This is a genomic window from uncultured Paracoccus sp. (assembly GCF_945915435.1).
Classification (GTDB): Bacteria; Pseudomonadota; Alphaproteobacteria; order Rhodobacterales; family Rhodobacteraceae; genus Paracoccus.
Genome location: NZ_CAMEFG010000003.1, coordinates 1 through 55,918 on the forward strand (window position 1 = coordinate 1; position 55,918 = coordinate 55,918).

General features: G+C 67.2%; 55 protein-coding genes and 1 tRNA gene. 31 read left to right on the forward strand and 25 right to left on the reverse strand.

The window, feature by feature from the left end:
• The 6 genes from petB to Q0O97_RS01600 form a co-directional block, all read right to left on the reverse strand.
• Window positions 1–915 (reverse strand): cytochrome b (petB, locus tag Q0O97_RS01575; protein ID WP_294923842.1); only part of this gene is annotated, 915 nt, incomplete at its 3' end.
• An 11-nt stretch (window positions 916–926) separates the two neighbouring features.
• Window positions 927–1,499, reverse strand: a complete 573-nt coding sequence (petA, locus tag Q0O97_RS01580) for a ubiquinol-cytochrome c reductase iron-sulfur subunit (RefSeq protein ID WP_294923845.1) — start codon at window positions 1,497–1,499, stop codon at window positions 927–929.
• A 267-nt stretch (window positions 1,500–1,766) separates the two neighbouring features.
• On the reverse strand, window positions 1,767–2,561 hold the full coding sequence (gene radC / locus Q0O97_RS01585; RefSeq protein ID WP_294923848.1) for a DNA repair protein RadC: 795 nt from the start codon (window positions 2,559–2,561) through the stop codon (window positions 1,767–1,769).
• A gap of 65 nt (window positions 2,562–2,626) precedes the next feature.
• On the reverse strand, window positions 2,627–3,784 hold the full coding sequence (gene dnaJ / locus Q0O97_RS01590) for a molecular chaperone DnaJ (protein WP_294923851.1): 1,158 nt from the start codon (window positions 3,782–3,784) through the stop codon (window positions 2,627–2,629).
• Between the two features lie 81 nt (window positions 3,785–3,865).
• On the reverse strand, window positions 3,866–5,779 hold the full coding sequence (dnaK, locus tag Q0O97_RS01595) for a molecular chaperone DnaK (protein ID WP_294923854.1): 1,914 nt from the start codon (window positions 5,777–5,779) through the stop codon (window positions 3,866–3,868).
• Window positions 5,780–6,053: 274 nt separating this feature from the next.
• Window positions 6,054–6,875: an ABC transporter gene (locus tag Q0O97_RS01600; RefSeq protein ID WP_294923857.1), complete on the reverse strand. Its 822-nt coding sequence runs from the start codon at window positions 6,873–6,875 to the stop codon at window positions 6,054–6,056.
• 130 nt (window positions 6,876–7,005) lie between these two features.
• Between Q0O97_RS01600 and cysQ the strand changes: the two genes are divergently transcribed.
• The 9 genes from cysQ (at window position 7,006) to Q0O97_RS01645 (ending at window position 17,295) form a co-directional block, all read left to right on the forward strand.
• On the forward strand, window positions 7,006–7,803 hold the full coding sequence (cysQ, locus tag Q0O97_RS01605) for a 3'(2'),5'-bisphosphate nucleotidase CysQ (protein WP_294923860.1): 798 nt from the start codon (window positions 7,006–7,008) through the stop codon (window positions 7,801–7,803).
• A gap of 4 nt (window positions 7,804–7,807) precedes the next feature.
• Complete coding sequence (locus Q0O97_RS01610) at window positions 7,808–8,611, forward strand: manno-octulosonate cytidylyltransferase (RefSeq protein ID WP_294923863.1); 804 nt, start codon at window positions 7,808–7,810, stop codon at window positions 8,609–8,611.
• Entirely contained in the window at window positions 8,608–9,984 is a 1,377-nt protein-coding gene (locus Q0O97_RS01615; protein WP_294923866.1) for a glycosyltransferase family A protein, read from the forward strand. Before Q0O97_RS01610 ends, Q0O97_RS01615 begins: the two co-directional genes overlap by 4 nt.
• Window positions 9,985–10,069: 85 nt before the next feature.
• Window positions 10,070–10,966 (forward strand): UTP--glucose-1-phosphate uridylyltransferase, encoded by an 897-nt coding sequence (locus Q0O97_RS01620; RefSeq protein WP_294923869.1) that lies wholly within the window; start codon window positions 10,070–10,072, stop codon window positions 10,964–10,966.
• 4 nt (window positions 10,967–10,970) lie between these two features.
• A complete protein-coding gene (galE, locus tag Q0O97_RS01625) occupies window positions 10,971–11,963 on the forward strand; it encodes a UDP-glucose 4-epimerase GalE (RefSeq protein WP_294923872.1) in 993 nt (330 codons plus the stop codon).
• Window positions 11,953–13,179, forward strand: coding sequence for a glycosyltransferase family 1 protein (locus tag Q0O97_RS01630; protein WP_294923875.1), 1,227 nt, complete (start codon window positions 11,953–11,955; stop codon window positions 13,177–13,179). Before galE ends, Q0O97_RS01630 begins: the two co-directional genes overlap by 11 nt.
• A 65-nt stretch (window positions 13,180–13,244) precedes the next feature.
• Window positions 13,245–14,237, forward strand: a complete 993-nt coding sequence (locus tag Q0O97_RS01635) for a glycosyltransferase family 2 protein (RefSeq protein ID WP_294923878.1) — start codon at window positions 13,245–13,247, stop codon at window positions 14,235–14,237.
• Complete coding sequence (locus Q0O97_RS01640) at window positions 14,234–15,913, forward strand: beta-1,6-N-acetylglucosaminyltransferase (protein ID WP_294923881.1); 1,680 nt, start codon at window positions 14,234–14,236, stop codon at window positions 15,911–15,913. Before Q0O97_RS01635 ends, Q0O97_RS01640 begins: the two co-directional genes overlap by 4 nt.
• Window positions 15,910–17,295, forward strand: a complete 1,386-nt coding sequence (locus Q0O97_RS01645) for a hypothetical protein (RefSeq protein WP_294923884.1) — start codon at window positions 15,910–15,912, stop codon at window positions 17,293–17,295. Before Q0O97_RS01640 ends, Q0O97_RS01645 begins: the two co-directional genes overlap by 4 nt.
• Here Q0O97_RS01645 and Q0O97_RS01650 read toward each other — a convergent pair whose 3' ends face one another.
• The 10 genes from Q0O97_RS01650 to Q0O97_RS01695 all read right to left on the reverse strand — a co-directional run bounded on the left by Q0O97_RS01650 (window position 17,296) and on the right by Q0O97_RS01695 (window position 30,391).
• Entirely contained in the window at window positions 17,296–18,216 is a 921-nt protein-coding gene (locus Q0O97_RS01650; RefSeq protein ID WP_294923887.1) for a DMT family transporter, read from the reverse strand.
• A complete protein-coding gene (queG, locus tag Q0O97_RS01655) occupies window positions 18,213–19,259 on the reverse strand; it encodes a tRNA epoxyqueuosine(34) reductase QueG (RefSeq protein ID WP_294923890.1) in 1,047 nt (348 codons plus the stop codon). The genes Q0O97_RS01650 and queG overlap by 4 nt, the downstream gene beginning before the upstream one ends.
• Window positions 19,240–19,929, reverse strand: coding sequence for a glutathione S-transferase family protein (locus Q0O97_RS01660; RefSeq protein WP_294923893.1), 690 nt, complete (start codon window positions 19,927–19,929; stop codon window positions 19,240–19,242). The genes queG and Q0O97_RS01660 overlap by 20 nt, the downstream gene beginning before the upstream one ends.
• Before the next feature lie 92 nt (window positions 19,930–20,021).
• Complete coding sequence (gene mtgA / locus Q0O97_RS01665; RefSeq protein WP_294923896.1) at window positions 20,022–20,741, reverse strand: monofunctional biosynthetic peptidoglycan transglycosylase; 720 nt, start codon at window positions 20,739–20,741, stop codon at window positions 20,022–20,024.
• A 73-nt stretch (window positions 20,742–20,814) separates the two neighbouring features.
• Window positions 20,815–21,414 carry a DUF1269 domain-containing protein gene (locus Q0O97_RS01670; RefSeq protein ID WP_294923898.1) on the reverse strand — a complete coding sequence of 200 codons (600 nt, stop codon included), beginning with the start codon at window positions 21,412–21,414 and terminating at the stop codon, window positions 20,815–20,817.
• 127 nt (window positions 21,415–21,541) lie between these two features.
• Window positions 21,542–26,080, reverse strand: coding sequence for a glutamate synthase large subunit (gene gltB / locus Q0O97_RS01675; protein ID WP_294923901.1), 4,539 nt, complete (start codon window positions 26,078–26,080; stop codon window positions 21,542–21,544).
• Between the two features lie 38 nt (window positions 26,081–26,118).
• Complete coding sequence (locus Q0O97_RS01680; protein WP_294923903.1) at window positions 26,119–26,850, reverse strand: hypothetical protein; 732 nt, start codon at window positions 26,848–26,850, stop codon at window positions 26,119–26,121.
• Window positions 26,851–26,861: 11 nt separating this feature from the next.
• Window positions 26,862–28,277, reverse strand: a complete 1,416-nt coding sequence (locus tag Q0O97_RS01685) for an NAD(P)-dependent oxidoreductase (RefSeq protein WP_294923906.1) — start codon at window positions 28,275–28,277, stop codon at window positions 26,862–26,864.
• Between the two features lie 206 nt (window positions 28,278–28,483).
• On the reverse strand, window positions 28,484–29,320 hold the full coding sequence (locus Q0O97_RS01690) for an undecaprenyl-diphosphate phosphatase (protein WP_294923909.1): 837 nt from the start codon (window positions 29,318–29,320) through the stop codon (window positions 28,484–28,486).
• 78 nt (window positions 29,321–29,398) lie between these two features.
• Window positions 29,399–30,391, reverse strand: coding sequence for a complex I NDUFA9 subunit family protein (locus Q0O97_RS01695; RefSeq protein WP_294923911.1), 993 nt, complete (start codon window positions 30,389–30,391; stop codon window positions 29,399–29,401).
• Window positions 30,392–30,560: 169 nt separating this feature from the next.
• Here Q0O97_RS01695 and Q0O97_RS01700 point away from each other — a divergent pair.
• Window positions 30,561–30,645 (forward strand) — tRNA-Leu (locus tag Q0O97_RS01700).
• A 55-nt stretch (window positions 30,646–30,700) separates the two neighbouring features.
• Here Q0O97_RS01700 and Q0O97_RS01705 read toward each other — a convergent pair.
• The 5 genes from Q0O97_RS01705 to Q0O97_RS01725 all read right to left on the reverse strand — a co-directional run bounded on the left by Q0O97_RS01705 (window position 30,701) and on the right by Q0O97_RS01725 (window position 35,977).
• Complete coding sequence (locus Q0O97_RS01705) at window positions 30,701–31,162, reverse strand: hypothetical protein (RefSeq protein WP_294923914.1); 462 nt, start codon at window positions 31,160–31,162, stop codon at window positions 30,701–30,703.
• A 90-nt stretch (window positions 31,163–31,252) separates the two neighbouring features.
• Window positions 31,253–32,491 carry a zinc ribbon domain-containing protein gene (locus Q0O97_RS01710; protein WP_294923917.1) on the reverse strand — a complete coding sequence of 413 codons (1,239 nt, stop codon included), beginning with the start codon at window positions 32,489–32,491 and terminating at the stop codon, window positions 31,253–31,255.
• Window positions 32,492–32,500: 9 nt separating this feature from the next.
• Complete coding sequence (locus tag Q0O97_RS01715; protein WP_294923920.1) at window positions 32,501–33,631, reverse strand: SPFH domain-containing protein; 1,131 nt, start codon at window positions 33,629–33,631, stop codon at window positions 32,501–32,503.
• Between the two features lie 87 nt (window positions 33,632–33,718).
• Window positions 33,719–34,723, reverse strand: a complete 1,005-nt coding sequence (locus Q0O97_RS01720) for a DUF2927 domain-containing protein (protein WP_294923923.1) — start codon at window positions 34,721–34,723, stop codon at window positions 33,719–33,721.
• Between the two features lie 87 nt (window positions 34,724–34,810).
• Window positions 34,811–35,977 (reverse strand): toxic anion resistance protein, encoded by a 1,167-nt coding sequence (locus tag Q0O97_RS01725; protein WP_294923926.1) that lies wholly within the window; start codon window positions 35,975–35,977, stop codon window positions 34,811–34,813.
• Window positions 35,978–36,174: 197 nt separating this feature from the next.
• Between Q0O97_RS01725 and fabF the strand changes: the two genes are divergently transcribed.
• The 20 genes from fabF (at window position 36,175) to cysE (ending at window position 51,087) form a co-directional block, all read left to right on the forward strand.
• The gene (fabF, locus tag Q0O97_RS01730; protein WP_294923929.1) at window positions 36,175–37,437 is read left to right on the forward strand and encodes a beta-ketoacyl-ACP synthase II; all 1,263 of its coding nucleotides are present in this window, start codon (window positions 36,175–36,177) and stop codon (window positions 37,435–37,437) included.
• Window positions 37,437–38,621, forward strand: coding sequence for an endolytic transglycosylase MltG (mltG, locus tag Q0O97_RS01735; RefSeq protein ID WP_294924192.1), 1,185 nt, complete (start codon window positions 37,437–37,439; stop codon window positions 38,619–38,621). The genes fabF and mltG overlap by 1 nt, the downstream gene beginning before the upstream one ends.
• 257 nt (window positions 38,622–38,878) lie before the next feature.
• Window positions 38,879–39,223 (forward strand): permease, encoded by a 345-nt coding sequence (locus tag Q0O97_RS01740; RefSeq protein WP_294923932.1) that lies wholly within the window; start codon window positions 38,879–38,881, stop codon window positions 39,221–39,223.
• A complete protein-coding gene (locus tag Q0O97_RS01745) occupies window positions 39,180–40,520 on the forward strand; it encodes a terminase family protein (protein ID WP_294924195.1) in 1,341 nt (446 codons plus the stop codon). The genes Q0O97_RS01740 and Q0O97_RS01745 overlap by 44 nt, the downstream gene beginning before the upstream one ends.
• A 116-nt stretch (window positions 40,521–40,636) precedes the next feature.
• On the forward strand, window positions 40,637–41,830 hold the full coding sequence (locus tag Q0O97_RS01750) for a phage portal protein (RefSeq protein ID WP_294923935.1): 1,194 nt from the start codon (window positions 40,637–40,639) through the stop codon (window positions 41,828–41,830).
• Between the two features lie 3 nt (window positions 41,831–41,833).
• A complete protein-coding gene (locus tag Q0O97_RS01755) occupies window positions 41,834–42,067 on the forward strand; it encodes a hypothetical protein (RefSeq protein ID WP_294923938.1) in 234 nt (77 codons plus the stop codon).
• 1 nt (window position 42,068) lies between these two features.
• Window positions 42,069–42,605, forward strand: a complete 537-nt coding sequence (locus Q0O97_RS01760) for an HK97 family phage prohead protease (RefSeq protein WP_294923941.1) — start codon at window positions 42,069–42,071, stop codon at window positions 42,603–42,605.
• Window positions 42,606–42,642: 37 nt separating this feature from the next.
• A complete protein-coding gene (locus tag Q0O97_RS01765; RefSeq protein WP_294923944.1) occupies window positions 42,643–43,806 on the forward strand; it encodes a phage major capsid protein in 1,164 nt (387 codons plus the stop codon).
• 147 nt (window positions 43,807–43,953) lie between these two features.
• Window positions 43,954–44,571: a hypothetical protein gene (locus Q0O97_RS01770; RefSeq protein WP_294923946.1), complete on the forward strand. Its 618-nt coding sequence runs from the start codon at window positions 43,954–43,956 to the stop codon at window positions 44,569–44,571.
• Complete coding sequence (locus Q0O97_RS01775) at window positions 44,568–44,918, forward strand: head-tail adaptor protein (protein ID WP_294923949.1); 351 nt, start codon at window positions 44,568–44,570, stop codon at window positions 44,916–44,918. The genes Q0O97_RS01770 and Q0O97_RS01775 overlap by 4 nt, the downstream gene beginning before the upstream one ends.
• A complete protein-coding gene (locus tag Q0O97_RS01780) occupies window positions 44,915–45,334 on the forward strand; it encodes a DUF3168 domain-containing protein (protein WP_294923952.1) in 420 nt (139 codons plus the stop codon). The genes Q0O97_RS01775 and Q0O97_RS01780 overlap by 4 nt, the downstream gene beginning before the upstream one ends.
• A gap of 12 nt (window positions 45,335–45,346) precedes the next feature.
• A complete protein-coding gene (locus Q0O97_RS01785) occupies window positions 45,347–45,760 on the forward strand; it encodes a phage major tail protein, TP901-1 family (RefSeq protein WP_294923955.1) in 414 nt (137 codons plus the stop codon).
• On the forward strand, window positions 45,760–46,077 hold the full coding sequence (locus Q0O97_RS01790) for a gene transfer agent family protein (RefSeq protein WP_294923959.1): 318 nt from the start codon (window positions 45,760–45,762) through the stop codon (window positions 46,075–46,077). The genes Q0O97_RS01785 and Q0O97_RS01790 overlap by 1 nt, the downstream gene beginning before the upstream one ends.
• On the forward strand, window positions 46,074–46,322 hold the full coding sequence (locus Q0O97_RS01795; protein ID WP_294923962.1) for a phage tail assembly chaperone: 249 nt from the start codon (window positions 46,074–46,076) through the stop codon (window positions 46,320–46,322). The genes Q0O97_RS01790 and Q0O97_RS01795 overlap by 4 nt, the downstream gene beginning before the upstream one ends.
• Window positions 46,300–46,968: a phage tail tape measure protein gene (locus Q0O97_RS01800; protein WP_294923965.1), complete on the forward strand. Its 669-nt coding sequence runs from the start codon at window positions 46,300–46,302 to the stop codon at window positions 46,966–46,968. The genes Q0O97_RS01795 and Q0O97_RS01800 overlap by 23 nt, the downstream gene beginning before the upstream one ends.
• A gap of 1 nt (window position 46,969) precedes the next feature.
• A complete protein-coding gene (locus tag Q0O97_RS01805; RefSeq protein ID WP_294923968.1) occupies window positions 46,970–47,602 on the forward strand; it encodes a DUF2460 domain-containing protein in 633 nt (210 codons plus the stop codon).
• Window positions 47,599–48,441, forward strand: a complete 843-nt coding sequence (locus Q0O97_RS01810) for a DUF2163 domain-containing protein (RefSeq protein WP_294923971.1) — start codon at window positions 47,599–47,601, stop codon at window positions 48,439–48,441. The genes Q0O97_RS01805 and Q0O97_RS01810 overlap by 4 nt, the downstream gene beginning before the upstream one ends.
• A complete protein-coding gene (locus Q0O97_RS01815) occupies window positions 48,438–48,863 on the forward strand; it encodes an NlpC/P60 family protein (RefSeq protein ID WP_294923974.1) in 426 nt (141 codons plus the stop codon). The genes Q0O97_RS01810 and Q0O97_RS01815 overlap by 4 nt, the downstream gene beginning before the upstream one ends.
• Window positions 48,864–48,890: 27 nt before the next feature.
• Window positions 48,891–50,168, forward strand: a complete 1,278-nt coding sequence (locus Q0O97_RS01820) for a DUF2793 domain-containing protein (RefSeq protein WP_294923977.1) — start codon at window positions 48,891–48,893, stop codon at window positions 50,166–50,168.
• Window positions 50,169–50,253: 85 nt separating this feature from the next.
• A complete protein-coding gene (gene cysE, locus Q0O97_RS01825; RefSeq protein ID WP_294923980.1) occupies window positions 50,254–51,087 on the forward strand; it encodes a serine O-acetyltransferase in 834 nt (277 codons plus the stop codon).
• Window positions 51,088–51,098: 11 nt separating this feature from the next.
• On the opposite strand, the gene Q0O97_RS01830 is transcribed toward cysE, so the two are convergent.
• Together Q0O97_RS01830 and Q0O97_RS01835 are read right to left on the reverse strand one after the other, a co-directional pair.
• Window positions 51,099–52,169: a quinone-dependent dihydroorotate dehydrogenase gene (locus Q0O97_RS01830; RefSeq protein WP_294923983.1), complete on the reverse strand. Its 1,071-nt coding sequence runs from the start codon at window positions 52,167–52,169 to the stop codon at window positions 51,099–51,101.
• Window positions 52,166–52,498, reverse strand: a complete 333-nt coding sequence (locus tag Q0O97_RS01835) for a DUF952 domain-containing protein (protein ID WP_294923986.1) — start codon at window positions 52,496–52,498, stop codon at window positions 52,166–52,168. The genes Q0O97_RS01830 and Q0O97_RS01835 overlap by 4 nt, the downstream gene beginning before the upstream one ends.
• Before the next feature lie 136 nt (window positions 52,499–52,634).
• On the opposite strand from Q0O97_RS01835, the gene Q0O97_RS01840 reads away from it, so the two are divergent.
• Complete coding sequence (locus tag Q0O97_RS01840) at window positions 52,635–54,269, forward strand: bifunctional metallophosphatase/5'-nucleotidase (protein ID WP_294923989.1); 1,635 nt, start codon at window positions 52,635–52,637, stop codon at window positions 54,267–54,269.
• A gap of 2 nt (window positions 54,270–54,271) precedes the next feature.
• Here the strand turns inward: Q0O97_RS01840 and Q0O97_RS01845 are convergent, their stop codons facing one another.
• Together Q0O97_RS01845 and Q0O97_RS01850 are read right to left on the reverse strand one after the other, a co-directional pair.
• Window positions 54,272–55,438, reverse strand: a complete 1,167-nt coding sequence (locus tag Q0O97_RS01845; RefSeq protein ID WP_294923992.1) for a Hint domain-containing protein — start codon at window positions 55,436–55,438, stop codon at window positions 54,272–54,274.
• 69 nt (window positions 55,439–55,507) lie between these two features.
• Window positions 55,508–55,843 carry a metalloregulator ArsR/SmtB family transcription factor gene (locus Q0O97_RS01850; protein WP_294923995.1) on the reverse strand — a complete coding sequence of 112 codons (336 nt, stop codon included), beginning with the start codon at window positions 55,841–55,843 and terminating at the stop codon, window positions 55,508–55,510.
• Window positions 55,844–55,918: the final 75 nt, after the last annotated feature.

The following is a 55,918-nucleotide window of genomic DNA, read 5'->3' on the forward strand; positions in this document are numbered from 1 at the left end:
CAGGATCGCGTAGAAGGGCAGGAAATACCATTCCGGCACGATATGGGCGGGCGTCACCAGCGGGTTGGCCTCGATATAGTTGTCGGGGTGGCCGAAGTAGTTCGGCATGAAGCCCACGACGACGAAGAACAGCACCAGCACGATGGCCAGGCCGACCAGGTCCTTGATCACGAAATAGGGCCAGAAGGGCAGGGTGTCCTTCTGCGCCTCTTCCTTCGAGGCGCGGCGAACCTCGACCCCGGTGGGGTTGTTGTTGCCGGTCGTGTGGAAGGCCCAGATATGCACGATCACCAGCGCGGCGATCACGAAGGGCAGCAGATAATGCAGCGAGAAGAAGCGGTTGAGCGTCGCGTTGTCCACCGCGGGTCCGCCCAGCAGCCATGCCTGGATCGGCTCGCCCACGCCGGGGATGGCGCCGAAGAGGCCGGTGATCACGGTCGCGCCCCAGAAGGACATCTGGCCCCAGGGCAGCACATAGCCCATGAAGGCGGTCGCCATCATCAGGATGTAGATCAGCATGCCGACGATCCAGGTCACTTCGCGCGGGGCCTTGTAGCTGCCGTAGTAGAGACCGCGGAAGATGTGGATATAGACGGCGAAGAAGAACAGAGAGGCGCCGTTCATGTGCAGGTAACGCAGCATGTAGCCGCCATTCACGTTGCGCATGATGTGTTCGACGCTGGCGAAGGCCAGATCGACATGGGGCGTGTAATGCATCACCAGGACGATGCCCGTGACGATCTGCAACGCCAGGCAGAAGGCAAGGACGATGCCCCAGATCCACCACCAGTTCAGGTTCTTGGGGGTGGGGATCATGATGGTGTCGTAGACCAGGCTGACAACGGGCAGCCGGCGATGCAGCCAGCGTTCGAAACCCGTCTTGGGCTGGTAATGGTCGTGTGGGATTCCGGCCATGTGCGTTCTCCTCAGCCCAGCTTGATGGTGGTGTCGTTGACGAAGGCGGCGACGGGGACCGGCAGGTTCGTCGGCGCCGGGCCGCGGCGGATCCGGCCCGAGGTGTCGTAATGCGAGCCGTGGCAGGGGCAGAACCAGCCGCCGAAGTCGCCCGCGCCGTCGCCGATCGGAACGCAACCGAGGTGGGTGCAGACGCCGATCATGACCAGCCATTCGCCCGCCTCGTCCAGGCTGCGGTTTTCGTCCAGCGCGTTTTCACCGGGACGGTTGGCGTTTTCGGCGCCCTGATCGACCAGTTGATTGAGTTCGACCGAACGGGCGTCCTCGATCTCGGCCTCGGTCCGGCGGCGGATGAACACCGGCTTGCCCAGCCACTTCACGGTCAGTTGGGAACCGACTTCGACGCCGCTGACATCGACCTCGATCGAGGCGAGTGCCTGCACGTCCGCAGAGGGGTTCATCTGGTTGATAAGGGTCCAGGCGGCTGCACCGGCCGCGACCGTGCCGGCACCGGCGGTCGCGTAATAAAGAAAATCTCTCCGAGTGGCGCCGTGATCGCCTGCGTGTTCGTCTGCGTGGGACACGATCAGATCTCCAATTCTGCCCTGATGGGCTAAGCGGCTATACGACAGTATGGGCCGCGTTTTGCACGGCCTTCGCGGGGCGGTTGTAGCGATCAATTTCGTGTCAGTCCAGCGTTCGACTGCCCTCATAAGTGGGCAAATTACCGCAGCCGTGCGTTTTCCGCCGCTGGTTTTTCCCCCTTGGGCGCATTCGGCGGGCGATATTCGCGCAAGGCGGGCAGGCGCGTGGCGCGTCCCGGCGCAGATTCGCGGGCTGCCGGCGGGGCGTCACAGCAACCCCTCGGCCCGAAAGCTCAGTTCGCAGGACTTGCCGATGATGAGGTGGTCGTGGACCGTGATCTCCATCACCTGCGCCGCGTCGATGATCCGCCGCGTCATGGTCACATCCGCCTCGGAAGGCGAGGGGTCGCCGCTGGGATGGTTATGCACCAGGATCAGCGCGCTCGCGTTCAGTTCCAGCGCGCGGCGGACGATTTCGCGGGGGTAGACGGGGACGTGGTTGACGGTGCCCCGGGCCTGCTGTTCGTCCGCGATCAGGACGTTCTTGCGGTCGAGGTAGAGAACGCGGAAATGTTCGATCTCGGCATGGGCCATCGCGGTGTGGCAGTAATCGACCAGCGCGTCCCAACTGCTCAGGACCGGGCGCAGCATCACGCGCGAACGTGCCAGCCGCGCCGCCGCCGCCGCCTCGACGATCTTGAATTCCTGGACCACGGCGGGACCGACGCCCTGCACCGCGGTCAGCCGGGCGGGGCTGGCGGAAAGGACGCGGTTGAAATCGCCGAAATGATCCAGGAGCCGCCGCGCCAGCGGCTTGACGTCCTGCCGCGGGATCGCGCGGAACAGGACCAGTTCCAGCATTTCGTAATCGGGCAGGGCATCTGCGCCGCCGGACATGAACCTTTCGCGCAGCCGGGCGCGATGATCGGCGATATAGCTGGGCAGCCGGGGCTTGCCCCCTGCCCCCATCAGCACCGGACCGGCTTCGCCCCCCTGCACCATTTGCGCGGGACGGGAGAATAGCGGCATTGCCGCCTCGTCAAAGGAATGATTCGTAGCCATGACCGCATTGTGGCATGCAGGCCGTAAAGAAAAGGTAAAAGGCCCCCGCATCCGGGGGCCTTTCCTCAGCCTTTCATCTCGTCCCAGAACCCCTTGATCTTCTGGAAGAAACCAGAGGTCTGGGGGTTGTTGTCGGCACGGATGTCGGAAAATTCCCGCAGCAGTTCCTTTTGCCGCGCGGTCAGGTTGACCGGGGTTTCGACGACTAGTTCGATCAGCATGTCGCCGTGATCGTCCTGCATGCCGGGACCGTGGCGCAGGGGGGGCATGCCCTTGCCGCGCAGGCGCAACTGGCGGCCCGACTGGGTTCCGGCCGGCACCTTGACGCGCGAACGGCCGCCGTCGATGGTGGGCACCTCGATCTCGCCCCCCAGGGCGGCGGTGGCCATGCTGACGGGGACCTGGCAGGCCAGAACCCGGCCGTCGCGCAGGAAGATGGGATGTTCCCTGACCTCGATGAAGATATAGAGATCGCCCGCCGGGCCGCCGCGCATCCCGGCCTCGCCCTCGCCGGCAAGGCGGATGCGGGTGCCGGTCTCGACCCCTGCGGGGATGTTGACCGACAGGTTGCGGTCCTTCTGCACCCGGCCCGCGCCGTGGCAGGCCTTGCAGGGGTTCTTGATGATCTGGCCCTGGCCGCCGCAGGTGGGGCAGGTGCGTTCGACCGTGAAGAAGCCTTGGCTCGCGCGGACCTGGCCCATGCCGCCGCAGGTGGGGCAGGTGGCCGGTTCGACCGCGCCCTCGGCCCCGGTGCCGTTGCAGGCGCCGCAGGCGACCGAGCCGGGCAGGGTGATCGTTTTCTTCAGCCCGGCATAGGCTTCTTCCAGCGTCAGGCGCAGGTTATAGCGCAGGTCCTGGCCCCGGCTGGCGCGCTGGCGTCCGCCGCCCTGGCCGCGACCGCCCATGAAATCGCCGAAAAGATCCTCGAACACATCGGCGAAGGCCGAGCCGAAATCGCCGCCCGGATGGCCGCCGCGCCCGAATCCGCCGCCGCCGTTTTCGAAGGCGGCATGGCCGAAACGGTCGTAGGCGGCCTTGCGCTGTGCGTCCTTGAGACAGTCGTAAGCCTCGTTCACCTCCTTGAACTCGGCTTCGGACTGCTTGCAATCCTGGTTGCGGTCGGGGTGAAGCGCCTTGGCTTTCGTGCGGAAGGCCTTCTTTATCTCATCCGCCGAGGCGCTGCGAGAGACACCCAACACGTCGTAATAATCACGTTTCGCCATGTGGTTCCCGTCGGGGCCTTTCATGTAATTTGCCGGCCCATGCGCATTCACGTCATGGGCCGGCCTGTCTGACTGGGGCGCTTACTTGCGCTTGTCTTCACCCAGGTCCTCGAAATCGGCATCGACGATCTCGTCATCGACGTCGCGCGGACCCTGCTCGGCCTCGGCGGCATCGCCGCCTTCGGCCTGGCTGGCCTTGTAGATCGCCTCACCCAGCTTCATCGAGGCGTCCATCAGGTTCTGGATGCCGCCCTTGATCTTGCCGGCGTCCTCGGATTTGAGCGCCTCTTCCAGCGCGCCGGTGGCCAGTTCGATCGCCTCGACGGTCGAGCTGTCTACCTTGTCGCCATGCTCTTCCAGCGACTTCTTCGTCGAGTGGATCAGGCTTTCGGCCTGGTTGCGGGCCTCGACCAGTTCGCGGCGGGACTTGTCGGCCTCGGCATTGGCCTCGGCGTCCTTGACCATCTTCTCGATATCCTCGTCCGACAGACCGCCGGATGCCTGGATGGTCACGTTCTGCTCTTTGCCGGTGCCCTTGTCCTTGGCGGAAACCGAGACGATGCCGTTGGCGTCGATGTCGAAGGTCACCTCGATCTGGGGCATGCCGCGCGGTGCGGGCGGGATGTCTTCAAGGTTGAACTGGGCCAGCATCTTGTTGTCGGTGGCCATTTCGCGTTCGCCCTGGAAGACCCGGATCGTCACGGCGTTCTGGTTGTCCTCGGCGGTCGAGAAGATCTGCGACTTCTTGGTCGGGATCGTGGTGTTGCGGTCGATCAGGCGGGTGAAAACGCCGCCAAGCGTCTCGATCCCCAGCGAAAGGGGCGTCACGTCCAGCAGCACCACGTCCTTGACGTCGCCTTGCAGCACGCCTGCCTGGATGGCCGCGCCAAGCGCCACGACCTCATCGGGGTTCACGCCCTTGTGGGGTTCCTTGCCGAAGAATTCGCTGACGGCCTCGATCACCTTGGGCATGCGGGTCATGCCGCCGACCAGGACGACCTCGTCGATGTCGCCCTTGGACATGCCTGCGTCCTTGAGCGCCTCGGCCACCGGCTTGAGGGTGCGCTTGATCAGGTCGCCCACCAGGCTTTCCAGCTTGGCGCGGGTCAGCTTCATGACCATGTGCAGCGGCGTGCCGCTGTCCTTGTCCATGCTGATGAAGGGCTGGTTGATTTCCGTCTGCGACGAGCTGGACAGTTCGATCTTGGCCTTTTCGGCGGCCTCTTTCAGGCGCTGAAGGGCCATCTTGTCCCTGGACAGATCGACGCCGTGTTCCTTCTTGAACTCATCCGCCAGGTAGTTGACGATGCGCATGTCGAAGTCCTCGCCACCCAGGAACGTGTCCCCGTTGGTCGATTTGACCTCGAACAGCCCGTCGTCGATTTCCAGGATGGTGATGTCGAAGGTGCCCCCGCCAAGGTCATAGACGGCGATGGTCTTGGATTCCTTCTTGTCCAGCCCATAGGCCAGCGCGGCGGCGGTCGGTTCGTTGATGATGCGCAGCACGTCCAGCCCCGCGATCTTGCCCGCATCCTTGGTCGCCTGGCGCTGCGCGTCGTTGAAATAGGCGGGAACCGTGATGACGGCTTGCGTGACCGTCTCGCCCAGGTAGCTTTCGGCGGTTTCCTTCATCTTTTGCAGGATCATGGCGCTGACCTGCGAGGGCGAGTATTTTTCACCCTTCGCCTCGACCCAGGCGTCGCCGTTGCCGCCGTCCACGATGGCATAGGGCACCAGGTTCTTGTCCTTTTCCACCTCGGCGTCGGTGACGCGGCGGCCGATCAGGCGCTTGACGGCAAAGATGGTGTTCGAGGGGTTTGTCACGGCCTGACGCTTCGCAGGCTGGCCGACAAGGCGTTCGCTGTCGGTGAATGCCACGATCGAAGGGGTCGTGCGGGTTCCTTCCGAATTCTCGATGACCTTGGGCTGGCTGCCGTCCATGATGGCGACGCAGCTGTTGGTGGTGCCAAGGTCGATGCCGATGACTTTAGACATGTAAAATCCTCTCTTGCGGCGATGTTGTGGCTCTCGGGTCCGTTATGGCCCCCGAGGTCCTGATCCCAGTGGTTGGCGCCAGCGAAGCCTGACAGCCCCGGTGGCGGCTCGCACTCTATATAGGGCCGCGAAAGCGGGCTGCAAGCCGGTGAACGCCTATGATTTTCGCGATTGCCGCCTTGACGCGCATTCCGGCCCACGCTGCGGGCCGCGGTTGGCGGCGACACCGGCCGCCGGGCCGCCGCATCCGGCCCATAACCATGATTTCAAACGATCATTTTCCCGCAGACCAGCTTAGCGATTCGGAATTGCGCGTCACGAATTCCGCCATCAGACCGATCATCAGGATCGCGATTCCGACATAGATCGGGTATTCCAGGCTGGTGTTGCGGGGCGAATAATTGATGAAGGCATAGCCGCGCATCTGGTCCACGATGTGAAACAGCGGGTTCCAGTCGAACATCTGCAACATGACGGGCGGCAGGGCGTTGGCCACGAACATCTTGCCCGAGGCGATCATGTTGATGCGCTGCGTCAACTGGGTCAGGATCTTGGCCCCCTGCGGCCACCACGGGCGCAGCGCCAGGAAAACCAGCCCGATCGCCGCGCCGACCGCCCATGACAGCAGCACCATCGCCAGGCAACCGATGGGATCGTGCAGGGTGATGGGCTGGAAGATCATGTGATAGGTGCCCAGGATCACGATGATCGACACCACCATGCGGTAAAGCACCGCCAGCGCCGCCGCCGTGATCAGCACCGCCGTGTTCAGCGGCCCGTGCTTGGTCAGCCCGCCCGTGCTGCCGCCGACATTGGAAATCGCGGCCATGGTCTGGACAAAGACCATGAAGGTGAAGATGCCCGACATGATATATATCATGAAATCGCCGCGAATCGGCGAATGGCGCACCCCCATGATCAGGTAGAGGGCAAAGAAGCCCAGGATGAACACGCTCGATTGCAGGATCGTCAGCAGCAGGCCGATCAGCGCGTTGCGATGTTCCTTGCGCAGGTTGTAGACCGTGACATGATAGATCAGCGACAGCGTGGTGAACGCCGCCTCGAACATGTTGCGATTGCGATGCGCCGTAAACATGTTTGCGACCGTCCAGCCCCTGTCCTGCCGGGGCGGGTTGCCCAAGCCATCGGACCGGATCATAAGAGAGCAGGCGGCCGGTATCAATCGGGGCTGATCCTGCGATCGCGGCTGGAAAGGAACTGAAAAGATGCAATTTGAAACGATCATGCCCGAATTGCGCCGCCTGGCGCTGCAAGCCGGTGCGCGGATCATGGAGATTTACAACTCTGACGATTTCGAGGTGCGGGCGAAATCCGACGCCTCGCCCGTGACCCAGGCGGATGAAGAGGCCGACGCGCTGATCTCTGCCGGGCTGCGCGCCGCTTTCCCCGATGTCGCGCTGGTGACCGAGGAACAGGCCGACACCCACGGCCAGAGCCTGTCCACCTTCTTCATCGTCGATCCGCTGGACGGCACCAAGGAATTCGTCCAGCGCCGGGGCGATTTCACCGTCAACATCGCCTATGTCGTGGACGGCGCGCCGGTTCTGGGCGTGGTCTACGCCCCGGCGCGGGAACGGCTGTTCTACACCCTGCCCGAAGGCGGTGCGGTCGAGGAAAAAGCCCCCTTCGGTCCCACGCCGGGCGAGGTTGCGCCCATCGGCGTGAACACCACGCCGGACAATCGCGGGCTGATGGTCGTCGCCTCGAAATCGCATCGCGACCAGGCGACCGACGATTATATCGGCCAATACGGCGTGCGCGACATGACCAGCGCGGGGTCCTCGCTGAAGTTCTGCCTCGTCGCGACGGGCGAGGCGGATCTCTATCCCCGCCTTGGCCGGACGATGGAATGGGACACGGCGGCGGGCGACGCGGTGTTGCGCGCGGCGGGGGGCGAGGTGGTGCGCTTCGACGACCACACGGCGCTGACCTATGGCAAGCCGGGGTTCGAGAACCCCTTCTTCATCGCCTTCGCGCCCGGCGTCCTGCTGGTGAAGGGCTGATCCCGTGGCGGGCGTCGTCATCGTCATTCCCGCGCGCTACCAATCCTCGCGCTATCCCGGCAAGCCGCTGGTCGAGCTGAAGGGCGCCTCCGGCCAGCCGCTCAGCCTGATCCGGCGAAGCTGGGAGGCGGCGCGGGCGGTTTCGGGCATCGACCGCGTGGTGGTGGCGACCGACGACGACCGCATCCGCGACCATGCGCAGGGCTTCGGGGCCGAGGTCGCGATGACCTCTCCGCACGCCCGCAACGGCACCGAACGCTGCGCCGAGGCGGTGGCGAACATGGGCCTGTCCCCGGAAATCGTGGTGAACCTGCAAGGCGACGCGCCCCTGACGCCCGCCTGGTTCGTCGAGGACCTGGTTGCCGGGCTGCGCGCCGATCCGGGCGCGGACGTGGCGACCCCGGTGCTGCGATGCAGCGGGCAGATGCGCGCCGACCTGATCGGCGACCGCCACGCGGGCCGCGTCGGCGGCACCACCGCCGTTTTCGGCCATGACATGCGGGCGATGTATTTTTCCAAGGAAGTCATCCCCTACGCGGGCGGCGATTACGGCGCGGACGACCCGACCCCGGTGTTCCACCACGTCGGCGTCTATGCCTATCGCCCCGCCGCGCTGGCCGAATATGCGACATGGGACGAGGGCCGGACCGAGGTGCTGGAGGGGTTGGAGCAGCTTCGCTTCCTCGAACGCGGCCGCCCCGTCCTTTGCGTCGAGGTCGAGGCCCGCGGGCGCGAGTTCTGGGAACTGAACAATCCCTCGGACGTGCCCCGGATCGAGGCGATGATGGCCCGGATGGGACTGGATTGAGCGTCGCCGCCCCGGTGCAATCCAATGTCGCCGCCCCGGTGCAATCCAATGTCGCCGCCCCGGCGCAACCAGAAGTCGCCGCCCCGGCGCGTTCAAATGCCTCTGCCCCGGTGCGGCTCAGCATCGTCGTGCTGTCGCGGCACCGCCCCGGCCTGCTTGCGCTGTGCCTGACGGCGCTGAGCCAGCAGGACCACCCGGAATACGAGGTGATCCTGGTGGCCGACCCTGCCTCGGTCGATACCCGCCCCGACCTGCGGATCAAGCGCATCGCCTTCGATCTGCCCAATGTCTCGGCCGCGCGCAATATCGGGCTTGGCGCGGCGGCGGGCGAGGTGGTCGCCTTCATCGACGACGATGCGCTGGCGCTGCCCGGATGGGCGCGCCGGATCGCGGCGCCCTTCGCCGATCCGGGGGTGATCGCGGCGGCGGGTTTCACGCGCGGTCCCGACGGGCTTGGCTGGCAGGTCCGGGCCGAGCGGCTGCGACCCTCGGGCGCGACCGTGCCGGTCCAGGTGGCCGAGGAAACCGCGCTGCCCCCGCGGGACGGCTGCCCCGTCAGCACCATCGGCACGAATTGCGCCTTTCGGCGCCACGCGCTGCTGGCGGTCGGCGGCTTCGACCCCGCCTTTGCCTATCACCTGGACGAAAGCGACGTGAACATGCGCATGGCGCGGACCTTCCCCGAGGCGCTGACCGCCATCGTGCCGGGGGCCGAGGTCGTGCATGGCATCGCCGCCGGTCCCATGCGGCAGGCATGGGGCGTGCCGCGCGACCTGACGGCGGTGGGCCATGCGCATGTCACCTTCGCCCGCCGCCACGGCGGCCCGCTGCCCCCGGTCGAAGCGATCCAGCGCAAGCGGCTGCTGCGGCACATGGTCGCCGGGCGGCTGGACCCTTTCGCGCTGACCCCCCTGCTGCGCGGATTGCGCGAGGGCAGGGCGCGTGCGGCGGCGCAGCCCTTGCCCGAACCGCCCCGGCCCCTGCCGGATGCCGCGCCGGGCTTCCTGCCCCTGCGCCCCGCACCCGCCGCGCCCGCCGGGCTGCGGTTGTTCAGCGGCTGGCACTGGCAGGCCGCCCGGTTGCGCCGGTCCGCCGCCGCCGCCGTGGCCCGTGGCGACCGGGCCGCCGTGCTGCTGCTGACGCCCACCTTCGTGCCCCACCGGCTGGGGTTGCGGCCCGGCGGCTGGTGGGAACAGCATGGCGGCCTGTGGGGCGGCATGAAGGGCGGCATGGGCGATTCCCCGCCCGATCCGCGCTTTCGTCGGCGCGCCGCTGCCGCTGCCGCCTTCCGGGCGGCAATGACCCGCCGACTGGGCGACTTTTTGCAGCCCGCCACCTGCCCGACCTGTCGAAAGGGACATATCTGTGATTGAAACCCGTTTGCCCCCTATCCTGTTGATAGGGACGTGACGTAAACTTACACATTCGACCGGACATCAGGCGTCAGGAGTAGTTATTATGACTCGCAAGGTCACCAAGGCCATTTTCCCCGTAGCCGGGCTTGGAACGCGTTTTCTTCCTGCGACGAAAAGCATTCCCAAGGAAATCATGACGCTGGTGGACCGCCCGCTGATCCAATACGCCATCGACGAGGCGCGCGCGGCAGGCATCACCGAATTCATCTTTGTCACCTCGCGCGGCAAGGGCGCGCTGGAGGATTACTTCGACCACGCGCACGAGCTGGAATCCAGTCTCAAGAAGGCGGGCAAGACCGAATTGCTGGATATCCTGCGCACCACCAACATGGAATCGGGCGCCATCGCCTATATCCGCCAGCACAAGGCGCTTGGCCTTGGCCACGCGGTCTGGTGTGCGCGGCGCCTGCTGGCCGACGACGAACCCTTTGCCGTGATCCTGACCGACGACGTCATCATGGGCGAACCGCCCTGCCTTCAGCAGATGATCGAAGCCTATGACGAAACCGGCGGCAGCATGGTCGCCACGATGGAGGTCGCGCCCGAAAAGGCCTCGGCCTACGGTGTTCTGGACGTGGCCGAGGACATGGGCGCCATCGTGCGCGCGCGGGGCATGGTCGAAAAGCCCGCCCCCGGCACCGCGCCCTCGAACCTTGCCGTGATCGGGCGCTATATCCTTGCGCCGACGGTGATGCAGAACCTCAACAAGCTCAAGCAAGGCTCGGGCGGGGAAATCCAGTTGACCGACGCCATCGCCGACGAGATCGAGGCCGGGCGCGGCGTCTACGGCCTGCGCTTTCGCGGGCAGCGTTTCGATTGCGGGTCCAAGGCGGGCTTCTTGCAGGCCACCGTCGCCTTCGGCCTTGCCCGGGACGAGTTGAGGGAAGAATTCAGCGAATACCTGCACGACATCACGGCGCTGCGCAAAGCGGCGGAATAACCGGATGGTGCAAAAGGTATTGGTTACCGGCGGCGCGGGCTATATCGGCTCGCACGCCTGCAAGGCGTTGCACGCGGCGGGCTATCTGCCCGTCACCTATGATTCGCTGGTCACCGGCTGGCGGGGCGCGGTGAAGTTCGGTCCCTTCGAGCAGGGCGATCTGATGGACCGCGCCCGGCTGGATCAGGTGCTGGCCACCCATCGCCCCGTCGCGATCATGCATTTCGCTGCGCTGAGCCAGGTCGGCGAAGCCATGCGCGAGCCGGGGAAATACTGGCGCGGGAACGTCTGCGCCTCGCTGAACCTGATCGAGGCGGCGGTGGCGGCAGGGGTGCGCGATTTCGTCTTTTCGTCCACCTGCGCGACCTATGGCGACCATGACGGCGTGGTGCTGGACGAAAACACCCCGCAGGCGCCGCTGAACGCCTATGGCGCCAGCAAGCGCGCGATCGAGGACATGCTGGCCGACTTCGCCGCCTCGGATGGGCTGCGCGCGGTGATTTTCCGCTATTTCAACGTCGCCGGTGCCGATCCGCAGGGCGAGGTGGGCGAGTTTCACCAGCCCGAGACCCATCTGGTCCCCCTGATCCTGGACGCCATCGAAGGGCGGCGCGACGCGCTGACCATCCACGGCACCGACTATCCCACGCCCGACGGCACCTGTATCCGCGATTACGTTCATGTCATGGATCTGGTCGATGCGCATGTGCTGGGGCTGGAACATCTGCGCGCGGGCCATGTCTCGGGAACCGAGGTCTTTTGCCTTGGCACCGGCAACGGCTTTTCGGTGCGCGAGGTGATCGAGCATGCCGGTTCCATCACCAACCGCCCCGTGCCCCTGACCGAAGGCCCCCGCCGCCCCGGTGATGCGGTCAAGCTGGTCTGCGGCAGCGAAAAGGCGGTGTCGCGGCTTGGCTGGCGGCCCCACCGCTCGGACTTGCCGCAGATGATCGCGGATGCGTGGCGCTGGCACCAGAACGGTGGTTATGACAAGTGAGCCGCCGCTGCTGCTGGATGTCTCGCGGCTGATCTCGCGCCTTGGGGGCGGGGTGGCGACGGGCATCGACCGGGTGGAAGCCGCCTGGCTGCGCCATCTGCAAACCCGTCCGCACCTGTTGCTGTGCCGCGTGCCGCGCGGCCAGCTTGTGCTGCCGCCCGAGGCGGGGGCCGCGATCCTGCGCTGGACCCAGGGCGATGTCGCGGATCTGCCGCGCGCCGGGCTGCGCGACCGGCTGCGCCGCACGCCGACGCTGCGCGCGCGGGCCGAACGGGCGCTGTCGGGCCATGCGCTGCATCGCGCCGGGCCGGATGGCCGGGGCGTGGCGCGCGCCGCGACCGACCGGCTTGGTCCCGGCGCGGCCTATCTGAACACGGGCCATGCCAACTGGGACCGCGGGCTTTTCGCCGCATTGCAGCCGCTGCGGCGCGCGGTGCTGGTCCATGACACCATCCCGCTGGATCACCCCGAATACACCCGCCCCGGCCAGGACCGGCTGTTCCGCGACCGCTTTGCCGCCGTTGCGGAAATGGCGGATGTGATCGCGACGGTCTCGCAGGCCAGCGCGGACAGCGTGGCGCTGTGGTGCGAACGGCTGGGAATCTTGCGCCGCCAGCCCGTGATCGCCACGCCCATCGGGACGGAACTGGCCGCGCCCACGGCGGCGGACGTGCCCGCGGGTCTGACCGGGCGCCCCTTCTTCGTCACCCTCGGCACCATCGAGCCGCGCAAGAACCACGCGCTGCTGCTGGATGTCTGGCAGCACCTGGCCGCGCGCCACGGCCCCGCGCAAGTGCCAGGCCTGCTGATCGTTGGGCGGCGGGGCTGGGAAAACCGCCAGACCTTCGCCCGGCTGGACGCCCTGCCGCCCGGCGGGCCGGTGGCCGAGCTTGGCGGGCTGGACGATGGCGCCGTCGCCGCGCTGCTGATGCAGGCCCGCGCGCTGCTGATGCCAAGCCGGGCCGAGGGGTTCGGCCTGCCCCTGACCGAGGCCGCCGGGCGCGGCATTCCGATCATTTGCGCAGCCCTGCCCTCGGCCACCCGGCTTCTGGGCGATTACGCGACCTATCTGGACCCCGACGATACCGATGGCTGGGCCGCGCAGGTCATGGCGCTGGCGGGGGCACCGCTGCGCAGGTTCCCACCCTTGCCGGTGCCCGGCTGGCCCGATCATTTCCGTAACGTCATGGCTGGATTGAAGCAGGCAAGCGACTAGTCTAATAAGACGATAAATCGACGAGTTGTTGTCAGTTGCCTGTGTTCAAGAGTTGGCGCCGCCGATTGGCATTGCGCGCCCATCGTCAATATCTGCTGGGCCGGGCCATCCGCCGCAGCCGCCGCCTGTCGCCCGTGGCGGATCGGACCGCCCAGATCCGGCGGCGCGACATCCTGCTGTTTTGCAGCTTTCGCAACGAAAAGCCGCGCCTGCCGTTCTTTCTGGATTACTACCGCAAGCTGGGCATCGGGCATTTCCTTGTCGTGGACAACGATTCCGACGACGGCGGGCGGGAATACACGCTGCGCCAGCCCGATTGCTCGGTCTGGACGACGCGGGACAGCTACCGCGAGGCGCGTTTCGGCATGGACTGGATGAACCGGCTGCTGCGCCGTCACGGCAGCGGGCACTGGTGCCTGACGGTCGATCCCGACGAATTCCTGGTCTATCCCCATTGCGATACGCGGCCCCTGCGCGCGCTGACCGACTGGCTGGACGCATCCGCGATCCGGTCGTTTTCCGCGATGCTGCTGGACATGTATCCCAAGGGTGCCATCGGCGCGCAGCCCTATGCCGAGGGCGCCAATCCCTTCGATATCGCCTGCTGGTTCGATCCGGCGGGCTATGCGATCCGCAAGAACGGCAAGTTCGGCAACCTGTGGATTCAGGGCGGCCCGCGCGGGCGGGTCTTTTTCCCCGACAACCCCGAAGAATCCCCCGCGCTGAACAAGATCCCGCTGGTCCGGTGGAAGCGGTCCTATGCCTATGTCAGCTCGACCCATATGGCTCTGCCGCGTTCGCTGAACCTGGTCTATGACGAGAACGGCGGGGAAAAGGTCTCGGGCTGCCTGCTGCATGCCAAGTTCCTGTCCACCTTCATCCAGAAATCGGCCGAGGAACTGGACCGGGGCCAGCATTACGCGGGCAGCCAGGAATATCGTGCCTACCAGTCGGGCTTGCAGGACAACGCGGACCTGTGGTGCCCCGAGTCGCGCCGCTTGCAGGATTGGCGCCAGCTTGAGGAACTGGGCCTGATCTCGGCGGGGAACTGGGCATGACTCAGCCCGTCCGACTGGGCATCGTGATGCTGTGCCACGACGAATTGGCCCTGGCCGCGCGGATGGTGCGGCTGTGGGTCGAAAGCGGCGCGGCGATCGCGGTGCATGTCGATTCCCGCAGCCCGCAGGCGCATGTGACGCGGATGCATTCCGAACTGGCGGACCTGCGGCAACTGGTCTTTGTCCGCCGCCGTCCCTGCGAATGGGGCATGTTCGGGCTGGTTCAGGCGACGCAGGACGCCGCCACCCTGCTGCTGGAACGGTTCGAGGATATCACCCATGTCCTGCTGCTGTCGGGGTCCTGCCTGCCGCTGCGCCCGATTCCCGACCTGCTGGCCTATCTGGCGCGCTATCCGCGCCGCGACTTCATCGAAAGCGTGAATGCCGCCGATGTCGGCTGGACGATGGGCGGGCTGAACGAGGAACGGTTCACGCTGCATTTCCCCTTTTCCTTCCGCCGCGCGCGCAGGCGCTTTGACATGGCGGTGGCGCTGCAACGGCGCCTGGGCGTGCGGCGCAGGGTCCCGCAGGGGCTGGTGCCGCATCTGGGGTCGCAATGGTGGTGCCTGACGCGCGAGACCCTCGGCGCGATCCTGAACGATCCCCGGCGGGTGGAATACGACAACTATTTCCGCAATGTCTGGGTGCCCGACGAAAGCTATTTCCAGACCATCGCGCGGCGGCATTCGGTTCGGATCGAAAGCCGCTCGCTGACGCTGGCCAAGTTCGACGGGCAGGGCAAGCCCTATACCTTCTACGACGACCATCGCCAGATGCTGGCGGAATCGGGCTGTTTCATCGCCCGCAAGATCTGGCCCGGCGCGCAGGGGCTTTACGCATATTTCCCGCGTCCCCCCGCCCCCGAGCCGTCCATTGCCGAGCCGCGCCCGGCCCGCATCCGGCGGCTGATCGACCGGGCCGTGGCGCGGCGCAGGCTGGGGCGGCCGGGGCTTTACATGCAAAGCTGCTATCCCCGCAACGACAGCGAAAACGGCAAGACCAGCGCGCCTTACGGGGTGCTTTACGGTTTTACCGACCTGTTTCCCGATTTCGAGGAATGGCTGGCGGCCCGCGTCGATGCCGACGTCCACGGCCATCTTTTCGCCCCCGATACGGTGGAATTCGCCGGCCGTCCCCCGGTCGGTCCCGGCGCGCTGCCCGCCCGGCCCGGCCTGCGCGACCTGGACGAGCGCGGCTTCCTGACCAGCCTGATCCGCATGACCCAGCCCCGGATGCAGATATTCCAGGCCAGCGCGCGCGACCGCGACAACCTGGACTGGTTCACCGCGACCGATCCCAATGCGCGGGTCTTTGTCATCACCGGGGTCTGGGCGGTGCCGCTGTTTCATTCCGACATGCCCTTCGACGACATCCGCCGCACCGCCGCCGTGTTGCAACAGCGCGAACTGCACATGCTGGGCGCGTTGCAATCCATCTGGCTCAAGGCGCGGCTGCAAAGCTGGAACCTCGCCGATTTCGCGGCCCGTCCCGCCGGTGCGCTGGAATCGGTGCTGCATGGGCTGGGTGCCGGCATTGCCCCGCCCGGCGATCTGCCCGCGATGCGCGACCTGACCGGCTTCGGGCGCTTTCTGCAACGCTTGCGCAACGCGGGCTTGCGGCCCAAGAAGATGGGCGATTTCTCTGTCGACGAACCCGCAGGAAAGGCGAAGCCATGAGCGAACATCCCCCCTTCAAGCGTTTCGTGATCTTCGCGGAAATGCGGACCGGCTCGAACCTTTTGGAGGCCACGCTGAACAACCTGCGCCGCGTCACCTGCTTTGGCGAGGCGTTCAACCCCTATATGATGGGCTGGCCCGACAAGGACGAATTGAAGGGCATCACCCGCGCGGAACGCGACGCCGATCCCATGCGCCTGCTGGCCGCGCTGTGGGACAAGCCCGACCACCTGCCGGGTTTTCGCTATTTCCACGACCACGACCCGCGCGTGTTCGACGCGATCATCGCCGACCGCGAATGCGCCAAGATCGTGCTGACCCGCAACCCGGTGGACAGCTATGTTTCCACCGTTCTGGCGCGCGAGACGAACCAGTGGAAGCTGAACGAGACCGAGACCCCCATCCCCGCCGCCATCCGCTTCGACGCGGATGAGTTCCGCGAGACCCTTTCCGCCATCGAGGCGTTCCAGCTTCGCGTCCTGAACGCGTTGCAAGTGACCGGCCAGACCGCCTTCTGGCTGGGCTACGAGGATCTGCGCGACGGCGATGTGATGACCGGCCTTCTGCATTGGATGGGTCGCACCGATCTGGAACGGGTCGAGCCTGCCAACGACCAGGTGCCCCAGAACCCGCGCGAACTGTCCGACAAGGTGTCGAACTTCGACGAGATGGAAGCCGCGCTTGCCGCGCTCGACCCGTTCATGCTGCGCCGCATCCCGAATTTCGAGCCGCGTCGGGGGCCGAACGTGCCATCCTTCATGGGATGCGATGCGGGGCGTGGCCTCTTGTTCATGCCGGTCAGGGGCGGGCCTTCGGATGTCGTGCAGGGCTGGTTGCGCGGGTTGGGGCAGGTCGAACGCAGCTTCAACCAGAACAGCCTGCGCCAGTGGAAACGCCAGCGTCCCGGCCATCGCAGCTTTACCGTGCTGCGCCACCCGTTGCCGCGCGCATGGGCGGCGTTTCAGGCCATGCTGACTGGCGGCAATGCCGAATTGCGCCAGGCCATGCGGCAGGTCTATCGCGTCGATCTGCCCCCCGATCCTGAAATCGGCGGCATGTCCCCCGACGACCGGATTGCGCGTTTCGCGCAGTTTCTGGACTTTCTGCGCCGCAACCTCAATGGCCAGACGACGATGGCCGTGCATCCCGGCTGGGCCAGCCAGTCCGAGGTTCTGGCCGGTTTCGCCCGTTTCGCGCCCCCCGACCTGATCGTGCGCGAGGAAAGGCTGGCCGAGGACCTGGGTTTCATCGCCGCCGCGGCGGGGGTCGATGCCCCTGCGCCCGATCCTGCGCCCTGGCCCGGTTTCCTGAACGACAAGGCGCTGCACCGGGCGGCGAAGGCGGCCTATCTGCGCGATTACGCGGCTTTCGGTTTCGACTGATCAGCCCTGCGGGGTCATGGCCTTGCGCTGGCGGCTGCGCTCGATGCCCAACTGCCGCTCGCGCCAGATGATGGCGATCCCGGCGGCGATGACGATGGCCGATCCGCCAAGCATGGCCGGGGTCGGCATATCGCCGAAAACCGCATAGCCGATCGCCAGCGCCAGCAGGATCGAGGCATATTCGAACGGCGCCACCACCGACGCCGGCGCGAAGCGATAGGCCGAGGTCAGCAGGATCTGCCCCAGCCCGCCCAGAAGGCCGATCAGCACCAGCAGCGCCAGCACCGGGGCCGAGGGCCAGACCCAGCCAAAGGGAATCGTCGCCAGCGCCAGCACCGACGAGGTGGCCGAGAACCAGAAGACGATGACGGCCGTGCGCTCCTCCATCACCAGCTTGCGGATGAAGATCTGGGCCAGCGCCGTGCAGGCCGCGCCCGACAGCGCCAGCACCGCGCCAAGGGTCTGCGCCAGCGACACCTGATCCCCGGTCAGGTTGAACCGGGGCGTCAGCACGATGATGACGCCCGCCAGCCCGACCAGCACAAGGATCAGGCGGAAGGCGCGCACGTCCTCGCCCAGAAACATCGCGGCGAAGATCACCACCAGCAGCGGCGCGGCATAGCCGATGGCGGTCGCCTCGGGCAGGGGCAGAAAGCCAAGCGCGGCAAAGCCGAGCGCCATCGCCGCCGTGCCAAGCACACCGCGATAGACATGCTTGATCGGGTCGCGGGCGCGCAGGCCCTTGTGCAATTCGCGCCGCAGCGCCAGCCAGACCAGGATCACCGGAATCGCGAAGAACGACCGGAAAAAGACCTGCTGGCCCGGCGGCACGGTGTCCGCCGTCGCCTTGACCAGCGCCGCCATGATCGTGAAAACCACCACGCTGAGCAGTTTCAGCATGATCCCCCGGCCCGTGCTCATGTCAGCCTGTCCAATGCCCAACGCGCCGCATCCGCGACCGCCTCGTCCTTGTCGTCAATCAGGGATTGTGCCGTGGCGCGCAGCGGTTGCAAGCCCGAATTGCCGATCGCATACAGGACGTTGCGCACCATCCGATTGCGTCCGATCCGCTTGATCGGGCTGCCTGAAAACCGTTCCCGGAAACCCGCGTCGTCCAGCATCGCAAGCTCGGCCAGGTCGGGGGCGCGGTGGGGGCCGTGATAGCGCATCTCGCTGGCCTCTTGCGCGAACTTGTTCCACGGGCAGACGGCGAGGCAGTCGTCGCAGCCATAGATGCGATTGCCCAGCATCGGGCGCAATTCGGGTGCGACGGGTCCCTTGTGTTCGATGGTCAGATAGGAAATGCAGCGCCGTGCATCCAGTTGAAAGGGCGCGGGAAAAGCCTTGGTCGGGCAGGCGTCCAGACAGGCGCGGCAATTGCCGCAGCGGGTTGCTTCGGGCGCGTCGGGGGGCAGTTCGATGGTGGTAAAGACCGACCCCAGGAAGAACCAGCTTCCCAGGCGGCGCGACAGCAGGTTCGTATGCTTGCCCTGCCAGCCCAGACCCGCGGCCTCGGCCAGCGGTTTTTCCATCACCGGGGCGGTATCGACGAAAACCTTGATCTGCTCGCCGGGGCGCTGGTCCAAGAGCCAGCGGCCCACGCGCTTCAACCTTTTCTTAACAAGGTCGTGGTAGTCCTTGCCCTGGGCGTAAACGCTGATCGCGCCGCGGGCGGGCTGCGCGATTGTTTCCATCGGGTCATATTCGGGGGTGTAGAGTTCGGCCAGCATGATCACGGAACGGGCATCCGGCCACAGCGCCGAAGGGTCGGCGCGCCAATGGCTGCGCTCGGCCATCCAATCCATATCGCCGTGGCGGCCTTCCTTCAGGAAATGGGCCAGCCGGCCGGGCAGGGCGGGCACGGCATCGGGGCGGCAGATGCCCATGTCGGAAAAACCCTCGGCCAGCGCATGTTCGCGCAGGCGGGCCTTCAGCGCATGGGGGTCAGAAGTCGAGTTCGGCATAATGCGGCGCCGGCGGAAGGCCCGGCACTTGGTCGGCCAGCAGGCTGCGGAAGGCAGGGCGCGATTTCACGGTCGCATACCATTCCTGCAAGGTGGTCGAGCGTTCCCAATCCACGTCCGAGATATAATCGAGGCAGGAAAAATGCGCCGCCGCCGTGAAATCGGCCAGCGACATCGTATTGCCCGCCAGCCAGCGGCGCGATTCCAGCAGGCCCGACAGGTAATCCATGTGGTCCTTGATCGCGCGCAGCCCGGCCTTGACGGTGCGCGAATCGGGATAGCCCGCCTTCATGACCTTTTTCCAGACCCGTTCGATCATGATCGGGCGGGTCACCTCGGCGTTGAACTTGTCGTCGAACCAGGTGCAGAGGCGGCGCACCTCGTAACGCTCGATCGCCGAAGGGGGCATCAGCGCGGGGGTGGGATAGGCCTCGTCCAGATATTCGCAGATCGCCTGGCTTTCGGCCATCAGGCGGCCGTCCATGCGCAGCACGGGCAGCTTGCCGGCGGGGTTGCGGCGCATGATCTCGCTGCCCGGTTCCCAATAGCGGTCCTCGACCAGCTCGACCTCCAGCCGCTTTTCCGCCAGCACCAGGCGCACCTTGCGGCAGAAGGGCGACAGGGCAAGGTGGTAAAGGCGAATGGTCTGCGAGGGCGAAGAGCTGTTCATGTGAAAAACCCGGCTTTCGTGAATCTGGCCCGGTGATACGCCGGGGGGGACCGCGTTTCAACTGTGGCCGTGCGCGCCCGGCGGATGTCGGATCAGTCCAGCCGCAGGCAGCGGTCGCGCCCGTCGCGGGCGATGGTGGCCGCGCCGTCGGCGATGGCGCGGGTGCGGCGCGATCCGGTGTCGGGCTTGCGCGTCTTGGGGGCGGGCAGGATCGCGGCCAGCGCCGCCGCCTGTCGCGCGGACAGCTTGTCGGGGGTCGTGCCGTAATGATGGCGCGCGGCGGCGGCGATGCCGAAGACGCCGGGGCCGAACTCGGCCACGTTCAGATAGACCTCGACGGTGCGGCGCTTGGACCAGAGCGCTTCGATCATCGGGGTGTAGGTGGTTTCCAGCACCTTGCGCGGCCAGCTTCGGCCCTGCCACAAAAACACGTTCTTGGCCGTCTGCTGCGTCAGCGACGACGCCCCCCGCGACGACCCCGAGGCGACGACCTTGCGGATCTCGACCATGTCGAAACCCCAGTGATTGCAGAAATTCGCATCCTCGGCCGCGACGACCGAGCGGACCATGACCGGCGCGATCCGCCCGATGGGGGTCCATTCATGCGCCGTGCCGGGATGGGCGCGGCGCTCGGTCAGGATGGTCCATGTGGTCGGCGGGTTGATGAAGGAAAAGATCAGCACCAGCGCGGCCATCAGCGCCAGAAGCCGCAGCACAAGCCAGCGCAGCCAGCCGCCCAGCCACGACAAAACCCCCCGCAACAACGGCTTGCGAGGGGCTTTCCTTGCGCGATCTGCGGCGTGACGAGACATGGCCGCGTCCTGTCACGCCCGGCCCTGTTTCGTCAAGGGTTTACAGGCGCGGAGCTTGCCCTGCTGGCGGGCCTCAGCGGCCAGGTGCGCCGGGGTTGGGCACGGCGGGAATGTCCGAGGGATCGGTCGCGGGGCCGGCGTCCGCCGGGGCTGCCTGCGCCATGCCGACCGTCTCGGCCAGCCGGCCGCCCGCGAAGGCGTCGCGCAGGCGCTGCTCATCGGCCTCGGACAGCGAGGTTTGCAGCACCCGCCCGCGCTTGTGGAAGCCTTCCAGCCGCGCCAGCACCTTGTCGGCGGTCATCTTGCGCAGCAGGATGAACACGGCCGAGCCGCCGGGGACGATGGCATGGCCGACCTCGCGCATGAAATCGTCGTTGATCCCGATATCGGTGAAGCGCCCGGCCAGCGCACCCGCGCCCGCACCCACGGCGGCGCCAAGCAACGGGTTGAGAAACAGCATCCCGACCAGCGTTCCCCAGAAACCGCCGCCAAGCGCGCCCGCGGCGGTCAGGTTGACGGCCTGGTGCAACTGGATGTCGTCTTCGGCGCTGCGGGTGGCGACGACGGCGTCCTCCAGCTCCAGCAGGTATTCCTTTTGCATCTTGACCAGTTCGGCGCGCAGCTCGAACCCGGTGGCTTCGTCTTCAAAGGCGATGACGATCAACTCGGACATGGCGGGTCGTCCTTTCTGAATGTTTTCCGATCTGGCAACGCGCGGGCCGTCCTTCGCGTTCCGTCCGGGGCGGGGACAGGATGTCGCAATGAAAGAGGGGCGGCACCGGGCCGCCCCTTCGCCTTCGTCATTCGGCGGGCATGGCTGCGGGCATATCGGTCAGCGGATAGGGCAGGTGGGGCAGCATCTCGCGCGGGCAGAGTTGCAGGAAATGCGCCTTCTCGACCGCCCAATGCGTCAGGATTTCCGCCGCGCGCTGCGAGCCTGTCTCGCGCCGGTGCGCCTCGATCAGGTCGCGCAGCCGGTTTTCCCAATGGGGCTGCGTGACGGGACAGGTGACCAGGGTTTCGTGGTTGATGTATTCCGATGCGATGCCCTGCGGATCATAGAGCCAGGCCATGCCGCCGGTCATGCCCGCGCCGAAATTCGCCCCGATCCGGCCCAGGATCACAGCGACGCCGCCGGTCATGTATTCGCAACCATTGGTGCCGCAACCCTCGATCACCGCCTCGGCGCCCGAGTTGCGGACCGCGAAACGCTCGCCCGCGCGGCCTGCGGCGAACAGCTTGCCCGCCGTCGCGCCGTAAAGGACGGTGTTGCCGATGATGGTGTTGTCGGATTCGACCAGCGGGCTGCCCATCGAGGGGCGCACGGTGATGATGCCGCCCGACAGGCCCTTGCCGACGTAATCGTTTGCGTCGCCCGCGACCTCGATCTTCAGTCCGGGTGCCGCGAAGGCGCCAAGCGACTGGCCCGCGTTGCCCGTCAGGCGGATCGTCAGGTGGTCGGGTTGCAGGTCGTTGCGCATCCCGAAGGTCTGCACGATCATGCTGGAAGTGCGCGTCCCCACCGTCCGCTGGGTGTTGCGGATGGCATAGGAAAGCTGCATCTTTTCGCCGTCGCTGAAGAAGCGTTCCGCGTCGCGCACGATTTCGGCGTCCAGCGTGTCGGGCACCGCATTGCGCGGGCGCGAACGGTCGTAGACGATCTTGTCCCAGCCATCGACGGTGATCAGCAGCGGGTTCAGGTCCAGGTCGTCCAGCCCCTGGTCGCCCCGGCTGACCTGGGTGAGCAGATCGGCGCGCCCGATCACCTCGTCAAGGCTGCGCGCGCCGATGGCGGCCAGCAGTTCGCGCACCTCTTGGGCGTAGAAGGTGATCAGGTTCACCACCTTGTCGGCGCTGCCCGTGAACATGGCGCGCAGCTTTTCATCCTGCGTGCAGACGCCCACGGGACAGGTGTTCGACTGGCATTGGCGCACCATGATGCAGCCCATCGCGATCAGGGCGGCAGTGCCGATGCCGTATTCCTCGGCCCCCATCATCGCCGCCATGACGATATCGCGGCCCGTGCGCAGGCCGCCATCGGTGCGCAGGGTCACCCGTTCGCGCAGGCGGTTCATGGCCAGCACCTGATGGGCTTCGGTCAGGCCCATCTCCCACGGCAGGCCCGCGAACTTGATGCTGGTCGAGGGGCTGGCACCGGTCCCGCCGTTGTGGCCGGAAATCAGGATCACGTCCGCCTTGGCCTTGGCCACGCCCGCCGCGATGGTGCCGACACCGCTGGATGCGACCAGCTTCACCGTGATCTTGGCGCGTGGGTTGATCTGCTTCAGGTCATAGATCAACTGCGCCAGGTCCTCGATGGAATAGATATCGTGGTGCGGCGGGGGGCTGATCAGCGTCACCCCCGGCGTCGAGTGGCGCAGCCGCGCGATCAGCTTGGTGACCTTCATGCCGGGCAACTGCCCGCCCTCGCCGGGTTTGGCGCCTTGGGCGACCTTGATTTCCAGCTCTTCGCAGGCGTTCAGGTATTCCGCCGTGACGCCGAAGCGGCCGCTGGCGACCTGCTTGATCTTGGCGCAGGGGTTGTCGCCATTGGGCAGCGGGTGGCTGTGGGCCGGGTCCTCGCCGCCCTCGCCCGAATCGGATTTCGCGCCGATGCGGTTCATGGCGATGTTCAGCGTCATATGCGCCTCGGGCGACAGCGCGCCAAGCGACATGCCGGGGGTCACGAAGCGCTTGCGGATACTGGTGATGCTTTCCACTTCCTCGATCGGCACCGGCTTGCCAAGCGGCTTGATGTCCAAGAGGTCGCGGATATGGATGGGCGGATTGGCCCGCATCGCGGCGCTGTATTGCTTCCAGACGTCATAGGATGCCTTTTCGCAGGCCTGTTGCAGCAGGCGCATGGTGCCGGCTTCCCAGGCGTGTTTTTCGCCCGTGCGCCGCGCCTTGTAGAAGCCGCCCACCGGCAGCAGGTCGGGGGCGGGACCGGCGAAGCCCTTGGCGTGGGCCTCGACCAGCTTGGCTTGCAGCCCGTGCAGCCCGATGCCCGAGATGCGCGAATGCATGCCGGGGAAATATTCCGCGACCAGCGCGCGCGACAGGCCCACCGCCTCGAAGTTCAGCCCGCCGCGATAGGACGAGACGACCGAGATCCCCATCTTGGCCATGATCTTCAGCAAGCCGCCGTCGATGGCGTTGCGGTAGCGGGCCATGATCTGGGCCAGGTCGCCCCCCAGCAGCCCGCGCCGGATCCGGTCGGCCAGCGTGGCCTGCGCCAGGTAGGGGTTCACCGTGGTCGCGCCGCAGCCGACCAGCACCGCCACGTCATGCGGGTCGATGCAGTCGGACGCGCGCACGTTCAGCGAACAGAAGGTCCGCAGCCCCTTGCGCGTCAGCCAGCTATGGACCGCGCTGGTTGCAAGGATCATCGGCACGCCAAGGCGCCTTGCCGAGGTGTTTTCGTCCGTCAGCACGATATGGCTTTCGCCCGAACGCACGGCATCCTCGGCGTCCAGACGGATGCGCGACAGCGCCCCGGCCAGCGCGTCGGGGCCGTCGGCCTCGAATGTGCAGTCGATGCGGCGGACCTGTTCGGGGAACATGCTGGCCAGTTCCTGAAATTCGCCATCTGCCAGGAAGGGGCTTTCCAGCATGGTGATCTCGGTCTGGCTGCTGCTTTCGTCCAGCACGTTCTTCAGGTTGCCGAACCTCGTGCGCAGGCTCATCACGCGGGTTTCGCGCAAGGAGTCGATGGGCGGGTTCGTGACCTGGCTGAAGTTCTGGCGGAAGTAATGCGACAGCGGGCGATACTGGCGCGACAGCACCGCGGGCGGCGTGTCGTCGCCCATCGAGGCCAGCGGCTCCTTCCCGTCCTCGGCCATCGGCGCCAGGATGGTTTCGATCAATTCGTCCGAATATCCGGCGGCGGTCTGGCGGCGGCGCAGATCCTCGCCGGAATACATGCCGGATTCGGGAAGCTGCTCCATCAGGGCCGAGGGCTGGACGACCTTTTGCACCCAATCGCCGAAGGGCAGGCTGGCGGCCAGCCGGTCCTTGATCTCGCGGTCGTGGTAAAGGCGGCCGTCGGCCATGTCGACGGCGATCATCTGGCCGGGGCCAAGCGCGCCCTTTTCCACGACGCCGGATTCGTCGACCGGCACCATGCCCACCTCGGAACCCGCGATCAGCAGCCCGTCGCCGGTCACGACATAGCGCATCGGGCGCAAGCCGTTGCGGTCCAGCCCCCCGCAGACCCAACGCCCGTCGGTCATGGCCAGCGCGGCGGGGCCGTCCCACGGCTCCATCACCGCGTTGCAATAGGCATACATGTCGGCCCATGCCTTGGGCATGTCGGTGGTGGTCTTGGACCAGGCCTCGGGGACCAGCATGGTCTTGGTCATGGGCGCGGAACGGCCCGAGCGGACCAGCACCTCGAACACCGCATCCAGCGCGGCGCTGTCTGAGGAACCCGCCGGCACGATGGGCTTGATGTCCTCGGCCATCTCGCCGAAGGCGTTCGAGGCCATGCGGATCTCGTGGCTGCGCAGCCAGTTCAGGTTGCCCTTCAGCGTGTTGATCTCGCCGTTATGGGCCAGCATGCGGAAGGGCTGGGCCAGCCACCATTGCGGAAAGGTGTTGGTCGAATAACGCTGGTGATAGATCGCGAAACCGCTCTCGAAGCGTTCGTCCTTCAGGTCGGGATAGAACTCGGCCACCTGCTCGGCCAGCATCATCCCCTTGTAGATGATGGACCTGCACGACAGCGAGGCGAAGTAAAGCCCCGCGACCTGCGCCATGATCGCCGCGCGCTCGATCCGGCGGCGGATGACGTAAAGCTCGCGCTCGAAGGTTTCCTCGTCGATGGGCTTTTCGCAGCGGATCAGGATCTGCTCGATTTCCGGGCGGGTGGCGTTTGCCTTTTCGCCAAGGACGGCGGTGTTCACCGGGACGTGGCGCCAGCCGTAGATGTAATGGCCCATGCGCAGGACCTCGGATTCCACGATGGTCCGGCAGGCTTCTTGCGCGGTGAAATCGGTGCGCGGCAGAAAGACCTGGCCCACCGCGATCAACTTGCCCTGGTCGGGTTCGTGGCCGGTGCGGCGCACCTGGTCGTAGAAGAAGGGCACGGGGATCTGGACATGGATGCCCGCGCCGTCGCCGGTCTTGCCGTCGGCATCGACGGCGCCGCGGTGCCAGATGGCCTTGAGCGCCTCGATCCCGCTTTCGACGACCTTGCGGCTGGGTTTGCCGTCCAGCGACACCACCAGCCCGACCCCGCAGGACGAATGTTCGTCATCGGTGCGGTAAAGCGAGTTCTCGGCCATCCAGCGGCGGCGGGCTTCCTCGGCCCGGACCCAGTTCTGGTCGTATTCGGTCATGGCTTGCTCCTTGAGGCTGGCCGGAAAGGGGGTCGCGCTCACAGCCTGGCGCCCCGGTCGGGCAGGGTGACGGGCAGGGCGGGGGTCAGCCCGACCATCTGCATGTTGCAATCGTATTGGGGGGTCGTGTCGCCAAAGCCGGGCTGGCCGGGAAAGGCGAAGGTGACGGGGCTGTCGTTGCTGTCCTCGACGCGCCCGGTCCAGTCGCTGGTCGTCTCGGTCCCGCCATAAAAGCGGCCATGCGCGCGGCTGACGAACTGGCTGCCCTTGCGGTGGATCAGCAGATCGCCGCTTTCGGAAAATGTGCGCAGGTCGAATTCGGTCACTTCCAGCGGCACGCCGCCTATATCGCGCCTTTCGCCGGTCAGCACGTCATGGCCGATGTGGCGCAGGCGCTCGCCCGAGTTCGAGCGGGTCCAGAAGTCGAAATCGTCGCGCCCGGTTTCCAGCAGGTTCGAGAAAGAGGCGTGGTTCGCCGCCTCCGGCTCCAGCGTGTCGGACAGGCCGCTGCGCAGGTTGGTGCTTTCCATCCAGCGGGTTTCCTTGTCGATGCGCGATTCGAAGACCGCGCCGTCCTGCGTGAAGATGGTCACGCGCTGGTCGCCCGGCGCATCGGCGTCGCAGCGGTAATGCTGCGATACGGTGCAGGAACGGTTCTGCACGGTGATTTCCAGCCGACAGCCCTGCGGCGGGGTGAAACTGGCCCCAAGCGCGGGCGCGGCCAGCGCGGACAGGGCGGCGGCGGTGATGGCAAGGCGGATCGGCAGCATATCGGTTCCTTTCATTCGGCGGCAAAGCGCGACGCATCGCCAAGATATTCTGCAATGGATGCGGCGGCTTCGCGACCGTCCCGAATGGCCCAGACGACAAGGCTGGCCCCGCGCACGATATCGCCGACGGCATAGACGCCCGGAATGCTGGTCGCGTGGCCCGCATCGGCGCGGATCGTGCCCCAGCGGGTCAGTTCCAGCCCCTCGGCGCCCCACAGGCGGGGCAGGTCCTCGGGTTCGAACCCAAGCGCCTCGATCACCATGTCGGCGGGTTCGTCGTAATCGGCGCCCTCGATGGGTTCGGGGCTGCGCCGGCCCGAGACATCGGGCGCGCCAAGCCGCATCCGGCGGACGCGGACCGAACCCGCATCCAGCCCGGCAGGGGCGGAAAGCCAGCCGAATTCGACGCCCTCTTCCTCGGCGTTCTGGACCTCGCGCTGGCTGCCGGGCATGTTGGCGCGGTCGCGGCGATAGAGGCACTTGACCGATGCCGCGCCCTGCCGGATCGCGGTGCGCAGGCAGTCCATCGCGGTGTCGCCGCCGCCGATGACGACGACGCGCTTGCCTGCCGCGTTCAGCGTCCCGTCCTGATATTCGGGCACCTCGTCGCCAAGATCGACCCGGTTCGAGGCGGTCAGGTAGTCCAGCGCCCGCAAGGTGGCGCCCGCGCTGTCAAGCCCCAGGTTGCGCGTCTTGTAGACGCCCGTGGCGATCAGCACCGCGTCGTGGCGGCCCCGGATGGCGTCGAAGCTGATGTCCTCGCCCACCTTCTGGTTCAGCACGAATTCGACGCCGCCCTGCGCCAGATGGGCGTTGCGGCGCTCGACCACGGGCTTTTCCAGCTTGAAGCCGGGGATGCCGTAGATCAGCAGCCCGCCCGCGCGGTCGTGGCGGTCGTAGACGGTGACCTGAAAGCCCATGCGGCGCAACTGGTCGGCGGCGGCCAGCCCGCCCGGACCCGCGCCGATGATGCCGATGGATTCGGGGCGTTCGACCGTGGGGGCGATGGGGCGGACCCAGCCTTCTTCCCATGCGGTGTCTGTCAGGTATTTCTCGATCGCGCCGATGGTGACGGTGCCGTGGCCGGATTGCTCGATCACGCAGCTTCCTTCGCACAGCCGGTCCTGCGGGCAGATGCGGCCGCAGATCTCGGGGAAGGTGTTGGTGCTTTGGCTGCGCAGATAGGCCTCTTGGGTGCGGCCCTCGGCGGTCAGGCGCAGCCAGTCGGGGATGTCGTTTTCCAGCGGGCAATGGGACTGGCAATAGGGCACGCCGCATTGGCTGCACCGGCTGGCCTGTTCGGTCGCCTTGGTGGCGGCGAATTCGCGGTAGATCTCGTGGAAATCGCCGGTGCGGTCGGTCGCCTCGCGCTTTTCGGGCATCTGCCGCCCGATGGTGACGAATTTGAGCATGTTCTGCGTGGCCATCGCTGCGCAACCCTTCCGGTGGTGGTGTCACCGGCAGGGATATAGGCAGCGATGCCGAAAATAAAGTCAGTAAAGCTTACCTAATGTCGTTTTATTTTATGCTGGCTGGCTGCGCGCGCGATTTTTTCGATAAATTTAAGTCAGTAGATATTACCTAATTTGCAGGAAACCAGAAGGAACGGCTGTTCCGACGGTGATTCGTCAGATCAGATTGCCGGAATCCGGCCCGTCAGCAGCAGCGCGAAGATCAGCAGCCCCAACCCGATGCGATACCAGACGAAGGGAAAATAGCTGCGGGTCGAGACCAGCCTGAGGAAACCGATGATCACCGCATAGCCGACCACGAAGGCGATCAGCGTGGCCATCGCGGTTTCCCACCAGCCGACGGGGTTCTCCTGCCCCATGCTGCGGAAAAGCTGGTAAAAGCCCGAGCCGAAGACGGCGGGCACGGCCAGCAGGAAGGAATAGCGCGCCGCGGCCTCGCGCGTGTAGCCCATCAGCAGCCCGGCGGTGATCGTGCCCCCCGAACGCGAGACGCCGGGGATCAGCGCCATCGCCTGTGCAAAGCCAAAGATGATGCCGTGGCCCCATGTCAGCCGGTCCAGCGTCTGGACCTTGCGCCCCACCCGGTCGGCGATGCCCAGCAGGATACCGAACACGATCAGCGCCGTCGCGGTGATGTAGAGGTTGCGCAGCCCCGTCTCGATCTGGTCCTTGAACAGCAGGCCAAGCACCACGATGGGCAGCGATCCGATGAAGATCAGCCAGCCCAAGCGCACGTCGTCGGCGTTGGCGGTCCGGTCGCGCATCAGCACGCGCGACAGCCAGGCTCCGGCGATGCGGCGGATGTCGGACCAGAAATAGACCAGCACGGCGGTCTCGGTCCCGATCTGGGTGATGGCGGTGAAGGCCGCCCCCGGATCGGCGCCCGAGGGCAGGAATTCCCCCGCGATGCGCAGATGCGCGCTGGAGGAAATCGGCAGGAACTCGGTCAGCCCCTGCAACAGGCCAAGGATCGCGGCATCCAGCCAGCTTACCGTCATTGTTTCGTCCCCCGTTCTTTTACAGCGGAGGTGTAAGATCGCGGGCCGCCGATTGGAAGGGCGGCCCGCCGTATCGCATCAGTTGCGGCGCAACTGGCTGGCCGAATCCGTGATCGCGTCATATTGGCCCGCGGGCCGGAAGCGCCACAGATATTCCCCGATCACCGTCGAGGGCGCGGCGGGCACGATCCCCAGTTCGGCAAAGCCGCGCGCATCGGGTGCGGGCAGGTTGTCGCGGCGCAGCGTGCGGACTTGGTCGCGGGTCAGGAACTTGTTGTAGAACAGCCCCCCCGTCACGATCTGCGCGATGTCCAGCACACCCCCCGCGATGCCCGCGATCCAGTTGGGCAGGCCAAGGACGAGGCGGCGGCGGTCCACCGCCTGAAGCACCTGCCGGGCGGCGTCGCGCATGGTCAGGACCTCGGGTCCGGCCAGTTCGTAGGTGCCGGGTTCGACCTGTCCGGCGGCGGCGCGGGCGGCGACCTGCGCCACGTCCATCACATGGACGGGCTGCACGCGGGTCCTTGCGGCGGGAACGAACATGACGGGACCAAGCCGCGACAGCGCGGCCAGCCGGTTATAGAAGGTGTCGTCCGATCCGAAGATGACCGAGGGCCGCAGGATCACCGCATCGGGGCGATGTTCCAGCACGGTCTTTTCGCCCTCGGCCTTGGTCCGGGCATATTGGCTGTCGGACGATTCGTCCGCGCCAAGGGCCGAGATATGGACGAAATGCGCCACGCCCTGCTCTGCCGACAGCCGCGCGACGCGCCCGGCGGCCTCGACATGGATGTTCTGGAAGGTGTTGGGACCGCGGCGGCCCAGGATGCCCACGCAGTTCACCACGCCATCCGCCCCGGCCATCGCCGCGCGGACCGAGCCGTCGTCGCGCACGTTGCACAGGACCGGCTCGACCTGGCCGGGGGCGCCGTAGGTGCGCACCACGCCGGCCTCGTGCGGGCGGCGGACGGCGACGCGGATGCGATAACCCTCGGCGGCCAGAATCCGCGTGATCTGTCTGCCGAGAAATCCCGAACCGCCATAGACGGTCAGCAGTTTGGCTGCACTCATGCGCCGCTCCTTTTCATAGGTGCTTCCTGCTCATTACCCAAGCGAAGGGCGCGCGGCAAGCGTGGCGGCGTGCCGCGACCGCGAACCGATTTGCGAAAAAAGTGAAAATCACGCGCGACCCCCGTTGACACCCCCGGCAAGCGGGTCTAATTCCCGCCTCACGACACCGGCCCAGGTGGCGGAATTGGTAGACGCGCACGGTTCAGGTCCGTGTGCCGCAAGGCGTGGAGGTTCGAGTCCTCTCCTGGGCACCAAAACAAGAAGCCGCGCAACGCAGGTTGCGCGGCTTCTGTCTTTTCCGGGGCTGGTTCAGACTCGCTCGGCCCGGCTTTCGCGCAGCTTTTCCAACGTCTTGCGGCAGGCATCCTGCGTCGAATGCAGCGGCGCGGCGGCGCGGGCCTGCAACATCGACATGGCCGCCTGCGGGGCCGGATGCGCGGCGATGGTGCCAAGGGGCGTTGCCGACAGCAGGAAACCGTCCAGCCATGCGCCATAATAGCCGTCCCCAAGGGCTGCGGCGTCCTTGTCGGGGTCCAGCGCGTAGACGGTGATCTGGCCGGGCGTATCGGGGCGGATCGGCTGATTCCCGGCGGGGCGGAACGCGCCGAAATCATGGCGGCCCATCAGCCAGCCAAGGGTCACGTCGGCCTTGGCGCCAAGCGCGGCGGGCAGGTGCCGGGGGCGCAGAGAATCGCCTTGCCCAAGCTGCGCGGAATCGATCCGGCGCAACTGTCCGGTCGAGGGGGGAAGAAAGGTCAGAAGGTAACGCATCGTCAGCTTGCCCGTATTCTTTGTTATGTGCTGCCGGTGGGTAACCATCCAAAGGTGGGGTTGTTCCCGGCCGGCTGCAAGGCCGGACGATCACGATTTCGTAAGCGGGCCGTGAACCGGATGCTGGATCAGGGCTTCGGGCGGCGGGGCCGCATCTTGCCCGAACGCTTCGGAGGCGAAGGCCAGCAGCGCGGCCACGATCAGCGCGGCCAGCACGGCCAGCGCGATCTTCCACACCGACCAGGGCCGTTCGCCCTGCACCCGCCCGGTCTGGCCGTTGACCACGAAGCGATAGCTGTTGCCGCCATAGCGATAGGCGGCGGTCCAGACTGGCAGCATGACATGCTTGAAGGTCTCGTCCGCGTAATCGGTCTGGAGGGATTCGACGCGCTGGACGTCGCCGCCGATGTCGCGGCGCGCGTCCATCTGGATGACGCCCGCCATCTGCTCGCGCGCGATCTGGTGGCCGTCGGCAAGGGCGATGGTATAACCCTCGGCGGTGAAGCCCGACAGGTATTCGGGGCGGTAGTCGCGCAGATGCGACAGGTCCCAGGGGGCCAGCGCATCGGTGAACCGGCGCGGCAGAGAGGTCGCCGCCAGCACCAGCACATCGTTGAAATGCCGCGCAACCTGACCGCTGGCGGGGCGCCAGCGGATCTTGCGCACCTGCCGGGCGACGCGCTGGGTCTTGCCGTTGACGGTTTGCGTAACCCATTGCGTTTCATAGTAATAATCACCGCGCTGCCCGTGATAGCGGCTGCGGGTGTCGGCGTCGAAGGTCCAGAAGGGCGAATAGACGCCGGTCATGCGCCGCCCGCGCCGGGCGTAATCCGTCAACCCCGAGGGCGCGAACCACAGCCCCTTCAACCAGCGTTCCAGCGATTCCCTGGCCTGCGTCTCGGACACGACGAAGGGCAGCACGCCCTGCGGCTTGATCTGGCGGGTGGTGCCGGTGTCGGTGACGACCGGCGTTGCGCAGAAGGGGCAGGCCGAGGCGGTCTGATCCGAAGTCACCTCGATCTTGGCGCCGCAGTTCGGGCAGGACAGGGTGCGCAGCGTTTCCGTCAGGTCGCTGTCGCGGTCGAGGCGCAGGCCCTGATCCAGCGGGATCTCGCGCAGTTCGGGGGCCTTGTGGCCCGCGTCCCATTGCAGCGCGGGGGACTGGCCGGGGTCGGGATCGTCCATGCGCCCCGGCGCGCGGGCGGGACCGGGGCCGATATCCTGCTGATGCCCGCAATAGGGGCATTTCAGCCGCTGCTTGCCGGGCGAGAACTCCAGGCTCGCGCCGCAGCTTTCGCAGGGATAGCGGTATTGGGCCGGGTTGGGCATGGGCGCGGATCAGGTCCCCGGCACCGGCGGAGGCGGGGGCGGCGAGACGGTGAAAAGCTGGGCCAGCTCGGCCTCGTCCTCGGCGGGGTGCCAGCCTTCCAGGCCCGGCGTCCAGACCAGCGTTTCGCGGGTGAAGCGGCCCTCTCGCGCAAGGCGGCCAAGATCGGCGCGGCCATAGGGACCGTCGGCCTGCCCGTTCACGGCGATATGCCAGACCTTTTCATGCGGCACCGGCGGGGGCGTCGCGGCGGCGGGGGCCTGCTGCTGTTGCGGCACCGCGCCCCAGGGACCTTGCCGCATCGCCATGCCCATGCCCATCGCGGCACCCATGCCCGCGCCAAGCCCCGCGCCCATGCCGCCGCCCTGGCTGTTCGAGGCGTTCAGCATCGCCTCGGCCTGCGCATATTGGCCGAAACGGTCCAGGTCGCCGACGATTCCCATCGAGGTGCGCTTGTCCAGCATCTTTTCCACCTGGTCGGGCAGGCTGATGTTCTCGATATAGAACTCGGGGATAGTCAGGCCGTATTCGGCGATGGTGGGCGCAATGGCCTTGGCGACGATCTTGCCAAGGTCGCCGGTGTTCGCCGCCATGTCCAAGACCGGGATGCCCGACCCGGCGATCATGCGCGAAAATTCCTGCACCATGACGTTGCGAAGCTGGTAGCTGATTTCATCGGCGGTGAATTCGCCGTCGGTGCCCACGATCTCGACCATGAATTTCGCGGGGTCGGTGACGCGCATCGAATAGGTGCCGAAGGCGCGCAGGCGGACCGGGCCGAATTCGGGATCGCGCAGGGTGACGGGGTTGCGCGTGCCCCATTTGAGGTTGTTGAACCGCGTCGTGTTGACGAAATAGATTTCCGACTTGAACGGGCTGCGGAAGCCGTGGTCCCAATGCTGAAGCCGCGTCAGCACCGGCATGTTGTTGGTTTCCAGCATGTAAAGGCCGGGGCCGAAGACGTCGGCAAGCTGGCCCTCGTGGATGAAGACGGCGGACTGGCCCTCGCGCACGGTCAGCTTGGCGCCGTATTTGATCGCCTTGCCGACGGTGGGAAAGCGATAGACCATCGTGTCGCGGGTGTCGTCGGTCCATTCGATGACGTCGATGAACTCGCCGGACAGAAAATCAAAAAAGCCCATGTGGTCCTTGTCCTGATCGCGGATGATGTCGGTGCCAAAGATAGGGGCGCAGGCGCGCCGCGTCCATGCAAACCCGCGCGAGGGCCGTCACACCGCGCCCGCCGGGGCAAGCAGTTCGCGCGCGATTTCCAGCACGATGGGCCTTGCCTCGGCTTCCATCATGCCGGGGCGCAGGCGGCGGTCGTAGAGGATCTTCAGCAGCATCTCGTCATGCCAGGTCAGGAAGGCGAATTCCTCGTCGTCGTTGAAGATCGAGGGGCGCGCGTTGTGGCTGTCGTTGGCCGGACCCATGCCCTGGGCCAGTTCCTCTTGAATGCAGGACAGCATCAGCCGGGCGGGCAGTTCCGAGCGGATCAGCGCGATCGCCTGGACATAGCTGGAGCCGTTGCCGCGCGAATAGGCAAAGACCGTGCAGAAGTTCTGCGGGGCCAGGTTGACCAGCGCCGCCACGTCCTGCGCCGGGATGCCGGGCAGCAGCGTTTGCAGGCGCTGGCCGCTTTGGCGCCGTTCGTCCTCGGACAGGACCAGGACGTGGAAGTTGCCGCCCGACGCGGTGATCGAGATCGGATGCCCCGTCACATGCTGCAACCGCGCCGCGTAATCGCGGATGTCGGCGCCGATCCGGCTGCGCCGCGCGGGCGAGACCGAGGTGCCGTATTCGATCTGCATCCGCACCGGCATTTCCCAACGGCGCAGCGGTGCGGGGTGGGTCATGGGCACCAGCCGGTCGCCGTCGCGGATATATTCGTTGTGCAGTGCGACCTGGACGAAATTCTCGGTCAGTTGCTCGGGCGTGATCGGGCCAAGCGAGGTGCCGTCGTCGGTGCGCAGCTTCCCGCGCGAGATCTGGGTGCGTTCGACCGCCGCCAGGTATTCGGACATGTTCTGGCTGGCGGGGGTTTGCAGCGCGGCGCGCGCGGCCTCGTTCGCCTGGCGGGCGCGGGTGGCGCGTTCAAGGCGCAGGCGTTCCTGTTCCTCGGCCGTGCGCTCGGGGCGGGGCGGGGGCGGCACCGCCATGCCCGAGGCCGCGCCGTTGCCATTGCCGGGCGCGTCCGCGCAGCCCGCAAGCCCGGCCACGACGATCAGCCCCATTGCCGCGTTGCGTAGGAGCCGGCCAGCAAGGAAGCCCGGTCGGAGAAGTTGGTTTTGCGCAGGAATCGACACGTTTCGGGCTGTTTTCTATGAACTGGGGGGTAATTGTCTGGAACTGGCGGATGCCAGCGTATCGCGCAACTCGGATTCCATGCGTTGCAGGTCCTGTTCGGCGGCGGCGCGGCGGGCCTTGCCTTCGTCGGCGATGCGCAGGCTGTCCTCGATGGTGGCGATCAGCTCGGCATTGGCGGTGCGGACGGCCTCGATGTCGAAGACGCCGCGCTCGATCTCGGTGCGGATCTTGGCGTTGGCGTCGCGCAGGTTCCTGGCATTGGCGGTCAGCAGGTCGTTGGTCAGGTCGTTGGCGGCCCGCACGGCGCGGGCGGCCTCGGCGCTGCGCTGGATGGTGACGGCCTGCGCAAGCTGGGTTTCCCAAAGCGGCACGGTATTGACCAGCGTCGAGTTGATCTTGGTCACCAGCGACTTGTCGTTTTCCTGCACCAGCCGGATCGAGGGCAGGCTTTGCATCGTGACCTGCCGCGTCAGTTTCAGGTCGTGGACGCGGCGTTCCAGATCGTCGCGGGCGCTGCGCAGGTCGCGCAATTCCTGCGCGGCCATGACCTTCTGATCCTCGGGCGCGGCTTCGACCGAGGCCGCCTTGGCGGGGATATCGGTGGCGTCCAGTTCGCGCAGCTTTTCCTCGCCCGCGGCGATATACAGCGCCAGTTCGTCGTAGAAATCCAGCGTGCGTTCATACAGCAGGTCCAGCGACTTGATGTCCTTGAGCAGGCGATGCTGGTGCTGGTCCAGATCGGTGCTGATGCGGTCGATCTGGCCCTGCACCTGTTCGTAATTGGCGACGAACTTGGCGAAGGGCGCGGCGCGGCCCAGCAGCTTTTCCCACCAGCTACGTTCGCGGCGGACGTCCAGTTCGGATACCGAAAAGCCCCGGATCGTGGTCACGATGTTGCGCAGCGATTCCCCGGCGGGGCCGACGTCCTTGTTGCGCACATCGGCCAGCATCGCCTGGCTGATTTCCTGCAATTCATTCTGCGCGCGCGCCCCGAAATGCACGATCGAGCCGGTGTCGCGCAGGTCGATTTCCGCGATGCGCTTGCGGATTTCCTCGGCCTGCGGGGGCTGGGCGTGATCCAGATCGACGACCTCGGACGCGGGTTCGGGCAGGATCACCGCTGTCACGTTCTTGACTTCGTCCAGGGCGGCCTGCGCGCTGCGCTGCGTTTCAGTGGTCATCCAAGGCTCCTTTTTCGGCCTGCTTCATGTCGGAAGAATACGGCGGATTGCAGCTTATTCAACGGCCAAGGAAACTTGGTGGTTCCGGTGTTGCGCAGTTGCAAAGGCGCGGGTGTGGCAGGCGCGCCGCGCTGCGGCGTTGCGTGGCTGGCCGGGCGCGTGTAGAACGCGCCAGTCGAAACCTGGAAGGAACTGCCATGCGCAGAGTTGTCGTCACCGGACTTGGAATGGTCACGCCGCTGGCATGCGGGGTCGAAAAGACATGGGAGCGGTTGTTGGCGGGCCAGTCGGGCGCCGGGCCGATCACGCGCTTCGACACCGAGAACGTGGTGACGAAATACGCCTGCGAGATCCCCTTTGGCGACGGCACCGACGGCAGCTTCAACCCCGACGAATGGATGGAGCCGAAGGACCGGCGCAAGGTCGACGATTTCATCCTCTATGGCATCGCGGCGGCGACGCAGGCGGTCGCGGATTCCGGCTGGACCCCCGAAAGCGACGAGGACCGCGAGCGCACCGGCGTGATGATCGGATCGGGGATCGGCGGGCTGACGTCCATCGCGGAAACCGCCGTGCTGATCAAGGAACGTGGGCCGAAGCGGGTTTCGCCCTTCTTCATTCCGGGTGCGCTGATCAACCTGGTTTCGGGGCAGGTGTCGATCAAGTTCGGGTTCAAGGGGCCGAACCATGCGGTGGTCACGGCATGTTCCACCGGGGCGCATGCCATCGGCGACGCGGCGCGGCTGATCGCGCTGGGGGACGCCGACGTCATGGTCGCGGGCGGCACGGAATCGCCCATCAGCGAGATCGGCATCGCGGGCTTCAACGCCTGCAAGGCGCTGTCCACTGCGCGCGCGGACGATCCCACCGCCGCAAGCCGCCCCTGGGACGCCGACCGCGACGGCTTCGTCATGGGCGAGGGCGCGGGTGTCGTCGTGCTTGAGGAATACGAACACGCCAAGGCGCGCGGCGCGAAGATCTATGCCGAGATCCTGGGCTATGGCCTGACCGGCGACGCCTATCACATCACCGCGCCTTCCGAGGACGGCGACGGCGGTTTCCGTTCGATGAGTGCCGCGCTGAAACGCGCGGGGCTTGAGCCGGGCCAGATCGACTATATCAACGCGCATGGCACCTCGACCATGGCCGACGTGATCGAACTGGGTGCGGTCGAGCGTCTGCTGGGCGATGCGGCGGGCAATGTGGTGATGTCGTCCACCAAGTCATCCATCGGGCACCTTCTGGGTGCTGCGGGCGCGGTCGAGGCGATCTTCTGCATTCTCGCGCTGCGCGACCAGATCTGTCCGCCGACGATCAACCTCGACACGCCCGCGCGCGAAACCCCGGTCGATCTGGCCGCCAATGCCGCCGTGCGTCGCAAGGTCGATTACGTCCTGTCCAACAGCTTCGGCTTCGGCGGCACCAACGCCAGCCTTGTGATGGGCCGGGCCGAGGCATGATCTGGCGCAACCTGGCCTCGAACATGCTGTCGCTGCTGGTGCTTTTGCTGGCGGTGGCCGCGGGCGTCATCGCCTGGGGCAGGCATGAGTTCACGGGGCCGGGGCCAAGCGCGCAGGCCATTTGCGTGCGCGTCGCGCCGGGGGCGTCGCTGAGCGCCGTCAGCCAGCAGTTGCGCGATCTGGGCGTGGTTTCCAACGCCTATATCTTCCGCACCGGCGCCGATTACACCGGCAAGGCGCAGTCGCTGCGCTATGGGTCATACCTGATCGCGCCCGGCACCAGCATGGAGGGCGTGCTGGACACCCTGACCGCCGGCGGGGCCAGCACCTGCGGGACCGAGGTGACCGTGCGCATCGGCGTGCGCGAAACCGCTGTCGTCTTGCGCGACATGGATCCCGAAACCGGCACTTTCGGCGAGGTGGCGAAATACGACCCCGCCGCCGTTTCCGACGTGATCCCGGCGGAATTCGCCGAAGCCATCGAACAGCCCGACGCGAGGCTGCGCATTGCCATCGCCGAGGGCGTGACAAGCTGGCAGATCGTCGAGGGGCTGCGCGCCGCCAGCTTCATGACCGGCGAGATCGAGGACATCCCCGCCGAGGGCAGCCTTGCGCCGGATACCTATGACATCCGGCCCGATGCCTCGCGCCAGGAATTGCTGGACCAGATGGGTGCGCGCCAGGCCGCCTTCCTGCAAACCGCGTGGGAGGGCCGCGCGCCGGACCTGCCCTATGAGACGCCCGAGGAGGCGCTGATCATGGCCTCGATCGTGGAGAAGGAAACCGCCGTCGCGGCGGAGCGGCCCGTCGTCGCCAGCGTCTTCGTCAATCGCCTGCGCCAGGGCATGAGGCTGCAAACCGACCCGACGGTGATCTATGGCGTGACCGAGGGGCGGCAGGTGCTGGATCGCGGGCTGCGCCGGTCCGAACTGGATACGCCCACGCCCTACAATACCTATGTCATCCCCGGCCTGCCGCCGACGCCGATCGCCAATCCGGGGCGGGCCTCGATCCAGGCGACGCTGCATCCCGACGATACGGATTATATCTTCTTCGTCGCGGACGGGACGGGCGGCCATGCCTTTGCCCGGACGCTGGACGAGCATAACGCCAATGTCGCCCGCTGGCGCGAGATCGAGCGTCAGCGCGGCTTGCCCGCCGATACGCCGGTCCAGACGGAATAAGGCGATTCGCCGGGGGTGTTGCGCGCATTCGCGGATGCGGGCGGTGGGGCGTTGCGTCCTTGTATCATGCTGATTTTGCGGGGGAAATCGGCGCGAAGCCCCTCGCCTCTGGCGTTTTCGATTGACTTGGCGAACGCCCCAGGGTAGAAAACACCCATGCTGGAAGAGGTGGGCAAGCGGCCGGGTCGATGACCTTGGGCCGCTTTTTCGTTTCTTGCTCGTGCGGACAGGCACATGAGGGCAGGGCATATCGGGAAATGACGATCAATTTCGACCCGGGCAGCGATGCGCCGGAAGGGCCTTACACGCCCGAAACCGCGATGGATGTGGTGAGCATCGCGGATGAGCTGTTCCAGTCCTTCGCCACCGACCTGACGCGATTGCGGCGCAGGATCCAGGCGGGGGACACGGACGATCTGAAGGAATCTGCAAGGCTGGTCCGCGATCTGCGGGCGGCGACGCAGCTTGTGCTGGAAGAAAGGAACCGCGTTGACAAGCTTCGCAAGGACGTTGCCGGGAATGTCGGGGCAGGCAGGCTCGACCTTGACGCGGCAAGAGATGAAATCGGGCGCCGCCTGGCTTGCCTGCGCCGCGCCGGATGAGGTGGATGCCTTTCTGGCGGGGCTGTCGGACAATGCGCTGGCCGCGCTGCCGTGGCTGTTCGAGTTCTGGGCGCTGCCGCATCAACTGCCGCCCGAGGGCGACTGGAAAAGCTGGGTGATCATGGGCGGGCGCGGCGCGGGCAAGACGCGGGCCGGGTCCGAATGGGTGCGCGCCCGCGTCGAGGGCGCGACCCCCGATGCGCCGGGGCGGGCGCGGCGCGTGGCGCTGGTGGCCGAGACCTTCGATCAGGGGCGCGAGGTGATGGTGTTCGGCGATAGCGGGATACTCGCCTGTTCGCCCCCCGACCGCCGCCCGGTGTGGGAGGCGGGGCGGCGCCGGCTGGTCTGGGCGAATGGCGCGGTGGCGCAGGTGTTTTCCGCCCATGAGCCTGAGGCGTTGCGCGGCCCGCAATTCGACGCGGCATGGGTCGATGAACTGGCCAAGTGGAAGAAGGCGGAAGAGACCTGGGACATGCTGCAATTCGCCTTGCGCCTGGGCGAACATCCCCAGCAGGTGGTCACGACGACGCCGCGTAATGTGGGCGTGCTGAAGGCGATCCTGCGCAATGCCTCGACCGTGACGACCCATGCGTCGACGGATGCCAACCGCGCCTATCTGGCCGAAAGCTTTCTGGCCGAGGTCGAGGCGCGCTATGCCGGGACGCGGCTGGGCCGGCAGGAGTTGGAGGGCGTGCTGCTGGAAGATGTCGAGGGCGCGCTGTGGACGACGGCGGCGCTTGAGGGCTGCCGGGTCGAGGCGCCCCCCGCGCTGGATCGGGTGGTGGTGGCGGTGGACCCCTCGGTGACGGCGGGCAAGGCCAGCGACGAATGCGGGATCGTGGTCGCGGGCGTCGTGCAGCGGGGCGAGCCGCAGGACTGGCGCGCCTTCGTGCTGGAGGATGCGACGATCAGGGGCGGGCCTTCCGACTGGGCGCGCGCGGCCCTGGCGGCGATGGAGCGCCACGGGGCCGAGCGTCTGGTGGCCGAGGTCAACCAGGGCGGCGATCTGGTCGAAAGCGTGATCCGCCAGATTGACCCGCTGGTGCCCTTTCGCGCCTTGCGGGCCGGTCGCGGCAAGGGTCTGCGGGCCGAACCCGTCGCGGCGCTTTACGAACAGGGGCGGGTGCGCCACCTGCGCGGGCTTGGCGCGCTGGAGGACCAGATGTGCCGCATGACGGTCGCGGGCTATCAGGGGCGCGGCTCGCCCGACCGGCTGGATGCACTGGTCTGGGCGATCCACGAATTGATGATCGAGCCTGCGGGCCGGTTCCGCAGGCCCCGGTTGCGTGGGCTGTAAGGCAGGCATTTTCAGCAAAACCGGATGCCGGTCTTGCGCCCGAAAATGCGCGGAAAAAACGGTAAGGGGTCGCGGTTCTCGCGGCCCTTTTTCTTTGCGACATGCAGGAGGAACGGATGGCGTTTCGATGGATCAGACCGGGGTTTGGGCGGGCTGAACCCCCCGAAGTGATGGAGAAGAAGGCCAGCGCCACCGGCCGCGTGGTGGCGCTGGCGGCGGGCTCGGGGCGGGTGGTGTGGTCGCCGCGCGACGTGGGCAGCATGACGCGGGGCGGCTTCGTGGGCAATCCGGTCGGCTTCCGCTCGGTCAAGCTGATCGCCGAGGCGGCGGCGGCGGTGCCTCTGGTCTGTCAGGACCACGCTTGCCGCTATGACGCGCATCCGGTGCTGGACCTGCTGCGCCGCCCCAATCCGGGACAGGGCCGGGCGGAACTGTTCGAGGCGCTTTTCGGCCAGATCCTGCTGACCGGCAACGGTTATCTTGAGGCCGTGGGCGAGACCGCCAAGGGCCTGCCGCAGGAGTTGCATGTTCTGCGGTCCGACCGCATGAGCATCCTGCCCGGCTCGGATGGCTGGCCGGTCGCGTTCGAATATGCGGTGGGCGGCAAGAAGCACCGTTTCGACATGTCGGGCAGCCCCGATCCGATCTGCCACATCCGCAGCTTTCATCCGCTGGACGACCATTACGGGCTGTCGCCGATGCAGGCGGCGGCGGTCGCGGTCGATGTCCACAACAGCGCCAGCGCCTGGTCGAAGGCGCTGCTGGACAATGCCGCGCGGCCAAGCGGCGCCATCGTCTATCGCGGCGCGGACGGGCAGGGCGGGCTGTCGCCGGATCAATACGACCGGCTGGTGAGCGAGATGGAACTGCACCATCAGGGCGCGCGCAACGCCGGCCGCCCGATGCTGCTGGAGGGCGGGCTGGACTGGAAGCCGATGGGGTTCTCGCCGTCCGATATGGAGTTCCACGCCACCAAGCAGGCCGCCGCGCGGGAAATCGCGCTGGCCTTTGGCGTGCCGCCGATGCTGCTGGGGATACCGGGCGACGCGACCTATGCCAATTACGCCGAGGCGAACCGGGCCTTCTATCGCCTGACGGTGCTGCCTCTGGCGGCGCGGGTCGCGGCATCCGTCGCGTGGTGGCTGTCGGAGCATCTGGGGGCCGAGGTCGATCTGCGGCCCGACCCCGATCAGGTGCCCGCGCTGGCCGAGGAGCGCGACCAGCAATGGCAGCGGATCAGCGCGGCGGGTTTCCTGACCGACGCGGAAAAGCGCGCGGCGCTGGGCCTGCCGCCGCCGGCGGAGGGCTAGGGGGTGGAGGGCTCTCGCTTCGTCAAGGAGCCCTTCGGCTGGCACGATCAACGGTTCGAGACGCAGGAGCGGATCATGGCGCTGCAATTCGGTCAGGTCGAAAAGCGGCTGGAACGCATCGAGTCCCTGATCGAGGGGCTGGAACGGCGCCTGTGGATGACCGTCTACGGCGTCGTCGCGGTGATCCTGACGCAGGCCGTGCAATCCATCCTGCAATATACCCCGAAAGGAGGGTGACGTGAGTTCAGACAGTTACGGGCTTGAGTTGAAGTATTCCCGAGGCTCGCCGCTGGTGGCCGACGGGCTGCGGATCGAGGGTTATGCCAGCCTGTTCGGCCTGCCAGACCAAGGCGGCGACATCGTGCAGCCGGGCGCCTATCGGGCCAGTCTGGAACGGCTGGCTGCCAAGGGCGGCAAGGTGCGGATGCTGTGGCAGCACGATCCGCAGCGCCCCATCGGTGTCTGGGACGAGATCCGCGAGGACGGCCGCGGCCTGTGGGTCAAGGGCCATCTGCTGGGCGAGGTCGCGCAGGCGCGCGAGGCCGCCGCGCTGATCGAGGCGGGCGCGATCGACGGGCTGTCCATCGGCTATCGCACCGTCGTGGCCGAACGCGACACCAAGGGCCGCCGCCTGCTGGCGGAGGTGGAGCTGTGGGAGGTGTCGCTGGTCACCTTCCCCATGCTGCCCGATGCCCGCGTCGGGCGCAAATCCGGCGATACGACCGAATTGGCGGCGGCGTTTCGCGCCGCGACCGATGCCCTGCGGCAGGGCTGAAGCCCTCCGCATCAACCTTCATCAACGGAGACAGAGCATGACCGAGGTGAAAGCCGCGGCCGGGACCGATGTGCCCGGCGCGTTGCAGGACGAAATTCTGGGGTTCGTGGGCGAACTGCGGAATTTCCGCCGCGATATCGAAACCAAGCTGAACGCACAGGAAGAACGCATGACCATGCTGGACCGCAAGACCGCATTCCGGGGCCGCGCCCCCCTGTCCACCCGCGCCGAGACCGAAGCGCCGCATCAGAAGGCCTTCAACGCCTATCTGCGCCACGGCGACGACGACGCGCTGCGCGGTATCGTGCTGGAGGAAAAGGGCATGACCACCGTCAGCGACGGCGGTTTCCTGGCCGCGCCGCAGGTGGCGGCGCAGGTGCAGGATACGCTGGGCCTCAAGGTGTCGTTGCGCGCGGTGGCCAATGTCGTGACGGTCGAATCCGCCGCCTATGAGGTGCTGGTCGATCACGGCGACATCGCCAGCGGCTGGGCGACCGAGGGCGATGCCGTCGAGACCGACACCCCCACCGTCGAGCGTGTCGTGATCCCGGTCCATGAACTGTCGGCCATGCCCAAGGCCAGCCAGCGCCTGCTGGACGACGCGGCATTCGACATCGAGGCCTGGCTGGCCGGGCGCATCGCCGAGAAATTCGCCCGCGCCGAGGCTGCGGCCTTCATCAACGGCGACGGCATCGACAAGCCGCGCGGCCTGCTGAACCACCCCGCCGCCGATTACGAAACCGCCGCCCCGAACGAAATCGGGCTGGTGTCCTCGGGTGCCGATGGTGATTTCGACGGCGACAGCCCGGCGTCCTCGCTGATCGACCTGGTCTATGCGCTGGATGCGGAATATCGGGCGAACGGGGCGTTCCTGATGAACTCGAAAACCGCCGCCGCCGTGCGCAAGATGCGCGACAGCGACGGGCGTTTCGTCTGGGCGGATTCGCTGGCGGCGGGCCAGCCTGCGCAACTGCTGGGCTATCCGGTCATCATCAGCGAGGAGATGCCGGATATCGACCTGGGCAGCCGCTCGATCGCGTTCGGGGACTTCCGCTCGGCCTATACGATCGTCGAACGCCCGGACCTGCGCGTGCTGCGTGACCCGTTCAGCGCCAAGCCGCATGTCCTGTTTTATGCGACCAAGCGCGTCGGCGGCGGCGTGACCGACGCCCGTGCCGTCCGCATCATGAGCTTCGCCTGATTCATCGGGCGAAGGGGGGCGCCGGCGCGCTTGCCGGACCGGCACAGCAACTGTCCGCGCGCGCTGCGGCAGGTGGTGCCGTGCGCCCCCGTCTGGCCGGTCCCGATTGCGGGGCCGGTCCGCAGGACACCAACGGAGGGTTCGGGAATGTTTCTTGTCGAAGAGTCGGCGCCTGCCGTCGAGGCGCTGCCCATCGCGGGGCTGCGCGATCATCTGCGGATCGGCTCGGGCTTTGCGCTGGCCGACGATCCGGCCGAGGACGCGGCGCTGGCAGGGTTCCTGCGGGCCGCGATCGCGACCATCGAGGCGCGGACGGGCAAGGTGCTGCTGACGCGCCGCTTTACGCTGCGGCTGGACGACTGGCGTGATGCGCAGTCCCAGCCCCTGCCGCTGGCGCCGGTGCTGTCGGTGGACGGCGTGCGGATCGACGACGGGCGGGGCAATGTGGCCGAGGTCGATCCGGCGCGCTACCGGCTGGTGCCCGACGGGCAGCGCCCCCGGCTGGAGGCGGCGGGGACCTTCCTGCCCGCGATCCCGCGGCGCGGTTTCGTCGTGGTGACCTTTACGGCTGGTTTCGGCGCGGATTGGGCGGGTGTGCCGCCCGATCTGGCGCAGGCGGTGCTGCTGCTGGCGGCGCGCTATCACGAGGACCGTAGCTTCGAGGGCACCGTGGCCGCCATGCCGCAGGGCGTCGCCGCGCTGATCGAACGCTGGCGCGCGGTGCGCGTCCTTGGCGGGCGCGGCGCATCGGGGGTGCGGCGATGAGGGGCGCGGGCATCCCGCCGCGCCTGAGCGTGCCGCTGGTGCTGGAATCGCCCGAGCGCCAGCCCGACGGCATGGGCGGGTTTCGTCTGCAATGGGTGGCGCAGGGGCGGCTGTGGGTCGAGATGCGGGCGCGGTCGGGGGCCGAGCGTTTCGCCGAGGTGGGCGCGCAAAGCGTTGTGACCTGGGCGATCACCGTCCGGGCCGCGCCGGTGGGCGATCCGCGCCGCCCGCGCCCCGACCAGCGCCTGAGGGGCGGGGCGCGGCTGTTCCGCATCGTGTCGGTCGCCGAGACGGGGGCGGGGGGCCGCTATCTGATCTGCACCGCAAGAGAGGAGAAACTGGCATGAGCTATGCCGCAGCGGCCGCCCTGCAAGGCGCGGTCTATCAGGCGTTGGCCGAAAACGACGGGCTGCGCGCGCTGGTGGGGGACGCCGTTTACGACGCGATGCCCGTCGCCGCGCCCTCAGGCACCTATGTCGCCCTTGGTCCCGAGGATGTGCGCGAGGCGGGCGATATTTCCGGCGCGGGCAGCAGGCACGATTTCGTCGTCTCGGTCCTGTCGGGCAGCGACGACGCCAGCGGCTTCGCCGCTGTCAAGGGTGCTGCCGCTGCCGTTTCGGATGCGCTTGACGGCGCCGATCTGGCGCTGGGCCGGGGGCATCTGGTCGGGCTTTGGTTCCAGCGCGCGCGGGCGCGCAGGGTGGAAAACGGCGCGGGGCGGCGGATCGACCTGACCTTTCGCGCGCGCATTGATCTGGCTTGAAGGAGAATTGTCATGGCTGTGCAGAATGGACGCGATCTGTTGATCAAGATGGACATGACCGGCGACGGTCAGTTCGAGACGGTGGCGGGGTTGCGCGCTTCGCGCATCGGTTTCAACGCCGAGATGGTGGATGTCACCAGTCTGGAGAGCGAGGGCCGCTGGCGCGAGTTGCTGGGGGGCGCGGGGGTGCGCTCGGCCTCGATCTCGGGGTCGGGGGTGTTTCGCGACGCGACCACCGACGAACGCGCGCGGCAGGTGTTCTTCGACGGGGAAGTGCCGCGCTTTCAAGTTGTCGTGCCCGATTTCGGCACCATCGAAGGCCCGTTCCAGATCACCAGCCTGGAATATGCGGGCAGCTACAACGGCGAGGCCACCTATGAGATGTCGCTGGCCAGCGCCGGCGCGCTGACATTCGTGGCGCTGTGATGGCCAATCCACATGCGGGTGAGGTCGCCGTCTGGCTGGACGGACGCCGCCATGTCGCGCGGCTGACACTGGGCGCGCTGGCGGGGCTTGAGGCCGAACTGGGCGAGGACAGCATGATCGCCCTGATCGAGCGGTTCGAGACGGGCCGATACGCCAGCCGCGACGTGCTGGCGGTGCTGGTCGCGGGGCTGCGCGGCGGCGGCTGGAAGGGCGAGGCGGGCGATCTGCTGACGGTCGAGCTGCGCGGCGGCCCGGTCGCCGCCGCCCGCGCCGCCGCCGAATTGCTGGCCCGCGCCTTCACTGTTGCGGGCACATGAGCGTGGCGGGGCTGGACTGGCCCGGCCTGATGCGGGCCGGGATGCGCCCGGCGGCGATGGGCGGGCTGGGGCTGACGCCCGCGCAGTTCTGGGCGCTGACGCCCGCGCAACTGTCGCTGATGCTGGGGATCGAGCCGGGGCAGGGCGCGATGACGCGCGACCGGCTAGCGGCCCTTGCGGCGCGCTTCCCCGATGCGGGGGACAAGGGAAAGGAGGCCGCGAATGGCCAACAAGGACGGGATTGATCGGATGGACGCCAGCCTGGGCGAAAGCCTTGGCGAAGGGTTGGGCCAGGCCAGCCGCATGACCGCGACATTCGACGCGGAACTGGGGCGGCTGCGGCAGTCGATGGTCTACACGGGGCGCGAGGTTTCATCGCTGTCGGCTGGCATCGGGACCGGGCTGCGGCGGGCCTTCGACGGGCTGGTCGTCGATGGCGTCAGGCTGAGCGATGCGCTGAAGGGGGTCGCGGCCTCGATCGCGGACACGGCATTTGCGGTGGCGATCCGCCCGGTGGAACAGGCGGTGTCGGGTGCGATTGCCAACGGGGTCAACAGTTTCGTGTCGGGCATCCTGCCATTCGCCAATGGGGGTGCCTTCACGCAGGGGCGCGTCATGCCCTTTGCGCAGGGCGGCATCGTCAGCCAGCCGACCCATTTCCCGATGCGCGGCGCGACCGGGCTGATGGGCGAGGCCGGACCCGAGGCGATCATGCCCCTGCGGCGCGGCGCGGACGGCAGGCTGGGCGTGGCCGCCGCCGGGGCGCCGGGGCGGGCGATGAATGTGACGATCAATGTCTCGACCCCCGACGTGGCGGGGTTCCAGCGTTCGCAAAGCCAGATCGCGGCCCAGATGGGGCGGCTGCTGGCGCGTGGTGAAAGGAACGGGTGACATGGCATTTCACGAAATCAGGTTTCCGGCCAGCCTGTCCTTCGGCTCGGTCGGTGGTCCCGAGCGGCGGACCGAGATCGTCGCCCTGACCAACGGACACGAGCAGCGCCGCACCCCCTGGGCGCATTCGCGGCGGCGCTACGACGCGGGGCTGGGCTTGCGGTCGCTGGACGACGTGGCGGCGCTGATCGCGTTCTTCGAGGCGCGTTCGGGGCAGTTGCACGGGTTTCGCTGGAAGGACTGGGCGGATTACACCAGCGGCTCGGTCCGGGCGGGGGTGCAGTTCCAGGACCAGATCATCGGGCGGGGCGACGGGCGGCGGCGCGAATTTGCGCTGAGCAAGACCTATGCCTCGGGTCCGGGCAGCTATGTGCGGCCCATCGCCAAGCCGGTGCGCGGCACGGTGCTGGCGGGCGTCGGCGCCGTCGCGATGAAGGAGGGGCTGCATTACGAGGTCGATACCGCGACCGGCACCGTCACCTTCGACGCGCCCCCCGGTCCCGATGCCGAGGTCACGGCGGGGTTCGAGTTCGACGTGCCGGTGCGCTTCGACGCCGACCGCATCGCGGTGTCGGTGTCGTCCTTCCAGGCGGGCGATCTGCCAAGCGTCCCGGTGATCGAGGTGCGGCCATGAGCGTGCATCTGGCGCAGACGGTCGCGCGCGCCTGGGCGGTCGCGCGGCGCGACGGTGTGGTGCTGGGCTTTACCGATCACGACCGGGCGCTGGCCTTCGACGGCATCGGTTTTCGCCCCGATACGGGGCTTAGCGCGGGTGCGATCATGCAGGGCGCGGGTCTGTCGGTCGACAACTCGGAAGCCGTGGGGGCGCTGTCGGATGACGCGATCACCGAGGCGGACCTGATGGCGGGCCGCTGGGACGGGGCCGAGGTCCGGCTGTGGGACGTGGACTGGACCGATACGGCCAACCGCGCGCTGGTCTTTCGCGGCCACCTGGGCGAGGTGTCGCGGGGCGGCGCTGCCTTTCGGGCCGAGTTGCGCGGGCTGTCCGAGTCCTTGGGCGCGGCGCAGGGGCGGGTCTATCATCCGCGCTGTTCGGCTGATCTGGGGGATGGCCAGTGCGGGATGGACCTGTCGCTGCCCGGCTATCGCGCCGAGGGGGTTATCGAGGCCGAGGAGGGCGGGATGCGCCTGCGCCTGGCCGGCATCGACGCGCAGGAACCCCATTGGTTCGAACGCGGGCGGCTGCAGGTCCTGTCGGGGCACGCGCAGGGGCTGCACGGCGTCGTCAAGAACGACCAGCCCTTGCCGGGCGGTGCGCGCGCGGTCGAGTTGTGGGCCGCCCTTGGCATCCGTCCCGCGCCGGGCGACCGCGTGCGCCTGAGCGTGGGTTGCGACAAGAGCGCCGCGTCCTGCCGGTTGAAATTCGCGAATTTCCTGAATTTCCGGGGCTTTCCGCATCTGCCCGCCGAGGATTGGCTGATGACGCCCTCAAACCGGGGGCGGCAGGGATGAGGGGTGATGTCGTCGCCGCTGCACGGCGCTGGATCGGCACGCCTTACGTCCATCAGGCCAGCCTGAAGGGGGTGGGGGCGGATTGCCTGGGTCTGGTGCGCGGGATCTGGCGCGAGATACATGGCGCGGAACCCGAACCTGTTCCCGCCTATACCGCCGATTGGGGCGAGATCGGCGGGGCCGAGCTGTTGCTGGGCGGCGCCGCGCGGCACCTGCGCCCTGCCACGGACGAGCGGTCGGGCGATTTGCTGGTCTTTCGCATGCGCGCGGGCGCAATCGCCAAGCATCTGGGCATCCAGGCCACCATCGGCCCGGCTGCCGGTTTCATCCATGCCTATGACCGGCATGGCGTCGTTGAAAGCCCGCTTTCGCGGCCCTGGCGGGCGCGGATCGTGGGGCGTTTCCGGTTTCCGCCCCTGTAGGGGGCGCAGTTCAGGGGAAGGATCGCAATGGCTACGATACTGCTTTCGGCGGTCGGGGCATCGCTTGGTGCGGGCTTTGGCGGCACGGTGCTGGGGCTTTCGGGCGCGGTGATCGGGCGGGCCGTGGGGGCCTCGGTCGGGCGGGCCATCGACCAGCGAGTGCTGGGGCAAGGCTCGCGCGCGGTCGAGACGGGGCGGATCGACCGGCTGCGGGTGCAGACGGCGGGCGAGGGCGCGGCGATCCCGCGCATCTGGGGGCAGATGCGGGTGCCCGGCCATGCAATCTGGACCGGCCCGGTGACCGAGCTGCGCCGCCAGCACGGCGGCGGCAAGGGCGCGGGCCCGCGCGTGACCGAGATCGGCTATCGGCTGAGTTTCGCGCTGGCGCTGTGCGAAGGGCCGATCCGCGGCATCGGGCGGATCTGGGCGGATGGCGAGGAGATCTCGCCCGACGATCTGGAGATGCGGGTCTATACGGGGGATGAGGCGCAACTGCCCGACCCGGTGATCGCCGCCCATGAGGGCGAGGGGGCGCCGGCCTATCGCGGCATCGCCTATGTGGTGTTCGAGGAGTTGTCGCTGGATCGCTGGGGCAACCGCGTCCCGCAGCTCAGCTTCGAGGTGCTGCGGCTGGCGCAGGGCGGCAACGGGCTGGCGCAACAGGTGCAGGCGGTCGCGCTGATCCCGGCGACGGGCGAATATGCGCTGGCGACGCGCGCGGTCAGCTACGACCTGGGCCAGGGCGAGCGGCGCGTGGTCAACCGCAACCTGCCCCCCGGCGCGACCGATGCCTGGGAAGGTCATGCCGGGCGCGTGGCGATCGGGGCGAATGGGGGCTGGATCTTTGCCGATCCGCGCGCGGGCAGCCGGGCCTTCGTCGCGGATCGGGGCGTGGGCGCAATCCATGACGGGCGTGCCTGGGTGCCGGGCGCGGTCAGCCTTGGCGCGCATGGTTCCGGCCTGATCGCGATGCAGGACAGCGCCGAGGTCGTGCTGCAACCCGGCGCGCAGGTCGAGACCGCGCTGATCATCCCGCCCGGCGCGCTGGTCCTGGGCGTCACGGCGCGGGTGAGCGAGGCGATTACCGGCTCGCTGACCTCGTGGCGGCTGGGGACGGCGGGGGCCGAGGACCGCTTTGGCCAGGGGCTGGGCTTGCAGGCGGGATCGTGGGCGCGGGGCATCCTGGGCACCCCCATGACCTATTGGCAGGCCGAGCCGGTGCTGGTCGGCGCGACGGGGGGCGCGTTCGCTTCGGGCCGGGTGCGGCTGGTCGCGCATTGGTTCGAGTTGCGCATCCCGGATTGAACTGCGGGTTTTCGCGCCCCATTCTATGGTCTAGAAAGGGCGCGAGCCATCCAGCCCGAAGCATGAACCGCGAGGCAAGAACAGCGTGTCAGGAAAGATCGCCATAGCCAGCCGCCGCCCCGATCCGTCGGAGCATGACCCGCTTTGGACCCGCATCCAGCGAGAAGCGCGAATCGCCGTGCGCGAGGAGCCGCTGCTGGGATCGCTGATCCATGCCGGGCTGCTGCACCACGCGACCTTCGAGGCGGCGCTGGCCTTCCGGTTTTCGCTCAAGCTGGCCTCGCGCGAGATGAGCGAGCAGATCCTGCGCGAACTGGCCGACGGCGCCTATGCGCGGGCGCCCGAACTGTCGCAGGCGGCGCGCGCCGACCTGGAAGCCGTCTTCGACCGCGACCCGGCGACCCATCGGCTGATGCAGCCGATCCTGTTCTACAAGGGGTTCCAGGCGCTGCAAGCCTACCGCATCGCCAACTGGCTTTGGCGGGAAGGGCGGCGCGACATGGCCTATTTCGTGCAGATGCGCTGTTCCGAGGCGTTCGGCGTCGATATCCATCCCGCCGCGCGGATTGGAACGGGCGTGATGATCGACCATGCGCATTCCATCGTCATCGGGGAAACGGCCAGCGTGGGCAACAATGTCTCGATGCTGCATTCGGTGACCCTGGGCGGCACCGGGAAAGAGGACGGCGACCGCCATCCCAAGGTCGGCGACGGCGTGATGATCGGGGCCGGGGCCAAGGTGCTGGGCAATATCCGCATCGGCCACAACTCGCGCATTGCCGCCGGTTCGGTGGTGCTGGCCGAGGTGCCGCCCTGCAAGACGGTCGCGGGCGTGCCCGCCCGGATCGTGGGCGATGCCGGCTGCGATGAGCCGTCGCATTCCATGAACCAGTTGTTGCGGCAGGGCGACCTGTTCTAAGGCCGGGGCCGTCAAAGCCAGTCCTGGTGCCCGCTGCCGCGCAATTCGTCCAGCGTGGTGTTTTCGCGGATCAGCCGCTCGTCCAGTTCGTGCAGGATGCGGGTGACCAGCGAAAAGCCCTGGTAGACCAGCGCGGAATAGATCTGCAACGCCGAGGCGCCCGCGCGCAGCTTTTGCCAGGCATCCCCCGACGAGGTGATGCCGCCGACCCCGATCAGCGGAATGCGCCCTTCGGTCAGTTGGTAAAGCCGCGCCAGGACGCGGGTCGAGGGGTCGAACAGCGGCATGCCGGACAGGCCCCCTGCCTCGCTGGCTTGCAGGTCGGTGATGCTGGCGCGTGACAGGGTGGTGTTGGTGGCGATGATGGCGTCGATGCCCGCCTGCATGGCGACGGTGGCGATATCGGCCAGCGCGCCGTCGTCCAGGTCGGGGGCGATCTTGATGAAGACCGGCGGGCGGCGTTCCAGCGCATCGCGGGCGCGCATGACCCCGTCCAGCAAGGCGGCCAGCGCCGCCGGGCCTTGCAGGTCGCGCAGCTTTTCGGTGTTGGGGGACGAGACGTTGACGGTCAGGAAGTCCGGGGCCTCGCCGGCCTCGGTGACGACGGTGGCGAAATCGGCCATGCGGTCGTCGCTGTCCTTGTTGGCACCGATGTTCAGCCCGACCGGCACGCCCTGCGGATAGGGGGCGGGGCGGGCGGCCATGCGCCGGGCGATGGCGCGCACGCCTTCGTTGTTGAAGCCGAAGCGGTTGATGATCGCGCGTTCCGCCGACAGGCGGAACAGGCGGGGCTTGGGGTTGCCGGGCTGCGGGCGGGGGGTGGCCGCGCCGACCTCGACAAAGCCGAAGCCCGCGCGCATCAGCGGCCCGACCACGCGCGCGTTCTTGTCGTAGCCTGCGGCCAGCCCAAGCGGGTTTTCCAGCCGCAGCCCGGCGATTTCGGTCGCCAGCCTGTCCGAGGTGAACGGCCCGCCCGGCAGGGGCACCAACCCGCAGCGCAGCGCCATGATCGACAGGTCATGGGCGCGCTCGGGTTGGAGGCGATGCAGCAGGTTCAGGCCGAGTTGCTCGATCAGCTTCATGGGATCTCTCCGATCAGGTGGCCGTCGGGACCAAGCGGCAAGGGGCGTTCCCAGACGACGTCCGCGCGGGTCAGCGGGCGGTAGAGGTGGGGAAACAGCGCGCCGCCGCGCGACGGCTCCCACCGCAGGGGGGTGAGCGTGGCGGGGTCCAGCGCCAGCAGCACCAGCCCGGCCTCGTCCACGAAATGCCTTGCCAGCGTGCCAGGCAGTTGCTGGGCCGTGGACAGGTGGATGTAGCCGTCGGCCAGGTCGACCGGCGCGCCGTCGGTCCGGCCATCGCGGTCAAAGCGGCGGTATTCGTCTTGGCGAAGGACTTTGTAGATCAGCATGAGGGGTTCATGCGACGCCGTGGCCATTGCGTCAAGCGCCCCTGCATGTCTTGGGCCCCGCAGTCTTGTGCATTGACGCGCGGGGGCCGCTTCGACCAATCTGCGGTCCCGGACCCTGGACCGAAAGGTGAAGACGATGAAACGCTGGCTGATCGCCGCCGCCTCGATCGCGCTGATGGCAGGCGCGGCGCGGGCCGAATATACGCTGCACATCCTGCATATCAACGATTTCCACAGCCGGGTTGAGCCGATCTCGGCCAATGACAGCACCTGCGCGCCCGACGCCGAGGCGCAGGGCGAATGTTTCGGCGGCATCGCCCGCGTCGCGACCGCGATCCGCGAGTTGCGCGACCGCCTGCAGGCGGATGGGCAGAACGTGATCGTGCTGGATGCGGGCGACCAGTATCAGGGCAGCCTGTTCTACACGACCTACAGGGGCAGCGACACGGTCGAGTTCATGAACGCCATCGGCTTCGACGCGATGGCGGTGGGCAATCACGAATTCGACGACGGCCCCGAGGGCCTGGCCAAGCTGGCCGATGGCGTCGGTTTCCCGGTGATTTCGGGCAACCTGGACCTGTCGCGCTCCGACCTGCGGGACAAGGTGGGCGATCTGGTCACGCTGGAGGTGGGAGGCGAACGGATCGGCATCGTCTCGGCCCTCGCGATGGACACGCCCGAGACATCCTCGCCCGGCGGTGAGGTGATCTTTGTCGATGACGTGGAAAGCCTGACCGCCGATGTCGAAAGGCTGACCGGCGAGGGCGTGGACAAGATCGTCGCGCTGACCCATTCCGGCTATCGCCGCGACCTGCTTTTCGCCGAAACGGTGCCGGGGCTGGATGCGGTGATCGGCGGGCACAGCCATACCCTGCTGGGCGATATGGAGGGTGCCGAGGGACCTTATCCCACGCTGGTCACGGGTCCCGGCGGGGCCGAGGTTCCGGTCGCGACCGCCTATGCCTATGGCAAGTATCTGGGCCATCTGACCCTGACCTGGGACGATGCGGGCAAGCTGATCCGCGCCGAAGGGCAGCCCGTCCTGCTGGACGCTTCGGTCCGGCCCGATCCGCAGATCGCCGCCCGCGTCGCCGAAATGGGCGACCCGATCGAAGAGCTGAAGCAGCGGGTCGTGGCCGAGATCGCCGCCCCCATTGATGGCGACCGGGTCCTGTGCCGGGTGGGCGAGTGCGAGATGGGCAATGTCATCGCCGACGCCATGCTGGAGCGGGTGAGAGGGCAGGATATTTCCATCGCGGTGATGAACGGCGGGGGCATCCGCGCCTCGATCGATCCGGGGCCGGTGACGATGGGCGAGGTGCTGACGGTGCTGCCGTTCCAGAACACGCTTGCGACTTTTGCGCTGAGCGGGGCCGATATCGTCCGGGCGCTGGAAAACGGCGCGAGCCAATACGAGGACGGCGCGGGCCGTTTCGCGCAGGTTGCCGGGCTGAAATACACGGTCGATCCGGGCGCCGAGCCGGGTTCGCGCATCAGTGAGGTGCAGGTCCGGCAGGACGGCGACTGGGTGCCTGTTGACAGGTCCGCGCGCTATGGCGTGGTCTCGAACGATTACCTTCGCAACGGCGGCGACGGCTATGCCGTCTTTGCCGAGAAGGCCATCGACGCCTATGATTTCGGCCCCGATCTGGCGGATGTCCTGGCCGAGTATCTGATCGGCCAGGGTCCCGATTTCGCCCCCGCGCTGGATGGCCGCATCACGGTGATCGAAGCGGTTGCCGACGAGGCCGCGCCACAGGCTGCCGAATAGGGTCAGGAGACCAGGACCTTGCCGTTTCTGGAGTGGCGTTCGGCAAGGCGCCGGCCTTCACGCCCCGACAGCAACCGCCGCGCCGCCCGAGGGCGCTGGCCTTGCGCAAGCTGCGGGAAAAGCGCCGTGATTTCCCGCATGATCCTGCGATCCACGCCCTTCAGCGCCTGCGGGCCGACATAGAAGGATTCGGTCCATGCCCCGTTCGAGCGGACGACCTCGTGCCGGTCGAACATGATGTGGATATAGGTGATGCCTGCGGGCGGGTTGCCGGTATGGATGGAATCCATTCCCAGAAGGTGCTTGGCTGCGACCAGGACCTCGGGCTGGTCGAACATACGCTGGGCGATGCGGGAACGGATCAGGATGCGGTGCTGGGGCGAAACGGTCAGCGCCTGCGCGGGCATCCCGCAGCCGATGGCACCCGCCCCGATGGTGATGGGGCGCAGGTTGGGCTGAAGGTCCAGCCGGTGCGCGTCCAGATGGGTCGAACCGATCCACCTGACGGGTTGCAGCCCGTGGTCGCGCGTGCGGACAAGATCGCCCGGCTGCAACAGCTCGACCGGCTTGTCGCCATCGGCGGTCTCGATCAGGGTGCCGGGGGTAAAGCAGGGCGGATCGCCCGCGTTCGGGTCGTCCACGATGCCGTTGGGGTCGAGGGGCAGGGACTGGAAGCTGGTGGTGAATTGCCGCCCCGAACTGCCGGTAAATTTTTCCGACGGGTCGAATTCCGGCCAGGTTTCGATGCCGTTTTCGTTCTTGGACGGGACGGGCAGGACAAAGATGGAATGCTGCCCGCCGACGATCTGGGGCATATTTCCTTCGCCCCCGCTGATCGAGGTGAAGAAGATGTGGAACTGGTTTCCCTTGGAATCCGTGATCAGCGTCGCGTTGTTGATACTGATCTGGGTGCCTGCGGGCAAGGGATCCGGATCGTTTCCGAATCTGACGTCCGAGGTCAGCGTCTGCTTGTCCTCGGCCTCATACCTGCTGTCGCCGGGGCGCAAGTATTGCAGCCGGTCATCGTCATCCTCGATCACCACGCGCGAGACCGTGGCGCCATCAAGACCGTCGATGTTCAGGCGTGGGCGGGTGTTGTTGAACAATCCCCCACCCGTTGCGACCCGAAGCGGCTGATCGAATGTCAGCATGATGAGAGAATGGAACACGCGCGCCCTCGCAATCGGTGACTGATTCCCCTCAGCTTTACGCGCAACTTCTTACGGAATGGTTAACACCTATCCGGTTTCCAGTTCCTGGCGCAGGAAACGCTCGAAATCGTCCAGGTCCACCGGGTCGAACTGGCCGAAACCCTGCATCCAGACGGATGCCTGCCGCAGTCCGTCGGGGTCCAGCATGCACCAGATGATCCGCCCACGCCGCTCTTGCCGGATCAGCCCGGCCCCGGCCAGCACGCCAAGATGCTTGGAAACGGCGGCCAGGCTGACCGAAAAGGGCGCCGCGACATCGGTGACGGACATGTCGTCTTCCAGCAACATGGCAAGGATCGCCCTGCGCGTCGGATCGGCGAGGGCGGCGAAGATCATGTCCAGGGGCTGGCTTCGTTCGGTCATCAGGATATCGTTCAACCCGGCAGTTGAATATGGATGAGAACCCCGATGATGCGCAAGCGATCAGTTCGTGCAAAT

Coding starts and splice junctions, on each gene's coding strand:
- Q0O97_RS01770 (WP_294923946.1), top strand. CDS start 43,954: ATGTTTCTTGTCGAAGAGTCGGCGCCTGCCGTCGAGGCGCTGCCCATC.
- Q0O97_RS01685 (WP_294923906.1), bottom strand. CDS start 28,277: ATGGCCACGCAGAACATGCTCAAATTCGTCACCATCGGGCGGCAGATG.
- Q0O97_RS01710 (WP_294923917.1), bottom strand. CDS start 32,491: ATGCCCAACCCGGCCCAATACCGCTATCCCTGCGAAAGCTGCGGCGCG.
- Q0O97_RS01690 (WP_294923909.1), bottom strand. CDS start 29,320: ATGACGGTAAGCTGGCTGGATGCCGCGATCCTTGGCCTGTTGCAGGGG.
- Q0O97_RS01805 (WP_294923968.1), top strand. CDS start 46,970: ATGGCATTTCACGAAATCAGGTTTCCGGCCAGCCTGTCCTTCGGCTCG.
- Q0O97_RS01740 (WP_294923932.1), top strand. CDS start 38,879: ATGACGATCAATTTCGACCCGGGCAGCGATGCGCCGGAAGGGCCTTAC.
- Q0O97_RS01800 (WP_294923965.1), top strand. CDS start 46,300: ATGGCCAACAAGGACGGGATTGATCGGATGGACGCCAGCCTGGGCGAA.
- Q0O97_RS01795 (WP_294923962.1), top strand. CDS start 46,074: ATGAGCGTGGCGGGGCTGGACTGGCCCGGCCTGATGCGGGCCGGGATG.
- Q0O97_RS01705 (WP_294923914.1), bottom strand. CDS start 31,162: ATGCGTTACCTTCTGACCTTTCTTCCCCCCTCGACCGGACAGTTGCGC.
- Q0O97_RS01620 (WP_294923869.1), top strand. CDS start 10,070: ATGACTCGCAAGGTCACCAAGGCCATTTTCCCCGTAGCCGGGCTTGGA.
- Q0O97_RS01835 (WP_294923986.1), bottom strand. CDS start 52,498: ATGCTGATCTACAAAGTCCTTCGCCAAGACGAATACCGCCGCTTTGAC.
- Q0O97_RS01850 (WP_294923995.1), bottom strand. CDS start 55,843: ATGACCGAACGAAGCCAGCCCCTGGACATGATCTTCGCCGCCCTCGCC.
- Q0O97_RS01650 (WP_294923887.1), bottom strand. CDS start 18,216: ATGAGCACGGGCCGGGGGATCATGCTGAAACTGCTCAGCGTGGTGGTT.
- Q0O97_RS01600 (WP_294923857.1), bottom strand. CDS start 6,875: ATGTTTACGGCGCATCGCAATCGCAACATGTTCGAGGCGGCGTTCACC.
- galE (WP_294923872.1), top strand. CDS start 10,971: ATGGTGCAAAAGGTATTGGTTACCGGCGGCGCGGGCTATATCGGCTCG.
- Q0O97_RS01780 (WP_294923952.1), top strand. CDS start 44,915: ATGAGCTATGCCGCAGCGGCCGCCCTGCAAGGCGCGGTCTATCAGGCG.
- Q0O97_RS01640 (WP_294923881.1), top strand. CDS start 14,234: ATGACTCAGCCCGTCCGACTGGGCATCGTGATGCTGTGCCACGACGAA.
- Q0O97_RS01680 (WP_294923903.1), bottom strand. CDS start 26,850: ATGCTGCCGATCCGCCTTGCCATCACCGCCGCCGCCCTGTCCGCGCTG.
- Q0O97_RS01785 (WP_294923955.1), top strand. CDS start 45,347: ATGGCTGTGCAGAATGGACGCGATCTGTTGATCAAGATGGACATGACC.
- dnaJ (WP_294923851.1), bottom strand. CDS start 3,784: ATGGCGAAACGTGATTATTACGACGTGTTGGGTGTCTCTCGCAGCGCC.
- gltB (WP_294923901.1), bottom strand. CDS start 26,080: ATGACCGAATACGACCAGAACTGGGTCCGGGCCGAGGAAGCCCGCCGC.
- Q0O97_RS01695 (WP_294923911.1), bottom strand. CDS start 30,391: ATGAGTGCAGCCAAACTGCTGACCGTCTATGGCGGTTCGGGATTTCTC.
- Q0O97_RS01820 (WP_294923977.1), top strand. CDS start 48,891: ATGGCTACGATACTGCTTTCGGCGGTCGGGGCATCGCTTGGTGCGGGC.
- Q0O97_RS01790 (WP_294923959.1), top strand. CDS start 45,760: ATGGCCAATCCACATGCGGGTGAGGTCGCCGTCTGGCTGGACGGACGC.
- Q0O97_RS01815 (WP_294923974.1), top strand. CDS start 48,438: ATGAGGGGTGATGTCGTCGCCGCTGCACGGCGCTGGATCGGCACGCCT.
- Q0O97_RS01645 (WP_294923884.1), top strand. CDS start 15,910: ATGAGCGAACATCCCCCCTTCAAGCGTTTCGTGATCTTCGCGGAAATG.
- Q0O97_RS01830 (WP_294923983.1), bottom strand. CDS start 52,169: ATGAAGCTGATCGAGCAACTCGGCCTGAACCTGCTGCATCGCCTCCAA.
- Q0O97_RS01670 (WP_294923898.1), bottom strand. CDS start 21,414: ATGTCCGAGTTGATCGTCATCGCCTTTGAAGACGAAGCCACCGGGTTC.
- radC (WP_294923848.1), bottom strand. CDS start 2,561: ATGGCTACGAATCATTCCTTTGACGAGGCGGCAATGCCGCTATTCTCC.
- Q0O97_RS01725 (WP_294923926.1), bottom strand. CDS start 35,977: ATGACCACTGAAACGCAGCGCAGCGCGCAGGCCGCCCTGGACGAAGTC.
- Q0O97_RS01810 (WP_294923971.1), top strand. CDS start 47,599: ATGAGCGTGCATCTGGCGCAGACGGTCGCGCGCGCCTGGGCGGTCGCG.
- Q0O97_RS01630 (WP_294923875.1), top strand. CDS start 11,953: ATGACAAGTGAGCCGCCGCTGCTGCTGGATGTCTCGCGGCTGATCTCG.
- Q0O97_RS01660 (WP_294923893.1), bottom strand. CDS start 19,929: ATGAACAGCTCTTCGCCCTCGCAGACCATTCGCCTTTACCACCTTGCC.
- dnaK (WP_294923854.1), bottom strand. CDS start 5,779: ATGTCTAAAGTCATCGGCATCGACCTTGGCACCACCAACAGCTGCGTC.
- Q0O97_RS01715 (WP_294923920.1), bottom strand. CDS start 33,631: ATGGGCTTTTTTGATTTTCTGTCCGGCGAGTTCATCGACGTCATCGAA.
- Q0O97_RS01745 (WP_294924195.1), top strand. CDS start 39,180: ATGAAATCGGGCGCCGCCTGGCTTGCCTGCGCCGCGCCGGATGAGGTG.
- Q0O97_RS01750 (WP_294923935.1), top strand. CDS start 40,637: ATGGCGTTTCGATGGATCAGACCGGGGTTTGGGCGGGCTGAACCCCCC.
- Q0O97_RS01765 (WP_294923944.1), top strand. CDS start 42,643: ATGACCGAGGTGAAAGCCGCGGCCGGGACCGATGTGCCCGGCGCGTTG.
- mtgA (WP_294923896.1), bottom strand. CDS start 20,741: ATGTCTCGTCACGCCGCAGATCGCGCAAGGAAAGCCCCTCGCAAGCCG.
- cysQ (WP_294923860.1), top strand. CDS start 7,006: ATGCAATTTGAAACGATCATGCCCGAATTGCGCCGCCTGGCGCTGCAA.
- Q0O97_RS01720 (WP_294923923.1), bottom strand. CDS start 34,723: ATGGGGCTGATCGTCGTGGCCGGGCTTGCGGGCTGCGCGGACGCGCCC.
- Q0O97_RS01840 (WP_294923989.1), top strand. CDS start 52,635: ATGAAACGCTGGCTGATCGCCGCCGCCTCGATCGCGCTGATGGCAGGC.
- Q0O97_RS01775 (WP_294923949.1), top strand. CDS start 44,568: ATGAGGGGCGCGGGCATCCCGCCGCGCCTGAGCGTGCCGCTGGTGCTG.
- fabF (WP_294923929.1), top strand. CDS start 36,175: ATGCGCAGAGTTGTCGTCACCGGACTTGGAATGGTCACGCCGCTGGCA.
- queG (WP_294923890.1), bottom strand. CDS start 19,259: ATGCCGAACTCGACTTCTGACCCCCATGCGCTGAAGGCCCGCCTGCGC.